The sequence below is a fragment of the Anaerosporobacter faecicola genome, from assembly GCF_012070565.1.
GTDB classification, from domain to species: Bacteria; Bacillota; Clostridia; order Lachnospirales; family Lachnospiraceae; genus Anaerosporobacter; species Anaerosporobacter faecicola.
In genome coordinates this window covers 1-57,671 of record NZ_JAAQRO010000044.1, presented here as the reverse complement: position 1 = coordinate 57,671, position 57,671 = coordinate 1, and the positions used below count along the sequence as shown (strand labels likewise).

Sequence of the window (57,671 nt, the reverse complement as noted above, 5' to 3'; positions counted from 1 at the left end):
TTTATGTGGTTGAAATTGGAAACGGTCCGTGTATACTATAAGATGTAAGATGCAAGGGTCAAAAGGTCATTTCACTTTGTGCTTGCACAAAAGTGAACATGACGTGTTGACCCGCTAAACATGAGCAAGTAGCGTGATAGCGCGGATTGCGAATGTTTTAGAATTGTGGGAGTTGCAAAGCAACGGAACAATTCGTGCATCAAAAAGTAGTCAAAAGGTCATTTCACTTTGTGCTTGCACAAAAGTGAACATGACGTGTTGACCCGCTAAACATGAGCAAGTAGCGTGATAGCGCGGATTGCGAATGTTTAGAATTGTGAGAGTTGCAAAGCAACGGAACAATTCGTGCATCAAAAAGTAGTCAAAAGGTCATTTCACTTTGTGCTTGCACAAAAGTGAACATGACGTGTTGACCCGCTAAACATGAGCAAGTAGCGTGATAGCGCGGATTGCGAATGTTTTAGAATTGTGAGAGTTGCAAAGCAACGGAACAATTCGTGCATATGACGTCCCCAACGTCTTGTTATAATAGAGATAGTAAAGTAAATGATGTTAATATGAAAATATTATGTGAAAAGAAGGAAGGAGCAATATTATGACAATATTAGTTTTAGGTGGAGCAGGATACATTGGATCTCATACGGTTTATGAATTAATTGACCGTGGTGAAGATGTAGTAATTATTGATAATTTGGAAACAGGACATATTGAGGCTGTTCATGAAAAAGCACGTTTCTACAAAGGGGATATTCGTGACCGTGCATTCTTAGACAGTGTTTTTGAAAAAGAGAAGATTGATGCTGTAATCCATTTTGCAGCAAACTCTTTAGTTGGTGAAAGTATGGTAAATCCACTGAAGTATTATGATAATAATCTTTGTGGAACCAAAGTATTGTTGGAGGCAATGGTTGCACATGGCATTGATAAGATCGTATTCTCTTCTACAGCAGCAACATATGGTGAGCCAGAAAGAGTACCTATTCTTGAAACAGATCGTACAGAACCAACGAACACATATGGTGAAACAAAATTATCCATGGAGAAGATGTTCAAATGGACTTCCAAAGCACATAATCTTCGTTATGTATCGTTACGTTACTTCAATGCATGTGGTGCACATGTAAGTGGTAAGATTGGAGAAGCTCATAATCCAGAAAGTCACTTGATCCCATTGATCTTACAAGTTCCAAATGGACAAAGAGAATCCATTGCAATCTTTGGTGAAGATTACAATACAAAAGATGGTACTTGTGTAAGAGATTACATTCATGTAACAGATTTGGCACAAGCACATATCCTTGCTGTTAAGTATCTTGCAGAAGGTAATGATAGTAATATCTTCAACCTTGGTAATGGTGTAGGGTTCACAGTAAAGGAAGTTATTGAAACAGCAAGAAAAGTGACGGGTAATGAAATCAAAGCAGTCGTATCTCCTAGAAGAGCAGGCGATCCTGCACAATTGATTGCATCAAGTGATAAAGCAAGAACAGTACTTGGTTGGAAGCCAGAACATGCCGATCTTGAAGAAATCATTGCAACAGCATGGAAGTGGCATAGTACCCATCCAAATGGTTTTGGAGGTAAATAGATGATCGCACAGAATATCAAAGGGCTTGTCCAGTATGCACTTGATAATGGAATGATTCAAAAAGAAGATCAGATTTATACAACGAACGCACTATTGGAATTGTTCGAACTGGACGAGTTAGAAGAGACAAATGAGAAGGAACAGGATACATTTTCTTTAGAAGATACATTAAAAGAGATGTTAGATTATGCAGTTGAAAAGGGAATCCTTAAAGAGAACAGCATTGTTTATCGTGATCTGTTTGATACGAAGATCATGAGTAAATTGATGCCAAGACCATCTGAGGTAATCCACACATTCTGGGATAAATATAAGAATTCACCAGTAGAAGCAACCGATTACTACTACAAATTAAGCCAGGATTCTGATTATATTCGTCGTTATCGTATTAAACGTGATGTGAAGTGGGTGACAAAGACGGAATATGGGAACCTAGACATTACCATTAATTTGTCAAAACCAGAGAAAGATCCAAAGGCAATTGCTGCGGCAAAATTAGCGAAGCAGAGTGGATATCCAAAATGTCTTTTGTGTTGTGAAAATGAAGGATATGCTGGTCGTGTAAACCACCCTGCTAGACAAAACCACAGGATCATCCCTGTTGTGATCAACGATCAGACTTGGGGATTTCAATATTCTCCATATGTATACTATAATGAACATTGTATCGTATTCAATGGGGAACATACACCAATGAAGATCGAGAAGAATACCTTTGTCAAATTATTTGACTTTGTAAAACAGTTCCCACATTATTTTGTAGGTTCCAATGCGGATTTACCGATTGTAGGTGGTTCCATTCTCAGTCATGATCATTTCCAAGGTGGACATTATCAATTTGCTATGGCAGATGCGAAGTTTGAGAAGACATTTACGATCAAAGGATATGAAGATGTGGAAACTGGTATTGTAAAATGGCCAATGTCTGTCATTCGTTTACGGAGCAAAGAAATCTCTCGTCTTGTAGAACTTGGCGATCACATTCTTACGAATTGGAGAGGGTATACGGATGAAGCAGCATTTATCTATGCAATTACAGATGGAGAGCCACATAATACCATAACTCCAATTGCGAGAAAGAATGGTGAGGTCTACGAATTGGATCTTGTTCTTCGTAATAATATCACTACAGAAGAACACCCTTTGGGAGTATTCCATCCACATGCAGAATTACACCATATTAAGAAAGAAAATATCGGCTTGATCGAAGTTATGGGGCTTGCTGTGTTACCTGCCCGTTTAAAACAAGAGATGGAACATTTAGAAACAGCAATGTTGGAAAATAAAGATCTGAGAAAAGATGAAACGCTAGAGAAACATGCACAGTGGGCAGATGTGATTCGTGAGAAACATCCAGAATTGAATGCTTCCAATATTCATGAAATCATACAAGAGGAAATTGGTCTTGTCTTTGCAACAGTACTAGAACATGCAGGTGTATACAAAAGAGATGCAGCTGGACAAGAAGCGTTCCAACGATTTATACAAACGTTATAAAAACAAAGCACTTAGGTGAAAAAGTAAAACAAAAATATGCCAAAAACGTAGGAATTCATAGATGTTATGTGGATTCCTACGTTTTTTTTTGTATTGCATTTGTCATACCAATATGACAAATGTAATGACTTTTGAAAATCGTATAGTATTATATTGACACATAATATTATACGATGTATAGTATTGATATCAAAACAATATATTGAATTTCACAATATGTTGATTTTAACAATATGTATACAAAAACAATATAATACAAGGATCAAAAGTTCACAAGAAGATCCAAAGTAAGTGTTAAAGGAGGTTGAGAGTATGGTATTTAATACAGGTGCAGCATTGTTAGATGCAATTGTGTTAGCGGTTGTATCCAAAGACAAAGATGGCACATATGGTTATAAGATTACGCAAGATGTACAGCAGGCGATTGACATATCAGAGTCAACGTTATATCCTGTATTACGAAGGTTATTAAAGGATCAATGCCTTGAGGTTTACGATATGGAGTTTGGTGGAAGAAACAGACGATACTATAAAGTAACCAATGAGGGGAAAGCGCAACTAAGAATGTATTGCGATGAATGGAAACAGTATTCGAATAATATTAGTAATATTTTTGTGGGGGTGGAATAGATGAGCAGACAGGAGTTTATAAACGAATTAGAAAATCTTCTTGCCAATATACCTGAGAAAGATCGTCAGGAAGCCATTCAATACTACCAGGATTATTTTGAAGATGCCGGAGTAGAGAATGAAGAACAGATCATTCATGAGTTAGGAACGCCAGAACGTGTGGCTGCCATTATACAAGAAGACCTTCGAAATGAAGGAATGAAAGATCGTGGGGAGTTCACAGAAAAAGGATATCATAATCCAGCATTTGATCAGAACAAGCAAGATGTTGTCATGAAAGTGGATCCAACTATGAATCAGCAAGGAAATCAACAACAATATTATCAACAAAACGGACAACAATATGGACAGACTGGCCAACAATATAATCAACAATATGGCCAGACAAATGGTCAACAAAATAATCAAAATCAAGAACCACAATATGTTTATGAGTATTCAAGTATACCAAAAGTACTTTTGATCATTGGAGCAGTCTTGTTTATACCAGTGGGTATTCCACTTTTGGCTACTGGATTCGGACTCTTTGTAGCAGCAATGGCTGTTATCTTTTCCATGGTTGTAACATTTGGAGCTTTAGCATTCGGATTAACCTTTGGTGGAGTAGCAATGGTCGTTGCAGGTATATCTCAACTCTTTAGTGTTCCAATGTATGCCTTGTTAGTATGTGGTGGTGGATTGATCCTTGTTTCCATTGGTTTGCTATCTGCGTTGGTTTCAAAGATTTTTGCAAAGATGATTCCAATGTTTTTCAAAGGTGTAATCAATCTTTTACGATTACCATTTAGAAGGAGGGTTATGGCATGAGTTTATTCACAAAAAACTGTTTACGAATTAGTGGAATAGCAGCATTACTTGGTATTGTATTCGTGTGTATCGCTCTTGTAAGTGGAGTCGATGTAAATGGAGCAAACCGCAAGAATTACGTACTGGATTTTAGTAGTGATTATGATCAGGATATTAAAACAATTAAGATTGATCTGAACTTTGCTAGTGTGAAGATCGAACGTGGCAATACATTTTCTATTGATGCAAGAAATATGAACAAAGAAACATTCCAGAGTTTTGTAGAGAATGATGTTTGGACTATTAAAGATGATGATGAAAAGAAATTCAAATTGTTTGGTCATGCAATACCAATTTTCTATACGGATGGCAATGAAAAATATACCGTAACGATTACTGTACCTGATAATTTTTCAGCGAATCGGATTGATATTGAAATTGGGGCTGGAAAAGTAAATCTATGCGATATTGAAGCACAAAGGATTGATTTTGAAGTTGGTGCTGGAGAATTATTTGCAAGTCGTTTGGTTGCTACAGATGGAGCAGACTTAGAAGTTGGTGCTGGTAAGATGGAAATTAAAGACCTGGTTGCAACTGACGTGAATATGGAATGTGGCGTTGGTGAAATGGTGATCAGTGGTGATGTCAGAGGAATCAGCAGCGCAGACTGTGGTATGGGTCATATTGAATTAAATCTGGATCAACCTGAATCTAATTACAATTTTGATCTAAGTTGTGGCATTGGTAACATTAACATTAATGGACATAACTATTCCTTTACAAGCGATTCCAATATTCGCAATGATAATGCAATCTATGATTTAGCAATTGATTGTGGAGTCGGAAGTGTTGAAGTATCAAATCAATAGAGTTATAATTAAATAAAAATAGAGTAATAATTAAATGAAAAATGGAGGAATGAATTATGGAACAAAAAAGATTATACCGTTCATCAACTAATAAAATGCTTTGTGGAGTATGTTCAGGAATTGCTGATTATCTGAACATCGATCCAACGATTATTCGTTTATTATGGGTGATTTTTGGTTGCATGGGTGCAGGAGTTGTAGCATACATCGTAGCAGCTATCATTATCCCAGTTCGTTATGAAAGATAGAATGTAACGAATCGAACAAGGTAACTATAAGAATAGTAGAAGTAGAATAAGAAACGGTACGTGTTTCGTAGGTGCTGCCTCATGGTTGAGAGATTAACTATGAGGCAGCACTTTTTTATTTAATAGGAAAGTCTTCCAACTTTCCTATTAAATAAACCCTCCGGGGGATGCGCACTCGCACATGAGGTAGATGTCAGCTGAAGCTGACTGCGCTCGGCGCAAAGAACAAAGTGTACTTTGGAAGTAGATATTAACGCGAGAGTGTACGAAGTACACTTTGTTCTTTAATAGGGTTGGGGTGTCAAAAGCCCTTATTTATTTTGAGGTCCGTCAATTTGCACAATTTAAGTTTGTCTAACATGTAATACAGGATATAGTTCACTCCGGGCACGTTCTCGCCCAGCTGAAGTTCGTAGTGGTACATAAGGCTCTAAAGTACAGAGCCAAAGTACGTATACAAAGAGTATATGATGGAAAGTATAAAGAAAGAGGTTGACAATTAGAATAATAACTTTTATAATTTGAAAAAGAATAAGATGATGCTATGGTAAAACATTACATCATAAGAAAAATTCATTGAAGAGAAGAGTATTTGTTTTTCATCTTTCAGCGAGTAGGAGTTTGGTGTGAGTCCTATAAGAAAAGAACAGAGAAGAGGATCTCGGAGAAGCAATTTCGAATAAGGATGTATCAAAGATTAGAATGGGGATAGTTCTTATAAGATGTTGACGTTCACTGCGTTAAAGTGTTAAGTGGATTGTATATGTTACAATCAATTGGAGTGGTACCACGGAATGAATTCGTCTCTTATCGTAAGATAAGAGATTTTTTTATTTAATTAGGAAAGTTCTCGAACTTTCCTAGTTAAATAAACCCTTCGGGGGATGCGCACTCGCACATGAGGATGATGTCAGCTAAATCTGACTGTGTTCTTATAGGGAAGTATTTCCTACACAGAGATATTTCGAATGAAGAGGTACTCACACGTAACGTTACGATTACGAAAGCATGTATTGCATCGTAATATGTAGAAATCAGGGAAAAGATTCATGGAACCCTAATAGTATAAATGTCACAAACATAGAAAATGAGCAATTTTGATTGCAGAAAAGAGGTAGAGATATGAAGAAAATCATAGAGATCATTAAACAAGAGATCACGAATGCTTTCGTTGCTTGCGGATATGATGAAAAATACGGGATGGTTACGTTATCCAATCGTCCTGACTTATGTCAGTATCAATGCAATGGGGCGTTAGCAGCTGCAAAGGAATACAAGAAAGCTCCGATTATGATTGCCAATGAGGTAGTTGCGAAATTGGAGAATGCTACGATGTTTAAAGAAATCGTTGCGGTTATGCCAGGTTTTATTAACATTAAGTTAAGCGAAACGTATTTGGCATCTTATGTGAATGATATGAACAAAGAAGAGAATTTTGGCTTTGAAAAAGAAGAAAATCCAAAGACCATTGTAATTGATTACGGCGGACCTAATGTTGCTAAACCATTGCATGTTGGACATCTTCGTTCTGCAGTGATCGGAGAAAGTGTAAAACGGATTAGTCGTTTTGTTGGACATAATGTTATTGGCGATGTTCATCTTGGAGACTGGGGACTTCAGATGGGATTGATTATTACAGAATTAAAGAAGAGACAACCAGAATTGGTTTATTTTGATGAAAGTTTTGAAGGAGAATATCCAGAAGAAGCACCATTTACAATTTCTGAATTGGAAGAAATCTATCCATATGCCAATGCATATTCCAAAGAACACCCAGAATTCAAAGAAGAAGCAAAGAATGCGACATTTGAATTACAAAGTGGTAGAAGAGGTTATGTAGCATTATGGAATCATATCTTAAATGTATCCGTTACCGATTTGAAGAAGAACTATGAAAAATTGAATGTTTCTTTTGACTTATGGAAAAAAGAAAGTGATGCCCAAGGATACATTCCTGGTATGGTTCAATACTTGAAAGATGGTGGATATGCAAGAATTAGTGAAGGTGCACTTGTTGTTGACGTAAAAGAAGAGACCGATACAAAGGAAATTCCTCCATGTATGATCTTGAAATCAGATGGAGCAACTCTGTATAACACAACCGATCTTGCTACAATCGTAGAACGTGCAGAATTATTCAATCCAGATGCGATTACCTATGTTGTTGATAAACGTCAAGAATTGTATTTTGAACAGGTATTCCGTTGTGCAAAGAAGACGCAGTTAATTGGTGATCATGTTAAATTGACATTCTTAGGTTTTGGTACAATGAATGGTAAAGATGGCAAACCATTTAAGACAAGAGATGGTGGTGTAATGCGTCTTGAAAACTTGATTTCAGAAATTACTAGCGCGGTATATGGCAAGATTATGGATAACCGTGAGATAACAGAAGAAGAAGCAAAAGAAATTGCGAAAAAGGTTGGAGTTGCAGCAATCAAGTATGGTGACTTATCCAATCAAGCTTCCAAAGATTATGTATTTGACGTGGATCGTTTCACTTCATTTGAAGGAGACACAGGCCCATATATCCTATATACAATCGTTCGTATTAAATCGATCTTAAATAAATTTAAAGAAGTAACAGGAATACAAGAAATTCCTACGAGTGAAATTTTAGCAGCAGGTAGTGAAAGTGAAACTGCCCTTATGCTTGAATTAACAAAATTCAGTGATACAATCACCAATGCATTTACAGAGAATGCACCACATAGAATCTGCCAATATATCTATGATCTTTCTAATGCATTTAATAAATTCTATCATGAGAATAAGATCATTGCGAATGAAGATGAAAAAGTACGTGCTTCTTGGATTCAATTGATTACATTGACTTGCAATGTACTGAATACATGCATTGATCTTTTGGGAATTGAAGCACCTGATCGTATGTAATTCAATTAATTAAGAAACGATTTTGTGCCAATAAGGGTATGGGTGTCAAAAGCCCTTATTTATTTTGAGGTCCGTCAATTTGCACAAATTAAGTTTGTCTAACATGTAAAACAGGATATAGTTTACTCGCAACACGCTCTCGCTTGGATGAAGTTCGTAGTGGTACATAAGGCTCTAAAGTACAGAGCCAAAGTACCAACGACTTCATACAGTTGCTCGTCAAACTATATCCTGTATTACATGAGATTAGCTAATGTTTGCGCAAATTAACGAAAGAAAGTTTTAGTAAGGGCTTTTGACACCCGAACCCAATAAGAAAACTTCGCAAATGAATGCTTCGTATGCGAAGTTTTCTATCTATCTGTCACTAGTTATTATAATTGGTGCCGTTGTTTTGCAACAATTCAAAAACATTTGCATCTGCACGTAAGTGCTCCTTGCTTATGTTTCACAAATACATAAAGAAAGAAGCGATAGTATGTTTCGAGAAGTAGCCAAGTTAGTAATTTACAGAAATATAGGAAAGGATAGTATTCTATTTCAACTATCCGACATAATCAAGGATTATACGTGTAAGGAAGCAGGAAAAGAAGAAACCATCGCACGTATCTATGATCAGATCAACCATCTCTTAGATGTGGCAACAGTGTATGGATTTGACAAAAATCTATGGCACAATTATTTGGCATATCTGTTAGCTACTTGTGAAAACCCATTTAGTATTACCTGTGAAAAAGTAGGTGGACAAAATGGTACAGTAAATGAATTTGCAAAGAGTGACTTTAAGATCATTAAGCATCTGTTCGATTATGACTTTTCAAAACTAGAGGAAGATTTGAACATTAATTGCTTTAGCACCATTTTGCATTATCAATCCATTCAAAAGAGTGGAAAAAGATACAATCGGAATGTAAGCGAAAAGGTTCGTTTATTAAGTGAGAAGATTGAACAAGCGAAAGATGAAGAGGAAATCTATACCATTGTTACGGATTTCTACAGAGACTATGGAGTTGGTAAATTCGGATTGAATAAAGCATTCCGAGTACGTCATACTGAGGAAGAAGCAATCCTTTGTCCAATTACCAATACAGAAGAAATCCATCTTGATGATCTGATTGGTTATGAGATTCAAAAGCAGAAATTAATCGATAATACGTTGGCATTCGTAGAAGGAAGAAAAGCAAACAATGCGTTACTGTATGGAGATAGTGGTACTGGTAAATCAACAAGTATCAAGGCAATCCTAAATGAGTATTACAGTCGTGGACTTCGAATGATTGAAATTTATAAACATCAATTTCAAGATTTGTCTTCCATCATTGCACAGATTAAAAATCGTAATTATCGTTTTATTATCTATATGGATGATCTATCCTTCGAAGAATTTGAGATTGAATATAAATACTTAAAAGCAGTAATCGAAGGTGGATTGGAGACAAAACCAGATAATGTCTTGATCTATGCGACATCAAATCGTAGACATCTGATCCGTGAAACCTGGTCTGATCGTTCGGATATGTCACAGGATGAGTTGCATCGTTCGGATACCATTCAAGAAAAATTGTCCTTGGTTGCTCGTTTTGGTGTATCCATTAACTACTCTGCTCCAACACAAAAGGAATATTATGAAATCGTGAAGAGTTTAGCAAAACGCTATGATTCCATTACGTTATCAGACGAAGAACTTTGTAAGGAAGCAAATAAGTGGGAGTTGAGCCATGGTGGTTTATCTGGACGTACCGCACAACAATTTATTAATTATCTTGCTGGTAAAGTGGAAGAGTAATTTGATACAAAATTAGAATAGGAACTTTGTTATGGAATAACCATACCTTTACATTCGAGTAAAATCGAATCGATGGGAGAGTTGGGGATTCAATAGTAAAGTTCTTTTTTTATAAAAGCAAGCTAAAAAGCAAGTCCCAAAAAGCAAATCTAAAATATCAATTTCTGTATTTTCACAAAACACAAGGAAAAAGGGAATGGAGAAAGAATAGATTTGAACACAGTCTTTTCACATACTTTACATGGAGTTTACACAAATTTTCGATAAGATGTTAAAGAAGTAAAGGATAAATCTGGTTTGGTTAAAAATTTTGTTAAGAGAACCGGACAAAAGAGGAGGTGAATTGGTGAAAGAACTAGAACTACGTCATGAATACAAACATCATATCAATTATTTTGATTATCTGGCAATGAGAAAACGACTGCAGGCAATTACAAAGCAAGATGAAAACGTAGGGGAGTCGGGAACATATCTCATTCGTAGTTTGTATTTTGATAATTATCAGGATAAAGCGTTACGTGAGAAGCTTGATGGAATCAATAAAAGAGAAAAGTTTCGAATCCGATATTACAATGATGATCTCACATATATCAAGTTAGAGAAGAAGAGCAAGATTTATGGTTTGTGTAATAAACAATCCGTTACGATAGCAAAAGATGAATGTGAGAAGATCATAAAGGGCGATCTGGAATGGATGGCAGCAAGTGAAAGAGCTTTACTTGTTGAACTATATGCGAAGATGAAATACCAACAGTTGCGTCCAAAAACAATCGTTGAGTATACCAGAGAACCTTATATCTACAAACCTGGTAATGTGAGAATAACATTTGATAGCAAAGTAAGGACTGGAATTGGCAGTACCAATTTCTTTGATGTACATACGCCAACCATTATAGCGAATGAAGAGAATATCATAATCTTAGAGGTCAAATACGATCATTTCCTGCCTGAGATCATTGAGAATTGTGTGCAGTTGAAAGATCGTAGAACAAGTGCATTTTCCAAATACGTTGCCTGTCGTACCTATGGGTAAGTGGGGTATAAAATGTGAGTAATAAAATAAACAGACGGAAGTCAAGGAGGAAAAATGAGTACAACATATTTAGCAACTACAACTTTTGGTGATGTGTTCAAATCAAGTTTTATGGAGAAGGTATCCAGTTTTTCAATTACGGATACGCTAATTGCCATGGGTTTGGCATTTGCCTTAGGACTATTTATCTTTTTTGTATATAAGAAAACATTTCGAGGTGTCATGTATTCCGCATCATTTGGTGTGTCTTTGATGGCAATGACACTAATCACCACATTTATCATCTTGGCAATTACTTCTAATGTAGTATTATCACTTGGTATGGTTGGTGCATTATCAATCGTTCGATTCCGTACAGCAGTAAAAGAACCTTTGGATATCTCTTTCTTATTCTGGTCCATTGCAGTTGGTATTGTTATTGGTGCTGGTTTAATCCCATTAGCGGTGATCGGTAGTGTGCTGATTGGTATCATCATGTTGGTATTTGTAAATAGAAAAAGTACGGATAATCCATATATTGTTGTAATTAATTGTGTGAATGATGCCGCTGAAAAAGCAGCTTTAGATGCATTAAAAGGTTCTGTAAAAAAAGCGGTTGTTAAATCTAAGACCGTATCTAAGAGTGGTATAGAGTTAACAGTAGAAATTCGTTTGCCCGATATGACAACGGAATTCGTGAACAAGATCAGCCAGTTAAATGGAGTGGAGAATGTGGTCTTAGTTAGTTACAATGGCGATTACATGTCATAAGTGCAAAAGCGCGGATTGCGTATTATTAAGAAAGGAGCCATGTAATGCTAAGAATAGCAGGATCACAACGTGTGATAAACATGGAAAAACATGATTACTAATAAGCACATAAATAAGATTATTATGTTATGTATCGTAATTGCTTTGGTGTGCTCTGGGGTAATGATCTATCTGGGGAATACAGACAAGGTCAAGGAAAGCAGTGGTGTATCTCTTGCTTATGAATCACAGTTATTTGATCACGATTCGATCATGACCGTTGATATACGGGTTGATGAAGACTCTTGGAACGAAATGATCGAGAATGCCAGCAGCGAAGAATATATATCCTGTGATGTTGTGATCAATGGCGAAACCTATTCCAATGTCGGAATACGACCGAAAGGGAATACGAGTTTATCTCAGATCGTATCCGATGACACAACGGATCGTTTTAGTTTTAAAGTTGAATTTGACCATTACGATAAGAATCAGAATTGCTATGGATTGGATAAGTTAGTATTGAATAATGTTATGTCTGATTCGACGTATATGAAAGAATATCTGTCATATGATATCTTGCGCTATGCAGGGGTTATTTCTCCGCTCTATAATTATGCTTCTATTACGGTAAATGGTGAAGATTGGGGATTTTATCTAGCGCTGGAAGGAATGGAAGAATCCTTTGCAATACGAAATTATGGATCCAATTATGGTCAACTATATAAACCAGAGACTATGGGAGTTGGTGGAGGAGTAAACGACAAAACAGATCAAGACAATTCCAAAGGAATGATGCCACCAAATGATCAAAATAATGAACAGAATGCAACGAATACACAACAAGAAACAAGAACAATGCCAGACGATTCCCAGATGAAACAAGGTATGGGTAATATGGGAGGTGGTTTTGGTAATTCCATGTCATCGGCTAGTCTCCAGTATATTGATGATAATATCGAAAGTTACAGTACGATTTTTGATGCAGCCGTATTTGATACGGATGATAGCGACTATGAACGTGTGATCACGGCAATTAAGAACCTCAATGCGGGTACGGATCTCGAAACCTATGTGGATGTTGATGCTGTGTTACGCTATATTGCAGCGAATACGGTTCTTGTTAATCTGGATAGTTATTTTTCCAGTATGCAACACAATTATTATCTCTATGAACAAGATGGTCAGATAACCATGCTTCCTTGGGATTATAACTTATCATTTGCAGGATTTCAAAGCAAAACAGCAACATCCGCTGTAAATTTTCCGATTGACACCCCAGTATCTGGTGTTACTTTGGAAGATCGACCAATTATCGCAAAACTATTTGAAAAGGAAGAATATCTGGAACGATACCATCAAATCCTACAGGAAATTGTAACAGGATATTTTGATAGTGGACTTTTCCAAAGTACCATCACAAAGATAAACAAAAGAATATCCTCTTATGTAAAGACCGATGCTACGGCATTCTACACATTTGATGAGTATGAAACTGGTGTAGAGAATTTAATTCAATTTGGATTATTACGTGCCAAGAGTATACAAGGGCAATTAGATGGAACGATTCCATCAACGACCGATGGGCAAGAAGAAGACAGTACGACATTGATCGATGCAAGTAATATCAATCTAACTGCGATGGGTACACAAGGCGGCGGAGATGGTGAAATGAAGCAGAAGTTGGATCAAATGACAATGAGTCAAGGCCAAATGCCAGGCGATTCCTCGAATAATGAGAAATCGCAGATGTTTGGTGATCGACAGCAAATGGGTAATGATCCTAGACAGGGTATGTTTATGCAAGAACAAAATTCGCAAGATTACACCAATGAAATCATCCTATTGAGTGTGTGCGGCGGTCTATTGGCAGTAGCGTTAATTGTTGTTATTTGCTTTAAAAGAAGAAGATTTCATGTATAAATAAGAAATGTCAAAATGATAACGTTCCCCTTATCATATCATAAAAAAAGAGCGGCACTCTGATCTTTATTAAAATCAGCAGTGTACCGCTCTTTTTGTTATGGCGTTAACTGACAAGAAAAGTTTCAAGTACAAGGTTATTGATTCATTGCTTCCATGATCTGGTGATAGATTGGATCGATCACTTGATCTTCAATTGTTGTATCAAGGAAAAATTCAACCGCATATTTAGCTTGTGCTACAAGCATCTCTAGTCCATTAATAGCTTGCATGCCAAGTTCACTTGCTTGTTTTGTTAATTTGGTTTGCAATGGATTGTAGATTACATCAAGAACCGCTTTGCAATTTGTGAAAGCAGCTAAGTCAAGTGGTGTATGATCCACATTTGGGAACATGCCAACAGGGCTGGTATTAACAATTATTTCCACATCAAGATGATTTTTAATCGCTTCCTCTTTTGTTATTACACCTGGAGCCGGTACAATATCGATAATGATAATCTCTTTTGCTTGTAAATGCTTCAAAACAGCGATGATCGCCTTGGAAGCACCACCGTTTCCGATTACCAATACTTTCTTGCCAGAAACTGATACATTGTGGTGTTCAACCATGTATAAAAATCCAGAAAAATCGGTGTTATGACCGATTAATTTACCATTTTTATTCACAATGGTATTCACAGCACCAATGCTTTGGGCATTGGTATCCATTTCATCTAAATAGGGAATTACATCTTGTTTATAAGGAATTGTTACATTAATTGCTTTAAAATCTCTCGCTTGCATAAAAGGGGAAAATTCCTCTTTGCTAAGTGGTGTCAAATCATACTTATAATCTGCCAATTTCTCATGTATCTCTTTTGAAAAGCTATGTCCAAGTTTTTCACCTATTAGTCCATATTCCATAGTCATAATCTCCATTTCATTATCATAGTATTGTTAGAGTTAGTAATCCAAAGTGGGAAGTCTTATGTATCCAATCTTCATGCATAAATATACCTTTGTTTTCTATATTAATATAAGATATAAAACAATGCAAGGTTAATATGGAATAAATCTGTGACATTTACATATATTGTTTTAAGTAAACTTTCGTTGGGGGGATATGGGTGATTAAAAAAGACGAGCTGTTAAGAATTTTTTCTGTTCAGTTAAGAACAATTCTTTCGCGAATTAACTTGGATTATGGAAATCTGCAGGAAATCCGGTTACGGATTAATGCACCATTAATGGTAGTGTACGATAACCGAGAATTTTTCGTTTCAACAAAATATCAGCTAACGGATCAAGTACAGGAAGCTTTTATTATTACGAAAAATGAAATACGAGAAACGATGGAATACATAAGTAATTACTCACTGTATGCATTTGAAGATGAGATTCGTCAAGGATTTATAACCATACAGGGTGGGCACCGTGTAGGAATTGCAGGAAAAGTCATAGTTGAAGATAACAGGATAAAAAGCATTAAGCATATATCCTTTATTAATGTTCGTCTATCCCATCAAGTAAAAGGTTGTGCGAATCTGGTAGTACCATATATCGCTAGTGATGATAAAAGAAATATCTATCATACCTTGATTATCTCACCTCCTCGATGTGGAAAAACAACTTTACTTAGAGATATCATTCGACATTTGTCGAATGGGGAAGGCGTAGCAGAAGGAGTTACGGTTGGTGTTGTAGATGAACGTTCAGAGATCGCTGCCTGCTATATGGGGATACCACAGAATGAATTAGGAATTCGTACCGATATATTGGATTGCTGCCCGAAGGCAGATGGAATGATGATGCTGATCCGCTCTATGTCTCCACAGATTATTGCCGTGGACGAAATCGGATCAAGAGAAGACATCGAGGCAATCGAATATGTGATTAACTGTGGCTGTAAATTAATTGCTACTGTTCACGGCAATTCCGTCGACGACATTAAGAACAAACCAATTCTTGGACGCCTTGTGCGGGAAAAGATTTTTGAACGGTATATCGTTATGGATAATCGAAAGAACATTGGGTGTGTAGAAGAGATATACGATGCAAGAGGAACCTTATTATATAAGGATAATTATGATCGCTAAAGGAGGAAGAGAATGGTAGCAATGAAAGTAATTGGAGCAGTTTTAGTCATCTTATCAACTGGGGGTATGGGTGTCTACTTCAGTTTGATTCTAAAAGAACGAATCAAAGATCTAAAGGAACTGAATAAGTTAATTCTTGTATTACGTGGTGAGATTCGATATGCAAGTACCCCATTACCCGAGGCAGTGGGAAACCTTGCAACTAGAACAGATGGGGAATTCAAACGTTTTTTACTAGCAGTTGAAGAAGAATTAGACAAGTTGGAAGGAAGAAGTTTTAATGACATTTGGCGAGGGTGCGTAGAGAAAGAATTGCTAGATACGAGCTTGAATAAGAAAGACAAGTTATTGTTATCTCGATTAGGGGAGAACTTAGGTTATCTTGATAAAGAGATGCAGTTGAACACCATTGATCTATACATAACCCAGATTCAAGGAGAATTGGATGATGCAATGGATAGCGTGAAAGAAAAAGTGCGTTTATATAATATGTTGGGTGTTATGGCGGGGATATTCATAACAATCATATTGATCTAGTCAATATAGTAAGATACAGACAGGCAACAATTAGAAAAGAGAGAGGAAGGAATCATGTCGATCAATCTAATATTCAAAATTGCAGCAGTAGGAATCTTAGTTTCTGTATTAAGTCAGGTGCTCAAGCATTCAGGAAGAGAAGAACAAGCATTTCTCACAAGCTTGGCAGGATTGATCTTAGTATTGTTATGGATCATTCCCTATATATCGGAATTATTTAATACGATAAAGAGTTTATTTTCTCTATAGTGGGCTCACTTGGAGTTTAAGAAATGGGACAAGAAAGGAAGGTTCTATGATTAAAGCAGCAATCATTGGTATAGTAGGCGTCCTTATCGCGATCCAATTCAAAGGTGGAAAATCCGAGTACGGGATGTATATTGCAGCTGCAGTATGTGTGATCATAACGATATTAGGATTAACACGATTTGAAATCATTTTGGATACCATTAACCGAATACAAGGGTATCTATCCATCAATAAGACGTATTTTAATATACTATTTCGAATTATAGGAATAACCTATATATCGGAGTTTGCATCGAGTCTATGTAAAGATGCTGGACATGCGGCAATTGCTGGACAGATTGAGCTGGTTGGAAAGTTATCCATATTAACCGTAAGTATGCCAATTTTACTTGCACTATTGGATACCATCAATGAGTTCTTGGCATAAGAATAGACAGGAAGAAGGCGCGATTGGGAATGCAGATCATAAGAACACTGCTTATACTTTTATTACTGAGTTTCTGCATGAATGGAACCGTCGTCCGTGCAGAAAAGGAAGCTTATGAAACAGAAGACGAAAAAGGAGGTACTACATCAGACGAGAATACCATAACAGGAGATTTGTCGTATTATGAAGATTTTGATTATGGAGATATTCAAAATGCCATAGATGATGTGTTAATGGGGAGGAATTCCTTTGATTTTAAGAGTTACGTTGGAAAATTACTTAGTGGTGGAGAAGGAATATCCACAAAGGGGGCTATACAAGATCTCTTCACTGCATTAGGCAAGGAGTTTGGTGCAAATAAGGGAGCATTATTAAAGTTATTGATGATAGCCATCGTAGCAGCGGTATTTACGAATTTCACGAATATATTTGAGAATAACCAAGTAGGGGAGACCAGTTTTTATATTACCTATTTGCTGTTATTTACCACAATAACAGGAACATTTGTTACAGCAACGGCCGTAGCAAGTGACGCCATATCCGCAGTATTGTCATTCATGAAAGCACTACTACCTACTTATTTTATGTCGATAGCATTCTGCACCTCAAAGGCAACTACACTGATCTTTTATGAAAGTGCACTTGTGTTAATTACGGTAGTTGATGTGGTACTGGTAAAAATCATGATCCCTTTGATCAATATCTATATGGTGATAACCTTAGTTAATAACCTGGCAAAAGAAGACTTGTTATCAAAGTTTGCAGAATTGTTAGAGTCGATCATCAAATGGTCTATGCGAACTTTATTCATTGCGGTAGTAGGTTTTAACACCATTCAAGGATTAATCGTTCCGGCATCGAACTCAGTGAAGAAAACATTAGCGATTAAATTTACGAAAGCCATACCTGGTATTGGTAATTCCTTGAATTCCGTAGCAGAGACGGTTATGGGAGCGGGAACTTTAATAAAGAATGCCATTGGGGTAACAGGACTTGTGGTGATCTTAGTAATTTGTGCATTACCATTAGTCAAACTGATCGTTACCATGATAATCTATAAGCTTGGTGTAGCCATTGTTCAGCCAATCTCTGATAAACGGGTTGTTGCTTGCATAAGCGGAGCGGCTAATGCGGCAGGTTTGTTAGTTTATGTGGTAAGCATAGCAGCGGTGTTGTTCATGGTGACGATTGCTATATTGGCAGCCTCCACTACCATGTAAGAGGAAGAGAGAACAAGGCGATTGGTGGTTCGAACAAAATCATCATACGATGGAAAGGACATGGTGATTCAGATGAAAGCAATCTATGAACTTGTACGCAATATCGTGGTGTACTTGATTCTTGTTACGATCATTATGAATTTGGTTGGAAAGAGTAGCTATCGAAAATACATAAATATCTTCACGGGAATGGTTTTAATCTTGATCGTGGCAAAACCAGTCATGGGGATATTTCATTTATCCGATACATTTAATTATTATTTTCAGAATAATTTGTTTATGGTAGAGGCAAAAGATTATTCGGCTGACATTAAAGCAGCAGATGATGCAGGGCAGCAGGAGATATTAAAGGAGTATGAAGATATAATCAAAAAACAGATTGCGACAGTATTAGCCAGATACCAATTGTACGCTTCTAGTGTACAGATAGATCTGAATACAGATGAGACAAGTGGTGAATATGGAATGGTAACGAAAATCGGAATTGATGCAGCGTTTACCATGGAAGATCCAACCAAAGAATCAAAAGAGGTGCAAGAGATACGAGTGGATCAGATTATGATCAATCAGCAGATAACATTACAGGAAGAACCAACCGAAACTGAGGAGAAGGTAGGCGCTTATGAGGAAACGAAAAGTAAGATACGATTAGAACTTGCTAGTGCATTTCAATTAATGGAAGAACAGATCCACATAACCATTCGGGAAGAGTAAGGAGGAAAGAAAGCGTGGAGAAAAAGAAACTATCCTTAAAAGAAATAGGTATACCAAGACTATTGATCATTGGATTATGTGGTATATTCTTAATTATTCTTTCATTTCCTAATCTTTTTTCGGGAGGTGATAAGAAAACGAGCACAACCAATACCCAAGAGATATCACAAGTTCAATCAAGCACAAGTTTATCCTATGAGGATGAAATGGAACAACGTTTGCAAAATGTGTTAAAGAAAGTAGCTGGAATCGGAGAGGTGGAAGTCATGATCACAGTCAAGTCTTCGAAAGAGCGAGTAACACTAAAGGACACCCCTTATACCCAGGAGACATTAACAGAAACGGATAGTGCTGGAGGATCCAGAAATAGCGATACGATTGAAAAACAGGAAGAAACGGTACTTCAGAATAATGGCTCAGGAGAATCAACTCCTTATGTTGTGAAGGAATTAGAACCAGAAGTAGAAGGTGTATTAGTGATTGCCCAAGGAGGAGACTCACAGACAATAATCAATGAAATTGTTGATGCTGTTGAGGTATTATTTGATGTACCTGCACATAAAATTAAAGTAATGAAAATGAATTCGAAGTAGGAGGTAACAATGAAGAATATTCTAAAAAAGAATCAAGTAATTATAACTGCACTAGCAATCATGATTATTGTTGCAGGATACTTACAGTTTACGAAGGATAAAGCAGAAGATGCACAACAAAGTGCCAATACCGAGGATACCTTGGAAGTTACAGATGGAGATGTACTTGATACAGCAGACAGTGAAGCTTTGGATACCGCATCAAGTGATGTGCTCAGTGTGGATGACGCAACGAGTGAATTACTCACAGCTGACCTCGAAAATGGTACAATGGATATCTCAGAAGAAGATAATGCGGCATACGATGCAGCAGCTGCTGAGGCAGAAGATGGAACAAAGACAGCAGATGCAGCCGCAGAAGAAGCAACAGAAACAACAGCTGGAGAAGGTACGAATGATGCAGGCGAAGCAGTATTGGTTAATACAACGATCAATGCAGATTTCTTTGCATCTTCCAAATTAAAAAGAGAACAGACAAGAGCAAAGAACAAAGAATTGCTTATGAGCATTGTAGATAGCAGTAGTGTAACAGAGAGTCAGAAACAAGAAGCACTGGACAAAGTGATTGCAATGACTTCTATAGCAGAAAAAGAAAATGCTGCGGAAACTTGGTTAGAAGCAAAAGGCTTTTCTGGAGCTGTTGTTACAATTAATTATGATGATGGTAAAGTAGATGTTATCGTAGGTGTACATAATGCAACAGAACAGACGATTGCACAGATCGAAGATATTGTAAAGAATAAAACAGGCGTATCAGCTGATAAGATTACGATTAATCCTGTAGAGGTAAAAGAAGCCGAGTAAGACGAGATTCGTTTGAATTACAACATTTTGGGAATACTATAAATACCAGTATGCCACTATGTTAGGACTTGCAAATCGGTGTAAGTTTGATATAATAGGCTTATAGTACCAAATGTGTAGCTATCCTGTTGTTATGGTAAAAAATGTAATACAAGTAGCTGCTCAAATGTAAACAGGAGGTAATTAGCGTTGAGTAAAGAACGAGAGAATAAAACGAATTATAGAATACATTCAGAAGGTAGCATTGGAGAAGTTCGTATCGCAGACGAAGTTGTCGCTATAATTGCTGGCTTGGCTGCTACAGAAGTAGAAGGTGTAGCTGCAATGAATGGGAATATTACGAATGAACTTGTAAGTAAGCTTGGAATGAAGAACTTATCTAAGGGGGTTAAGGTTGAAGTTGGACCAGAATCCGTTTCTGTGGATTTGGCTATCACTTTAGAGTATGGTTGCAGCATTCCAAAAACATCAGAAGCTGTTCAGGAAAAAGTAAAAGCCGCTATTGAGAATATGACAGGATTAAACGTTTCAGAAGTTAATGTTCGTATTGCTGGAGTTAACGTATAATCAAATACCCATGATCAGAGTGGAACGGGTGCTTCAACCCCCGCACTTAATGTGCGGGGATATTTTATGTAATAGGGATGTGGGTATGACACTCGTACGAAGAAGTAAATTTTAGCAAGCGTGCTAGGCAAGAGAGTCTGCAAAACAGATTCTTTGTTAAATTATAAGAAACGCGTACAGGTAAGGAAAACGCAGGAGGAATTTAATGAATAGAAGAGAATGTAGAGAACATTTATTTAGAATGTTATTTCGTAGAGAATTTCATGAACAAACAGAGTTGAATGAACAAATTCAGATGTATTTTGAGCAATTAGAAGAGCCATCTGAAAAAGATATGACATATCTAAAAGATAAAATGGATAAAATATTACCATTGATTACTGATATTGATGGGATGATTGAGCGTGTAACAGAAGGTTGGAAAATCAACCGAATTGGGAAAGTCGATCTCACAATTCTTCGATTAGCTATTTATGAGATGAAGTATGATGAAGATGTACCAACAAAGGTGGCAATCAATGAAGCTGTAGAGATAGCGAAGATTTTCGGAGAAGACAATTCGGCTGCATTTATCAACGGAATCTTGGCGAAACTTGTTTAATTGAGTGGTTAAGGGCTTTTGACGTCCTAACCAGCGAGTAAATCAGAAGGAGGTAGAGAGTTCAATGGATCATGTATATACGGTCACACAGATTAATCTGTATATTAAAGATATGTTTTCAAGAGATTATGCGCTGAATCGTATCTATGTGAAAGGTGAAGTCTCGAACTGTAAGTACCATACCTCTGGACATATCTATTTCACCTTAAAAGATGCAAGCGGACAGATGGCATGCGTAATGTTTGCTGGACAAAGAAGCGGTCTAGGATTTCGTTTGCAAGAGGGACAAAGTGTTGTCGTTCTCGGTAGTATCAGTGTATACGAAAGAGATGGCAAATACCAATTATATGCGAGAGAGATTCTCTTAGATGGAGCGGGCGTTCTCTATCAGAAGTTTGAAGTTATGAAGAAACAGTTGGAATCAGAAGGCTTATTCGATGGGGCTCATAAGAAACCAATCATGCAGTATCCTCGTAAGATTGGTATTGTAACAGCGAAAACGGGTGCCGCGATTCAGGATATGATTCAGGTAACGTCCAGAAGAAATCCATACCTGCAGTTGGTCTTATATCCAGCTTTGGTTCAGGGAACCGCTGCTGCGCCTTCTATTATCAAAGGAATTTCTGTCCTTGATACTTATGGTGTGGATACAATCATTGTTGGACGTGGTGGAGGATCCATTGAAGATTTGTGGGCATTTAATGAAGAATCGGTAGCAAGAGCGATCTATGCATGTAAGACGCCAATCATATCCGCCGTTGGACATGAGACGGATACTACCATTGCAGATTATGTGGCAGATTTACGGGCGCCAACACCATCGGCTGCGGCGGAATTGGTTACGGGAGATATACGAGATCTACTAGACGATCTGCAAGCATATCAGAGAACCTTTCAATTCCATATGCGACAGAAGATTCAGTTGGCGAGAAACCAAGTTCAACGATATGGAATGCAATTAGAGCATACTAGCCCCATCAACCAGATCAATTCCAGACGACAAGATCTGATTGAACGGGAAAATCGGTTGCAATCCTTGATGCAACAACGTTTGTTAGCCAAAAGACACCAGTTGGAGTTATATGCACAACGAATGAAAGGTGTTTCTCCTTTAGAAAAACTAAACAAGGGATATGCCGTCGTAATGGACGAGAAGAAACAAATCGTACGGAGTATCGAGCAGGTTGCCAAAGGGGATTCTATTACAATTGCGATGCTTGATGGAGAGGTAAACGCAACAGTAGAATCAACGATGACAAGGAGGCGTGAATAATGGCAAAAGCAGCAAAAACCATTGAATCAACATTTGATGAATTAGAACAGATTATTGAACAATTAGAAAATCCAGAAGTAGGTCTGGAGGAATCGTTCAAGTTATACCAGTCAGGCATGAAGCTTGTAAAATCATGCAATGATTCCATTGATAAAGTGGAGAAAAAGATCCTGATCCTTAATGAAGAAGGAGAATCAGAAGAACATGAACTTTAAAGAAGAATTAGAAAAACGAATAGAAGAGGTTGAGAAGGTAATTATAAATTACCTTCCAAAAGAGCGCGGTTTTCAAGAAACCGTATTAAAAGCAATGAATTATAGTGTCTTAGCCGGTGGAAAACGGTTGAGACCAATGTTAATGGAAGAGACCTATCGTTTATTTGGTGGGAATGAGAAGAAAGAGATTGAACCATTTATGGCAGCAATGGAGATGATTCACACGTATTCATTGGTACATGATGATCTGCCAGCAATGGATAATGATGAATATCGTCGTGGCAGGAAGACCACTCATGTTGTATTCGGAGAAGCAATGGGAATACTAGCAGGAGATGGTCTGCTTAATTTTGCCTATGAAACAGCTTGTAAAGCGTATGCAGGTTGTTTAGAGCAAGAGCCATTTGAGAATAAATTATCGGAACAACAATTACGAGACTATGTAAATCGTGCAAATCGCATCATGAAAGCCATGAAAGTTTTAACCGAAAAACCAGGGATTTATGGAATGCTTGGTGGTCAGGTCATAGATGTAGAGTTGACAGGAAAACAGGTTGACAAAGAACGACTTGATGTGATCTATGATTGGAAAACAAGTGCATTGATTGAAGCCTCCATGATGATTGGAGCGATATTAGCAGGTGCAACGGATCAAGAGGTTGAGACAATACGGAAGGTGGGACATTCCATTGGGATGGCTTTCCAGATTCAAGACGATATCTTAGATGAGACCAGTACCCTTCAAATACTTGGAAAACCAATTCATAGTGATGAGAAGAATGAAAAGACGACATATGTAACACTATATGGGATAGAAGAAGCGAAACAATATGTCCTTGCTTATTCAAAAAAAGCGATTGCGCAATATCAGTCATTGAATAAGAAGAACGAGTATCTGGAAGCTTTAATTTATTATTTGATAGACAGGGAAAAATAATGGAAGAGAAAAAAAAGAACATGGAAACGTCTGGTTTGTTAGACAAAATTACGAAAGCAAATGATATTAAGAATATACCAGCAAAAGAATATGCGGCTTTGGCAGAGGAGATTCGTCAGTTTCTTATATCCAATATAAGCAAGACGGGTGGGCATCTTGCGTCAAATCTTGGTGTTGTTGAATTAACAATGGCATTACATCTGTCATTAGACCTCCCAACGGACAAATTGGTTTGGGATGTTGGACATCAATCGTATACGCATAAAATATTGACTGGAAGAAAAGAAGGCTTTCGTAATCTTCGTATGTATGAAGGACTATGTGGTTTTCCAAAAAGACGAGAAAGCGATTGTGATGCCTTCGATACAGGGCATAGTTCTACATCAATATCTGCCGCACTTGGGCTAGCAAAAGCAAGGGATCTGCAAAGAGAAAAGTACAATGTGGTTGCAGTGATCGGTGATGGAGCTTTATCAGGTGGAATGGCATACGAAGCATTGAATAATGCTGCCAGATTGAAATCGAATATGATCATTATCTTAAATGATAACAATATGTCCATCAGTGAGAATGTAGGTGGAATGGCTACCTATCTCGGAAAAATTCGTACAAGCGTGAAATATAATGGCTTTAAGGATGGAATTGAAAAAGCACTCTCCAGTTTACCAAAAGGGAAAACGGTAGTAGATCGATTACGTCGTTCGAAGGATAGTATTAAACGGTTATTTATACCGGGGATGTTGTTTGAAGATATGGGACTTACTTATATTGGTCCGATTGATGGTCATAATATCGAACAGTTGATGACTGCAATTCATAGTGCAAAGCAGATGAAAGAAGCAGTGATCATCCATGTGGTGACGAAAAAAGGAAAAGGATATCAACTTGCAGAGAAGAATCCAGCCAAATACCACGGTGTTGATCCATTTGTGATTGAAACTGGTGTAGTGAAGAAAAAAAGTAGTATGAGTTATACAGAAACATTTTCCATGAAATTGTTGGAACTTGCAGAAGCCAATGATAAGATTGTAGCGATAACAGCAGCAATGCCTTCTGGAACAGGATTAACTCGATTTGCAAAGAAATACCCCAAACGGTTCTTTGATGTAGGGATTGCAGAAGAACATGCGGTTACGTTTGCAGCAGGACTTGCTGCGGGTGGAATGAAACCAATTGTTGCGATCTATTCCTCCTTTTTACAAAGAGCGTATGATCAGATTATTCATGATGTTTGTATTAGCTCATTACCTGTGGTATTTGCCATTGACCGAGCAGGGATCGTAGGAAGTGATGGAGAAACCCACCAGGGTGTCTTTGATATCTCCTATTTACTAACGATGCCGAATATGACGGTGATGGCGCCAAAGAATGGACAGGAATTAACCAACATGTTGGAATTCGCTGTGAATCATGATGGACCAGTTGCTATTCGCTATCCTCGTGGAAAAGCCTATGCTGGTTTGGAAGATTATCAAACGCCGATAGAATATGGAAAAAGTGAATTAATATACAGAGAAGAAGAAATCCTTCTGTTAGCATTTGGAAGTATGACAGAAGTAGCCCTTCAGGTAAGAGAACGATTAAAGAGTACAGGGCATAAAGCAAGTTTGGTTAATATGAGATTTGTTGCTCCACTAGATGAATCTCTTTTGAAAGAATTGTTACCATCGCATAAAATGGTCGTTACTTTAGAAGAAAATGTAGAATCTGGCGGTTTTGGTCAAAAAATAGTTGGATTTTTATGCAAAAATAATTATAATGATAATAGATGCATTCGTATCGCTCTTCCGGATACTTTCATTCCACAGGGAGATGTTGAATTATTAAGAAAAGCCTATGGGTTGGATGCCCAAGCTGTAGTTGCGACGATTCTTCGCCAGTTATAGGTAGCGTTATGAGTGTAGTTGAATGAGGTGCTTATGAAAGAACGTTTAGATGTAATGTTGGTTCAGCGTAATCTGGCTGAATCGAGAGAAAAAGCAAAAGCGATCATCATGTGTGGGAACGTTTTTGTAAATGGACAAAGAGAAGACAAAGCAGGGAGTATGTTCCCATCTGATGTGGAGATCGAAGTAAAAGGACACGCCATGAAATACGTAAGTCGTGGTGGCTATAAGCTTGAAAAAGCGATCGAACAATACGGAGTATCGGTGCAGGATAAAGTATGTATGGATGTTGGATCTTCAACAGGTGGATTCACTGATTGTATGTTACAAAATGGTGCTTCCAAAGTCTATGCAGTGGATGTGGGAACGAATCAATTAGCTTGGTCCTTACGTCAGGACGAGAGAGTCGTAAGTATGGAAAAAACCAACATTCGTTATGTAACGAAGGAAGAGATCGGGGAACCAATTGCATTTGCTTCCATTGATGTAGCCTTCATCTCTTTAACAAAAGTGTTGATTCCTGTAAGAAATCTTTTGGAAGAGAAGGGACAGGTTGTATGTCTGATCAAACCACAATTTGAAGCAGGAAGAGAGAAAGTAGGAAAGAAAGGCGTTGTTCGGGAAAAGAGTGTTCATATTGAAGTAATTGAAAAAGTTATCAAGTATGCCGTTGCTATCGGATTCGATATATTGAACCTAGATTATTCTCCGATTAAGGGACCGGAGGGGAATATCGAATATCTGCTCTATCTGGAGAAGAAGCCGGAAACTGAGAACACGGAAACAAATGCAGAGGAAGAAGATTCTTCAGATGAACGAGAAGAAGGAGAACGTTATATGGAACTTTCTTTAGAAGAATGCAACCAATCTGTTCGAAATGAAGCTATTCTAGATTTAACAATGTATATTAGAGAGACCGTAGCCAATGCACACGGTGCGCTGTAAATCTACGAGAAGGGCTTGGTGTTAGGTAGAATGAATAATTTCTGTATTATAACCAATATCCATAAGGATAGTGAATTCAAGACGACGAAGTTAATTAGGGACTATCTGTTAAGTAAGGGAAAACATTGTATGATCTCTTCTATACAAAAGGAAAGTAATTTTGCTGGAGTGGTTACCGATGTATCATGGATCCCGGAAGATACCGATTGTGTGATTGTACTTGGTGGCGATGGAACAATCATTCGTGCTGCTACCGATCTGTATCAGAGAGAAGTTCCTTTGTTAGGAATCAATCTGGGAACATTAGGGTTTTTAGCAGAGATTGAGAGACAAGATATCATACCAGCTCTGGATAGTTTACTGCAACAAGACATACAGATTCAAGAAAGAATGATGATCTGTGGCGAGATAACTAGAGAAAATACTACTATATATCAAGATTATGCGTTAAATGATCTTGTAATTGGACGAAATGGTTTTTCACGAATTATCAGTGTAAGTGTTTTTGTTAATGATATATTGGTTGATACATACCATGGTGATGGTGTGATCATTGCGACACCTACTGGTTCAACAGGATATAATCTGTCTGCAGGAGGACCGGTTGCGGCTCCAAGTACGAATCTAATGATGGTAACACCAATTTGTCCACATTCCATGGGACAGCGAAGTGTGCTAGTCTCTGCAGAAGATGAAATCACAATACTAATCGATAAAAGCAAGAAAACACAGACGGATGAGGCAATTGCAACTTTTGATGGACGAATGGGTATGGAATTAAAAGCGGGAGACCGAATACTTGTTAAGAAAGCGGAGAAAGTTACAAAATTAATCAAAATAAATCAAAAGAATTTTTATGAGATTCTAAGGAACAAATTAAGATAAGAATCAGGAGGTAAGTATGAAAATCAAACGTCAGACAAAGATAATTGAGTTGATAACCAAAAATGATGTAGAAACACAAGAAGAATTAGCGGAATTGTTGAATGCAGCAGGCTATAACGTTACGCAAGCGACGATTTCAAGAGACATTCGTGAATTAAAATTAACGAAGGTTTCTTCTGAAAAGGGAAAACAAAAGTATATTGTATTACAGAAGCAAGAAGCAGGATTAAGCGAAAAATTCGTACGCGTCTTACGTGATGGTTTTGTATCCATGGATCGTGCACAAAACATCATGGTAATCAAGACGGTTTCTGGTATGGCAATGGCAGTTGCAGCAGCACTGGATGCCTTACACATTAACGGAATCGTTGGTTGTATCGCAGGAGATGATACAATTATGTGTGCCATTCGTTCAGTGGAAGATACCATCGAAGTTATGGAGAAAGTGAACAAATTAGTAAGTACAAGAAATGATGGCTATAACTAGGATTTGACAAGGATTGTTTTGATTATTTCATACCAAAACTTGCTTGTAGGAATAAAACGTGTTACAATAATTCAGTTAGTGTATAAAATGGAGCGGAACGTGTTCAGTCCCCATTGTTGATTAACGGAGTTTTTCCGTCATATAAAGTTGTTGGTAGAGAGCGTACGTGCAACAACATAAAATATTTACAAATGTTATAAAGGAGAATTCATATGTCAGGACATTCAAAGTTTGCCAATATCAAACACAAAAAAGAAAAAAATGATGCAGCGAAAGGTAAAATCTTTACCATTATTGGTAGAGAAATTGCAGTTGCTGTTAAAGAAGGTGGAGCAGATCCACTTAATAACTCAAGACTACGTGATGTAATTGCAAAAGCGAAAGCAAACAACATGCCAAATGATACAATTGATCGTGGGATCAAGAAAGCTGCTGGAGATGCAAACAGCGTTAATTACGAAAATGTAAGCTATGAAGGATATGGTCCTAATGGTATTGCAATCATCGTAGAAGCTTTAACGGACAACAAGAACAGAACTGCTTCTAACGTAAGAAATGCCTTTACAAAAGGAAATGGTAATGTTGGAACACAAGGCTGTGTATCTTTCATGTTCGATAAGAAAGGTCAAATCATCATCGATAAAGAAGAATGCGATATGAACGCAGATGATCTTATGATGATCGCTTTAGATGCTGGTGCAGAAGATTTCGCAGAAGAAGAAGATAGCTTCGAAATCCTTACTGATCCAGATATGGTAAGTGAAGTACGTGAAAAATTAGAAGCAGAAAATATCAAGATGGCACAAGCAGAAGTAACAATGATCCCTCAAACTTGGGTTCAACTTACTGATGAAAAAGACATAAAATTCTTTCAAAAAACATTGGATCTACTAGACGAAGATGATGATGTGCAAGCAGTTTACCACAACTGGGATGAGCCAGATGAGGATGATGAATAGTTGATTTTATGCGGGTTTCCGCAATTTCATTGTTCTCAAATCTCTGAAAAATCGTGCCGGTGATGGTATACGAACACTTTTTAGAAGCTCAGTTACGAATGTAGAAAACCTCTTATACGTATGTCACGTATAGGAGGTTTTTTTATGTTGTTAGAAGATGTGTTAAAGGAGTTTATATTCGATTGTAAGCTAAGAAAGTTGAGTGATAGGACGATTAAGTCTTATCAAAACAATAACAGGGCTGTTATACGGTTTATTAAGAATGAGTATGATATTGTGGAGATTGAAGAGGTAAACCAAGCGGTCATTAAGAGTTATATTAAGTATCTAATGATAAACAACTGACAGAGAGCTATGTAAATGGAATGAGTAAGGTTATGAGAGCTTACTTTAAGTATGCATTCCAAGAAGAGTACGTTATTCGTAATCCAATGGATAAGATAAGGTTTCTGAAAGAGCCTATTACATTGATTAATACGTTTACAAATGATGAAGTCGTGCGGAAGGTTCGGTTTTATAAGGGCAGCAGATACTTAGATGTTAGAAATCAGCTTATCATGATACTGCTATTAGATACAGGGATGAGGAATGCAGAGCTTTGTGGATTGAAACTTACTGATATACGTGATACTTATATCAATATTCTTGGTAAAGGGAAAAAGATAAGGCATGTGGCCACTGACACCGACTATAAATAAGCAGCTTATTAAGTATATGAGAGTGCGTACAGCTTATATAAAGGATAAATACAATTATCAATCAGAATATTTGCTGCTTTCTCAGAAAGGCAAGAAACTCACAATAGAGACGATAGAACGTGTTGTAAAGGAATGTGGGGAAGGCGTTAAGGTAAGTCAGCAGATAAGGATTAGTCCTCATACTTGTAGGCATTATTATGCTCAGACACAATTGAAGAACGGATGTGACTTGTTTACGGTATCTAAGTTATTAGGGCACAGCAATATCAATATTACTAAGAGGTATTTGCAGTCTATGAGTAATGACGATGTGTTGGAGATTGCGGTTAAGACGAGTCCGTTGATGAATTTGTAGAGTAAATGACAAGACATACAATAGCGTTTTATAAATTTACTTTACATCTTTAAAAGGATTGCTCTATAGTAATATATAGCTTAATAGAATTTAATTGTGGGAATGAAAATATAGGGGGTAAAAGATAATAAAGGAGATAAAAATGGATAAGAAGAGTAAAATTTTATTTGTTGGAGTTGGAGTTGGAGTTGGAGTTGGAGGTTGTGGCAATAATTATGTAAATATAGTGGAGAAGAATTATTCTTATGATTGTTCCATGGTAGATTCGGAGTTGGAAGCATTAAATGCATTAAAGCCATGGAATAAGTATTGTCCAGAGGTTCGTTATTAATGAACCAAGTAGAAAAGGGAGTATTATGGGACGTAATAAAGTATATGGTTATGCAAGAGTAAGTACAAAGGATCAGGTATTAGAAAGACAGATTAGAAATATCTTGCGATATGATTCTAATGCTGTTATTTATACAGAGAAAGCAACAGGAACCAAAATAGATATTCGTACAGAGTTTAATAAGCTATTAAAGCAAGTTAGTTCAGGAGATACTATTATCTTTGATTCTGTATCGAGAATGAGCAGAGATGCCGAACGAGGCTTTGAATTGTATGAAGAGTTGTTTAATAAAGGAATAGAGCTGGTATTTATTAAAGAGCCTCATATCAATACAGTTACGTATAAGAAAGCGTTAACAAACAATATTGCACTAACAGGAACTAAAGTGGATAGCATCTTAAAAGGAATTAATGAATACTTAATGGCTATTGCTAAAGAACAGGTAACGATTGCATTTGATCAGGCAGAGAAGGAAGTAAAGGACTTACAGCAGCGTACCAAAGAAGGAATAGAAGTCGCAAGGGCAGCAGGTAAACAAATAGGACGGGTTAGAGTAGTAAAATCGAGACAGAGAAGGCTAAGAAAGCAAAAGAGATCATTAAGAAGCATTCTAAGAAGTTCTATGGAATATTGAAGGATTCAGAAGTAATGGCAATTGCTAAGTGCGCTAAGGCAACGTTTTATAAGTATTGTGCAGAAATTGAATTAGAGTTTGAAAAAGAGAGTGGTAAGTAGGCTGCTCTTTCTTCAAAATTCTATAGAGAGGGCAGTAAAAACTAAGGGGGAGGTAGATTTTCTTTACTATACTAGAAGCATGTTTGGTAAGAGACTGGAATAAAAATGATGATTTCAATATTAAATTTACAATTAGCTACAGATAATAAAATATTGTTGAAATATAGCGAATATGTTACTATTAACTTAGTAAAGTTATGTAGTTTTACGAGCTGACAAGAAAAAGGAGTATACTATGATTACAGGTGAATTAAGAAGTAAAGTAGACCGAATTTGGGAAACATTTTGGACAGGTGGTATTACAAATCCACTTGAGGTAATAGAGCAATTTACGTATCTATTGTTCATGAAACAATTAGATGAAGTTGAATTAACGAAGGAAAGTGATGCTGAATTAATCGGTATTCCTTTTGATGCAACTTTCCCGTCAGATAAACAACATTTAAGATGGAGCAAGTTTAAAAATGAAGAAGCTACGAATATGTATAATATTGTTATGAATGAAGCTTTTCCATTTATCAAGAACTTACATCAAGATGGGGAATCAGCATATGCAAGATATATGGGAGATGCGATCTTTAAGATTCCTACACCTCAAATGCTATCTAAGATAATTGATGGTATCGATCAGTTAGATATGTCAGGTCATGATGCAAAAGGTGATTTATACGAGTACTTATTATCTAAAGTTGCGACAGCAGGAACAAATGGGCAGTTTAGAACGCCAAGACATATTATTAAAATGATGGTGAACTTAGTGAAGCCAACACCAAGTGATATCATTGTTGATCCAGCAATGGGAAGTGCAGGATTCTTAGTAGAAGCACAGGAATACTTAAGAGAAAATCATGCAGATCTATTTTTAAATGCAGGTTTAAAAGAGCATTTTAACAATCATATGTTTTATGGATTTGATATGGATAGAACTATGCTTCGTATTGGAGCAATGAATATGATGCTTCATGGTGTTGATAATCCTAATATTGAATATAAGGATAGTTTATCTGAGCAAAATACAGAAAAAGAAAAATACACGCTTGTTTTAGCAAATCCACCTTTTAAAGGTTCATTAGATTATGAAGCAGTAAGTACTGATTTACTTAAGGTAACTAAAACAAAGAAAACAGAATTATTGTTCTTAGCCGAAATTATTCGTTCATTAAAAGTAGGCGGTAGAAGTGCTACCATTATTCCAGATGGTGTATTATTCGGCAGCAGTAAAGCGCATAAAGAGATTCGTAAGGAGATTGTAGAAAATCAAAAACTTGAAGCAGTTATTTCTATGCCAAGTGGTGTGTTTAAACCATACGCAGGAGTTTCTACAGGAGTACTAATTTTTACTAAAACAAATGCAGGTGGAACTGATAAAGTTTGGTTTTATGATATGAAAGCAGATGGTTTTAGTTTAGATGATAAGAGACAACCTATTGAAGAAAATGATATTCCAGATATTGTTGAGAGATTTGGTAAGTTAGATGAAGAGATTGAAAGAAAACGTACTGAACAAAGTTTCTTTGTTCCAGTAAGTGAGATTATTGATAATGGATATGATTTATCTATTATCAAGTACAAAGAGATTGAATATGAAACTGTTGAATATGATCATCCTACTGTAATTCTATCACGCATTAATGAACTGGAAAATGAAATCCAGCAAGGCTTAGTAGAACTTGCAAAAATGCTAGAAGAGTAGAAAAGTGAATGGAAGAAGAAAGGAAATCTAGAATTGTTAGATAGACAAATTCAGATTTGTAGGGATGATAGATGCAAAAAATTGAGCTTAAATCAATAGGTAAGTTTCAATCAGGTGGAACACCATCAAAGAAAGAATCAAGCTACTTTGGTGGTGACATACCTTGGATTACAACTGTTGCTTTGAATGGAGAAAAAATTAATCAAAATAATGCAACAGATTGGTTGACTGATAGTGGAGTAACAAATAGTGCTACTAAAATAGTGCCGCCATATTCTTTAATGGTAGGAACACGTGTTGGTGTTGGTAAGGTTGCTGTAAATACGGTTGAAATGTGTACAAATCAAGATATTATATCAATCGTTGATATAGATAGAGATAACTGGAATTTAGATTATTTGAGATACTTTATTAAGTCAGTTGCACCTGTATTAAATGCAAAAGCAAGAGGGGCAACAATACAAGGAATAAAATTAGAAGTTTTACAAGCAACTAAAATTCCATTAATAGATATAGCAGATCAAAAAAGAATAGCTAATATACTACAAAAGACACAAAAAATTATAGATGATCGAAAGAAACAATTATTAGACCTAGATGAGCTTGTTAAATCCCGATTTATCGAGTTATTTGGTGCTTATCCACAAAATGAAAAGGGATGGGATGAAGGTACAATACGCGATATTGTTAATGAGGTTAGATATGGTTCTAGTAGACCAGCTGTAGAGGGTGGTAAGTATCCATATTTACGAATGAATAACATTACTTACTCAGGAGAACTTGATTTATCAGATGTTAAGCAGATCGATGTACCTGAAAACGAATTACCAAAGTGTACTGTTGCAAGAGGAGATGTATTATTTAATAGAACTAATAGTAAGGAACTTGTTGGAAAGACATGTGTCTACAATAGGGATGAAATGATGGTGCTTGCAGGTTTTGTTGTACGAGTTAGAGTTAATACTGAACTGGCGATACCAGAGTTTTTATCTACATTTATGAATATGGATTTCACTAAGAAAAAACTATTTTCAATGGCTAAGGCGGCAAGTGGACAAGCTAATATTAATGCTCAGGAATTGCAATCTATGGGTATCTATATTCCACCTGTTACATTACAAAAAGAGTTTTTATTGTTTAAAGAACAAGTCGATAAACAGAAAATTAAGATAGAGAAGTCATTGGATGAGCTTCAAGAACTATTTAATTCATTAATGCAAAAGTATTTTAAATAGTGTACTGTTTAATAAATAATATAGAAACATTACAAATTAGTTTGAATGTTATAATATAAGATTTATTACGATATCTACAATATAAATAAGGTTAGAATGGGGGAAGAGAGTTGGAAATTGAAAGAAAAATAAAACAATTAGAAAAGCTTCTTGAAAAAGCAAATAGAATTCGGAATGAGAGTAGTAGCGATCCAGAGTTTAAGACATGGAAGAATAGCGTAGAACGAACATTAGTACAGATTTTTGGAAGAGAGTCTATGGAGTATGAGCAATTTAGTAAATTAAAATTTTATTTTCCAGCAATGATTATTACATCATCTAGTGACTACACATCAGAACATTTAGAATGTTTTAGAAGAGATATGAAAATATTGAAGGATTCGATTGCAGAGTATATTGAAGAACTAAAAGAAGAATCAGAAATTACTCCGGTGGTGGCTGAAGCAATAGAACAAGAAGCACATACATCAAAAATATTTATAAGTCATGCATCAAAGGATGCAGAGATTGTAGAAGAAGTTATTGAATTACTCGAAACTATAGGATTAGAGTCAAATCAAATTTTTTGTACTTCTTTTGACGGATATGGAATAGATCTTGGTGAGAATTTTCTAGATACTATAAAAGAAGAATTGTCTGCGGATTCACTAGTGTTGTTTATATTATCAAAGAATTTTTATAATAGTTCGGTTTGCATGTGTGAAATGGGTGCAGCGTGGGTTTTATCCAAAGAGCATATTCCAATTCTTGTACCACCATTTACATTTAAAGATATAGAGGGGGTTATACCTTTAACTCAAGGATTCAAAATAGATGATCCTCTAAAATTAAATTTATTGAAGGATAAGATAGAAAAAGACTTTGATATAAGTAATAAACTTAGCATATCAACATGGGAACGGAAAAGAGATAGAATATGTAATAGAATAGAAAAGGTATTACAGAAGTCAGAAATAGATTCTTAGAAGATATTTACTATGAATTGAGAGGAGAAAAATAGATGTGCACCAATTTTGATTTCTTGAAAAGTAAATCAATTTATACCTCTTTTGCAGAGCAAGCAATAGAAGCAGAGAAATCGTTATTGGTTTCTCCTGCTACATCTGCAATTCTATCAAGAAGAGCGATGGAGCTATCTGTAAAATGGGTGTATGGATATGATAATGATTTAAGAATCCCATATCAAAACAATATTTCAAGTTTAATTCATGAACAGTCGTTTCGTGATATTATTGAACCAAAGCTATTTCCAATGATTAAGTATGTCATTCAGTTAGGAAATAAAGCAGTTCATACCAATGAAAATATTAAACGTGATGATGCTATTCTTTCGTTACGTAACTTACATGAGTTTATTCGATGGATTGATTACTGTTATTCGGATGAATATACTTGTGGTGAATTTGATGAGGATTTATTAGAAGAAAGCGGACAAGCAAGAAAACGCCCAGAAGAAAACAAAGAATATTTTGAATGTTTAAGTGAAAAAGATCTTACGATTGAACAAATGCGCAAGGAGAACGAAGCATTACGAAGTGAGTTGACAAAACAAAGACAAGATCATGTAAGAAAGCAAGAGTTCAAAGTGGATGAGCTATGTGAGGCTCAGACAAGACAGAAATATATTGATGTAGAACTATCCTTAGCAGGTTGGAAAATGGATGTTGATTGTCAGGTAGAAGTCGAAGTGGAAGGAATGCCTAATCCAACAGGTATCGGTTATGTAGATTATGTTTTGTTTGGAAACAACGGTAAGCCATTAGCAGTAATTGAAGCAAAGAAAGCAAGCAAAGATACAATCATTGGATCGCAGCAGGCAAAGCTATATGCAGACTGTTTACGGAATAAATATGGTCAACGTCCATTAATCTTTACTACAAATGGATTTGAATTTGACTTTACTAATGATTATGATGGCTATACAAGACGTAGTGTATCAGGAATCTTCACGAAGGAAGAACTACAGCTTATGATTGACCGTCGTTCTAGTAGAAAGCCTTTTGAGAATGTTGAGATTAATGATAACATTTCGAATCGTTATTATCAGAAAGAAGCGATTATGTCAGTTTGCAATGCAGTAGACCGTAAGCAGAGAAAAATGCTTCTTGTTATGGCAACAGGTAGTGGAAAAACAAGAACAGCCATTTCAATTGTAGATGTATTGATGCGTCATAATTATGTGAAGAATGTACTATTCTTAGCAGATCGTACAGCATTAGTTAAGCAGGCTAAGAAGAACTTTACAAATCTGCTACCAAGTTTATCAGTTTGTAATTTACTAGATTCTAAAGACAATCCAGAACAGGCACGTATGATATTTTCAACATATCCAACAATGCTAAATGCCATTGATGAAAAGAAGAGCAAAGATGGTAGAAAGCTGTTTACACCTGGTCATTTTGATTTAATTATCGTGGATGAAAGCCATAGAAGTATTTATAAGAAATACCAAGATATCTTTGTATACTTTGATGCGATGTTATTAGGGCTTACAGCAACACCAAAAGATGAAATTGATAAGAATACATATAGTGTATTTGATTTGGAAAATGGTGTGCCTACGTTTGCTTATGAGTTAGAGAAAGCAGTTGAAGATGAATACTTGGTGGATTACAAAACAATTGAAGTTAAGACTAAGATCATGGAAAACGGTATTCATTATAATGAACTTTCAGAAGAAGAGAAAGAGCAGTATGAATCTACCTTTGAAGATGATGAAACAGTACAGGAAGATATTGATAGCAATGCAATAAATGAATGGTTATTTAATGATTCTACGATTGATCGAGTACTTTCTGATCTAATGGAAAAAGGAATCAAAGTTGAGGGTGGAGATAAGATTGGTAAGACAATTATCTTTGCAAAGAATAGTCTTCATGCCAAAGCAATTGTAGAACGTTTCCATACAATGTATCCGCATTTAGGAAATGACTTTATTAAGCAGATTGATTATAGTATCAAATACGTGGATTCTTTAATTGATGATTTCAGTACAAAAGACAAGTTACCACAGATAGCAGTATCTGTAGATATGCTTGATACAGGAATTGATATTCCAGAAGTATTAAACTTAGTATTCTTTAAGAAGATCCGTTCTAAGTCAAAGTTCTGGCAAATGATTGGACGTGGAACAAGATTATGTAAGGATTTATTTGGTGTAGGAATGGATAAGGAAGGTTTTTTAATCTTTGACTACTGTAATAACTTTGAATTCTTCCGTATGAATCCGAAAGGAATAGACTCTGCCATTGGTGAAAGCCTTACAGAAAAGATTTATAATACCAAATTAGAGATTGCTCGTGAGCTACAGGATATTAGATATCAAGAACAAGAATATATTGAGTACCGTAACAAAATGGTCTCTGATCTTCTTGAAGGGGTTAGGGCGTTAAATATGGAAAGCTTCCGAGTAAAACTTCATTTACGACAGGTTGAGGCCTATCGCGAAGAAGAAGTATGGCAGCAGTTAAATACGGCGAATGTTATGGAAGTAAAAGAGCATATTTCTCCAATTATTAATCCTATTCCGGGAGATGAGTTAGCTAAGCGTTTTGATTATTTAATATATACTGTAGATTTAGCATACCTACAAAGTAAGAATGCAAGTAAGCCAATTCAGAACATTGTATCAACAGCAGAGCAACTTTCTAAGTTAGGAACAATTCCACAGGTATTAGAACAGAAAGCAGTAATCGAACGAGTACAAACTTCAGAGTTCTGGGATAATGCAGATGTGTTTGAATTAGAAAAGGTGCGTGTTGCGTTGCGTGACTTGCTTAAATTCATTGAACGTGGAAAGCAAGTAATTTACTATACAGACTTTAAAGATGAAGTGTTAGAAGTAAATGAAAATGAAGCAATGTACAATACAAATGATCTAAAGAATTATCAGAAGAAAGTTGAGTTCTATCTTAAGGAACATTCGGATATGCTTGCAGTCTACAAGCTACGAAATAACAAGAAGCTTAACCAAGATGAACTTAAGCAATTAGAGCATATCTTATGGGAAGAGCTTGGAAGTAAAGCTGATTACGAGAAAGAGTATGGAGATACGCCAGTAAGCATTCTTGTTCGTAAAATGGTAGGTTTAGATCGAGCAGCAGCAAATGAAGCATTTAGTGAATTCCTTAGTGAAGAAAAGCTGAATGTAAATCAAATACGATTTGTAAAGTTAATCATTGATTATGTTGTTGCAAATGGAATGATTGAAGATAACAGAGTATTGACGGAAGAACCATTTAGAACGCTTGGAAGTATATCTGTATTGTTTAAAGACAATATGACTGCTGCCAAGGGGATAATGGGAGTTATCAGAGAGATTAAGAAGAATAGCGAGAGTATCGCATAATACAAGTATGAATAGTCTGGTATAGAAAGAAGATAGTAATTTTTATACCAGATTAGTTAGATGGAGAGGAATAGAGCGTGAACAGATGGAAGAAATAAGATCACATATAGATCAAGCTAAACAAGTAAGCGATTATTATGAGAAAAATATAAAGGATTACCTTGAGAAGATAGATTTAGTAATATTGGATAAAATCAAAACAGCTTTAGATGGTAATGCGAAAAAGTATGATCTAGTATTAGAAAATTCTGTATATGAAAACATATATTTGTATGAATTTTCTAGCAGAGTAAAAAAGCCTGAAAGCCTAAAGGAAAAATTAATTAGAAAGGAAGAAATTTTCCAATATAAAACATTGCTTGAAGGAACGAATGTATATGAGGAAATACCAAAGGAACTTGAAGAGCATGCAGTATTAGAACAATTCAAAAAGAACAACTTATGCAATAAGATTTGCGGAGTGGATGATTTAATAGGAATAAAGATTCTTACTAGTTTAAAAGTTGATTGTAAGAAAGTATTTACCCTATTAAAAGAAAAACTAAATAATTCTGATATAGTATCTTTAGAGTTTGATGATAATCCAACAATAATGAAAAATGGTCGAGAAATATATAAGTTAAAAGGAGTTTATAAAGACTACATAAAATTTGAATTACAAATTAAAAGTAAAATAGATTCAGCTTGGGGTGAATTGGAGCATAACCTATTTTATAAGGATTATGATTATGATTTTGTTAAGGATACAAATAAATCAATTATGAACAATATAGGTGAAGTATTAGATAAAATTGAAGATACTTTACTTACCATTAGGAACAATAAAAAAGAGTTTAATGAAAATTATCAAAAAGCTAGTTTTATGAATAGCATAGATAAGTTGTACCGAGAAAAGATAATAGATATATTTTCGTCTAATTATCTATTAGAGGATAATTTAGATTTACTTTATTATATATACAGTAAAACAGCAGGCTTAGATGCTAGTCTTAAGTTAGTTTCAGAGAATGGGATAAAGGCTGTAGAGGAAATTACAGCGTTTATACCGAATACGGATTTGATTAAAAACTATCTACAATTAAAGGAGAATAATTTTAGATTAAGACTTATAGAATTAATATATTTTAATTGGATGAATACATTAGAGAGTCAGTTATCAGTAGAAGATATGGTTAAAGAGTTGATTGAAAATATTATTTATTATAAACTGGATAAATACTCTCAAATATGTAATAAGGTTATACTTGCTAATGATGTAGTCACTTATATAATTAACTTATTGAAGAGTAAAAGCTTATCACTTCAAGATAATAATTTTCTTATTAATAGTGAACTTTTGTATTGCTATATAGAGGCAGAAAGAGCGCATAATGAACAACTTGGTAGCATTATGGATGGAAATGTTGAAAATTATACAGAAATAAATGAAGAATCGATAGAAGAAATAGGAAATAGATTAAAAGAATGTTTATTTAGATTAGTTGTTTGTGATGAGATAATAGAGATTGAAATTGATCCAGATGATATAAAAGTCTATATATCAAATATGAAAGAAACATTAAAAACTTATAATCATCCAAATAATAAGTCACAGTATAATGATATTCTTAGGATAGTGGAATCGAGATTAGGGAAATGGAGTGAGAAAATAAATGAATAGTTATAGATGCTTAGAATACAAACAAATGGAACAGGAATGTTATATTCTTGTACTACCATTTAGTGTTATTAATAGAGTTTCAGAAATATTAATATACGGAGAAAGTAAATATGGATACCAAAGAGCGTTAAATACAAAGCATTTTAAGAAAATTGCGAACAGTATTAAAAAAAAGGAGCTTATTTCTCCAGCAACAATTATTTTGGGAGCAAATAAATCGACATTAGATAAGATAATAGAGAAAGAAGATGAAGAGAACTATACTATTAACTTTGAATCACTCAGCACAGATGAAAAATTAAGGGTAATAGATGGACAGCATAGATTAGCAGGGGTTAGAGAAATATATTCAAAAGATCCTACATTTGAATATAATTTTAGCGTAGCAATTTTAGCAATAGAAGATGATAAAAGAAGTGTTGAAGTTGAAATTTTTAGAGATATAAATTCAAAAGCTAAACCAATTAAGTCTGATTTACCGATTTTAGCACTTTATAATTATGAATTAATTGAAAAAAATGTTACAGATATACGTAAGCATGTTTGTATTAATGCAGCATACAAGTTAAATAATGATGAAAATAGTGTTTGGATGAATGCAATAAAGTTAGATATTAACTCTGCTGATAGTGTTGGAATAGTAGGGTTTAAAACTTTTTATGAATCTATAACTAAAATATGTGATGTTTTAGTTATAGATGAAACTATTAAAAATGAAAGTTTTGAACAAGCAAGTGAATATATTGAAAAATATGCAGATAAGTTGGCAAATGAGATATTAAAGCCATGTTGGGAAACTGTAAAGAAAAAGTGGAGCGACTGCTTTAGCAAAAACAGTGCGTATTATAACTATGAAGAAGTTATTACGGAATACGATAAGAAATATTATATTCAAAAGACTATGGGGTGTAAGTCAATAAATGGCTTATTATCAGATGAAATAGCAAAAAATCCTGACATGATTGAGAAAGGAATGGATAGCTTCGAGAATATAATTAACGAGAGTAAGTTGACTTGTAGCGACTGGGAATCTGGAGGAAAATTTGCAGGATTAAGTTCCGAAGCAGGATTTAAACAAATCAGAAATTTAATTAAAAACGATGAAAAATAATTTATTTATAGGTAGTTATTTAGAATAAATTATATTTACATTCGTTGTTGATCTATGTTAAAATACACTTCAGTGATGGAATATGTCACACCAGTGATGAATACGTAAAGATTTTAAGTAAATTAAAACTGAGTTTTAAACAGCACCAGAACTGCTGCAAATCCCTCAAACTTGGGCTGAATTAACAGACGAAAAAGACATCAAATTCTTCAACAAGACTTTAGATCTTTTAAACGAAGATGACGATGTGCAAGCAGTTTACCACAACTGGGATGAGCCAGATGAGGATGATGAATAAATTCTAGCCATATAGTAAATCAATAACACATATGTCTGACAGTAATTAATTTTACAAGATAGACATATGTGTTTTTCTATGGAGAAAGAAGCAAATGTTAGGGGATGAGTAAATGATTACATATAATGAGATTGATCACACTTAATTTAGCAGTATGATAGTATTTCGATGAATGTAAATGTTGAAAAGATATATGAAGTAGAAAAATTAATAATGGCTTGGGAGGTTTCCTACTGCAAGAAAAAGAAGTATGCTATTTGAACTGTTGTCCAGTTTTAAAAGTGAGAATAATAAGATAACAAATTTTCACGATAAGGAGGGGTGATGATGATTCTAAGCGTGAGTAGAAGGACAGACGTACCAAATTATTATTCCGATTGGTTTTATAATAGACTTAGAGATGGTTATTTCTTTGTAAGAAATCCTTTTAATACGCATCAGATAAGTAAAGTGGCTATTACTAAGGAACTTGTTGATTGTATCGTTTTCTGGACAAAAAATCCTCGTAATATGATGAAACGGCTAAATGAATTGGATGGGTACAATTATTATTTCCAATTTACTTTAACAGGATATGGACGAGATATCGAACCTAATTTACCTGATAAAAGACATGTAATGATACCGACTTTCCAGGAACTCTCAAGTATGATCGGAAAGAATAGAGTTATCTGGCGGTATGATCCGATATTAATTAACTCAAGATATACAGTAGAATATCATATAAAATCATTTAAAGAAATAGCGGAGAGCTTAAAATGGTATACAGAAAAAGTGGTAATTAGCTATGTTGATTTGTATGCAAAGACGAAAAAGAATATGAGTAATTTAGAAGTTAATGAATTACAGGAGTCTGAAATGAGGAGCTTAGCCAATGAGTTTGCACGTATTGCAAGCGAAAATAGTATTGAGATTGAATCATGTGCAGAAAAAATTAATTTAGATGATATTGGTATAAAACATGGTAGTTGTATCGATCAGAAGTTAATTGAGGAGATTATCGGCTGTAAATTATCGAGCCATAAAGATAGTAATCAACGATTGGAATGTGGCTGTATTGAAAGTATAGAAATGGGAACATATAATACATGTCTTAACGGCTGTAGATATTGTTATGCAAATTATGATGAAGAAAGAGTTAAAAGTACAGTTAAGTTTTATGATGTTCATTCACCGCTATTATGCGGTGAGATTGGTGCAGGTGATATGATAAAAGAGAGAAAAGTATTGTCTAATATTGAACATCAAATGAGCTTTTTTGATTAAAAAGTTTGTAAAAATATGAGAGATGTATTAGAATGGTTATATTTAAAATGATTGAAGCTTATGGAGGAACAATATGGATCAGATAATAAAAGTTGGAATCGGAGTTATGCTCATCGACGATAATAAGATTCTTTTGGGGCATCGTACGGTAAATGGAAAAGATACCGGCGGGATTTATGAACCAGATCATTGGTGTTTGCCAGGAGGAAAACAAGAATATGAGGAGACAGTATTCGAAGGCGCAATGCGTGAAGTGAAGGAAGAAACGAACTTAGCAATCAGTGATCTTGCGATTTTTAACGTGGCTGATGATATTCAACCGAATAAACATTTTGTAACCATACAAATTGTTGCGAAGAAATTTGAAGGGAATTTAACTGTAATGGAACCAGACAAACAAGATGAATGGAGATGGTTCCCTCTTAATGAATTACCTCAAAAGATATATTCCCCATCAAAAAAGTTCATTGATTTATATAGAGAGAAAATGAATATACCATGTTGACTTGCTAAACATGAATAAACATAGGGGGAAGCAAGTGCTCTTGTTTCTATAGCAATAGAGAAGCTTAAGGGCTTAGACAGTAAAATAGCGATAAAACAATCAAACAATCTATAAGGGGAGATACACAGGATGAATTTTAAAGAATTAGAAACAGAAAGACTTAACTTAAAAAATATATCAACTGAGGATTCTGCATTTATACTGAGTGAATTTTCAGATGATGACATCAATGAATATTTATTTGATGAAGAACCAATGACGGATTTGCAAGAAGCAATGGGATTAATTGAGTTTTATACCGTGCCTGAACCGAGAGAACAACATCGATGGATTTTAGTTCGTAAAAGCGATGGACAGAAGATCGGAACATGTGGATTCCACTGTTGGAATAGGGACAAACATGTGATTGAAATGGGATATGATATGAAGAAGGCTTACTGGGGGAATGGATATATGCAGGAAGCAATAAAGGCTATACTAGCATTAGCCAAAGACGAGTTAGAAGTACACGAAGTTATATTACATATCTACCCAGAGAATAAGAAGTCAGTTGCATTAGCAACGAAGTTCGGTTTCGTTAAAAGTGATGAAACGATTGATTATGATTTCAGAGGAAAGACATATGTACATTCGATTTATACAAGGATTCTTTAGCATGATGTAAGAATGAATAGCAGAAACTGTAATTAACAAAAATTATATAGGATGATTGTAAGGGTGAAGAGTCATTCTATCTGTATATCGATTTATTAGGAGACACGAATTCTACTATAAGCCAAGTTGGCTATAAGAGAATTCGTGTCTTTTTTATAAAATAGGAAAGTACTTCGACTTTCCTATTACTGTAATATGGTATATTATGTCGAACGAAACTTTATATACACCTAGTAAAAATATGGTAATACTAGATGGATATTGAGCATTAAGAACTGATTTAAGGAGTATTCGATATGAATGAGATAATAACCTGTAATGGTTTATCAAAAAGATTTGAAAATCGTAGATTGATTACGAATGCGGTGAAACATGTTAAATAAAAACAATGTGGTAAAATATTACAAAAAACAACGAAAGAATAAAAGAAAAATTAGTAGTTTCGTTTTGAACTACGAAAAGTGAATGAAAATAAAACAAAAAACGGAAAAATAATATGAAATTTTACAGTGGAAAAGCATGCAGACAAATGGTAATATATGGGTGCTACTAAAATAACAAGCAAGAAAGGGAGGCATTAATTATGTCAAATGTAAAACGTATGAAACGAGTTATTTCTTTACCCAAAATTCTTTGTATGCTACTCTTTATTTTCTGTGTTGGAGTTGGAGTACAAAGTGCATCAGCAGCTACAAATGAAGTCAGTTTTATAAAAGGGGATACCATCGTATGGAGTTATGCTGGTGGCAGAACCATTTATGGTGCTACAATCGATGTTAAAGTGAAGAACATTGCCTATGACAAGAAAGTAACAATTCATGGTAAGAATGTTCTAACTGGAGAATGGTTTGATGTACAAGCCCAATATATATCCACCCTTGATGATGGATATGAATTATGGCGAGCATATCCAGTAAGTTATTCAAAAGATTTTGAATTCGCAATTAAGTACGAAGTGAATGGGAATACATATTGGGATAATAATAATGGTAATAATTATATTGTTACTAGTCGGACATATTAAGTAGTGATTCAGTTTATATAGCAAAGTAAAAACGCACGGATTTCTAAGCGTCATATAACGACGAATGGAAATCCGTGCGTTTTTTATGAATATAATTAATTCGCTCTATTGTAGGAAGTTCGCTTACTATCTGGATATGTACTCCAAAAAACAGCCAAAAAACAACAAAAAATGAAATTGATTTGACAAGGGAAATAAACTGCGAGATAATCAAAGAAAAAAGAAAATAATAGATAAAATAGTAAAAATAAGACAATTGAAATACTATTAAACTTTAACATAAAACTACTTGAAGAAAATCATACCAATAAACTTTACTGATAATATAGTAGAAAAGTGTAACTAATGGCTTATGGATACAATATATCTATAGAAATACATTTATGGTATTGTATCTATAATTGTTAAAGCATAAGTTTATAGATTACAAATGAATATACATTGTTATTACTAATGCTAGTTCATGATACATACTATATTCTATAAACTTAAACAGGAGGCTAATATGAAATTAAAAAAAGCAATAGTTACTTCATTAGTGTTTTCTTTTTTGATATCAACACAGGTATTTGCGGCAGGACAAACTTCAAGCCAAACATTATGGTTACCTGAGAATACATGGGTTGGAATTTATGCTCAGAAAACTACAACAGCTCAAAAAGCATATTCACGTTGCACAGCAGTATATCCATCAAGTGGAGATGACAATTACACAAGAGTTAAATCTAGATGTAGTGATGCAACAGGATATACTTGTATATCTGCAAAAGATGAGTATGTTCTTTATGAAACAGCAACGGGTTATACGACAATGACTTTTGCGAATTATGTATCGAAGGGAACATATTTTATTATTGACTATAAGGGGAATAATCCCGAGTTGGCAGCATATGCAGATGTTGAATGCGATTTTAACTAATAATTAATTATTAAAGTTTGATAGTATTTTTTCAATGAGTTCCCAGATTTGTTTATACGAATGGGGACTCATTTGTAAGAGAAATTTAATGAAGTAGACTTGGTAATAGTTTGATTATAATTAATCTATATATTAGAAAGGAGTTCATATACTCTATGCTATTAAAGTCAACAAAGATGCAGTTATCGGTACTGTTTCATAAAAAGGGTTTTCAAGTGTCATTTATGGCAGTTCTAGCCTATGTACTTTTAACATATTTGTTTTATGTATTCAAATTATGGGGATACGATGTTTCAGACATGTATCATCCAGCTGTGCTAAGTGCATTGAATTCAGATGCCGAGTTCTCTTGGTTCTTTATGATGTACTATCCATTTATCGTCGTATTACCAGCTGGATTTCTGTATATGGCTGATCGTGATACGAGTATGTACATAATCATTCAAGCGCAGCAAAGTAAACGGGATTATTATATAGCAAAGTATGTAGCAGCTTTTAGTGGAGGCTTTATGACCTTTACTGTTCCATTTTTTATTGGATTACTTTTGAACGTCTTAACATTTCCGTTAGAAGCGACAGGGACATTAACAAATTTTGAGATTTATTCACGTACATACTATATGTACGCAGACAGCTATTTGTTTTCCGATTTATATCTGTCCAATATCTATCTGTATTGTATTGTAACAATCCTTATATTTGGTGTTTTTTCTGGTGTTATTTCGGTATTTTTAGTTGCGGTATCAACCTTCCGAATCAAGTATCGTATTTTTATGTTTTTACCATTTTATTTGATTATTTATTGTATTAGGCAAATGGGAGATTGGTTTCATGAACAAGCAATCGAATATAATTATGAATGGTATCTATTAGCTTATGATGCGGTACCGAATAAGAAGTTCATTTTTCTTCTTGGTATGATGGGATTTATGATGATCTGTACAATCGGAATACTCATAAAGAATATAAAACGTGATCAACTGTTATCATAACAAGTTTGCGTTGTGATAGGATACAAACATTTAGTAGACTTGGAGAGTTCGTATGGGAAAAAATAAGAAGTATTTATTCATTGGTATGGTCTGGTCAATAATACGATCGATTGAGTTTGTGAGGCTTTCGGATAAGCAAGAAGGAATCGCTGCCATATTGATACAGTTTGGATTTGATAAGCCACATTTTACAACAGGTTATTTAACGCTAATCCTGTATAATCTGTTTCCAATCCTGATGTTTCAGATGATATTTGGTATCCGTATATATAAGCATTTTGTTGTAGCAAATGCGTATTATTTTAGTAGGGTACATAATAAAGATAATTGGTATCGGAAGGAAGTGGCAACATTATTAATAGAATCGCTTGTGTACAATATTTTCTATTATGGTACAGCAACTATACTGTTGTACGTAGCAAACAAAGGCAGTTTGGATGGAAACGTATTCTATGTTTTGTTGTATAGCATTCTATATAGTTGGTTGTATACATTTACGACCACATTGCTTATAAATCTATTAGCAATCCGATTAGGAAGTCATAATAGTTTTATCCTTGTATATTCTATTCAACTAATCAGTATTGCATCGTTGTTAGTGTATGATGAACGGTTCCCACTACATGGTTTTTTGAAAATGCTTTTTCAGTTGAATCCAATTTCAAATCTGATTCTTTCTTGGCATAGTACAGGGGATGCAGCGGTGAATTCTATGATTCATATTCATAATATTGATTTCCCGTTATTGCAATCAATATTATATTTTATAGTGATTGGTGCAATGATCACAGCATTTGGTATCGTTCTGATTAAAAAAGTGGATATTGCATTAGACCAGAAGGAGGTGCAGGGATAATGGTTGAACTGGTTGCAGATAATATTACGAAGGTTATAAAATCAAAAAAGGTACTTGATCAAATCAATCTTAAGCTTGAAGGTGGTAATGTATATGGTTTTGTGGGAAGAAATGGTTCGGGAAAAACCATGTTGATTCGTATGCTTGCAGGATTGATTCATCCAAGTGAAGGTAAGGTTCTATATAATGGGAAACAAGTACATAAAGAGATTGCTTATGTTCCCAACTTAGGTGTTGTGATTGAAAATATTGGTTTATATCCAGAATTTACAGGATATCAAAATCTTATGTTCCTAGCAAAGATTAATAATCAAATTGGGAAGAAAGAAATAGAAGAAGCGATTACCCGTGTTGGATTAGATCCGTTTGATAAACGTAATTTCGGGAAATATTCATTAGGTATGAAGCAACGAATTGTATTGGCACAAGCATTTATGGAAAAACCAGATATTATTCTTCTTGACGAGCCTACGAATGCATTAGATGAAAGTGGTGTAGACTTAATTCGATCCATTATATTGGAAGAGAAAAAAAGAGGAGCACTCGTTGTTGTTGCCAGTCATAATAAGCAAGATATCGATCTACTTTGCGACTCTGTATATTATCTACGTGATGGAAAACTGGTAGACCAAGTGGGGGTGACAGAATGAAGAGATGGGTTACCTGCATGATCGTGGTTTGTATGCTCTCCCTTGGAATCGGACTATACAGTAAAACTTCACATTCTAATATAACTATCTTAGCTGGACAACAAGCGTTAGATGATTACATGGTTACATATGTATTAACGAAAGACATTATTGATCCCGTTAATGAGGAAACTGCCTCTGAGACGGAAGAAACTGCAAAAAAAGGTACGAAGGAAGAAGATAACCATATTATTGTAAATGCGGATAATACCAAAGAAATAGATGAGAAAACGTATCTAGAAGAACTGCAAAGTACCTTAGATGATGCAGAGTATGTAATTGTAGCCCAGTCTACAGGATATAACAAAAATCTATTTGGTACAACTATGCAAGAAGTGAAGGTTCTACAAGTATATAAAGGCAGTACAAACATGGTAGGAGAAACCATAAATCTGGTTAATCCAGGGTCGTACTTTGAAGATTTGAAGAAGTATTTCATCGGAACTTTTGTTAATGTAATGCAGGAAGATAATCAATACCTTGTATTTATGAATGAAATTCAGGAAGAACAGGATAAGGGAAAAAAATTATATGTATTAGCGAATGATTTGAACATTGCTTACTTTAATTTGGAGGATAAAAGAAATTGGATTCCAACACGTTTGGAGGAAGGAATCAGTTATCAAAATGTAAAGGACAATGAATTCTTTGTCGGAGATGAATATGCACTTGAAGCGATAACGAATTTTAAGAAGGAACTATTCAAGCGATATAATTTATGTAAATAGGAAAATACCAATGCACGGTTTCTTTTGTGTCTTTTTTGACAGATGAGAGTCGTGCATTTTCTTTTATTTATGCAAGAGTATACTCGGAATGATTATCGAAATGGATCACTACTAATTTCAATAAATACCCTGAATAAAAGTATCAATTAACAGAATATTTTTGAATTGTATGGAAATTTTCCAGCAATAGTGAAGTTTTGTACTCGAAAGATGCAATATTCTGTGGAATTCATAGATGGCTTATGGTAGAATAAGAGTGATTTGTTTCAGCGTAGATATTATTCAGCTGAAGATGAAAGGAAACAATTAGGAGGAAGGCCAATGGTTGTATATTGTGGTGCGATAATTACTTGCGATGAGAACTATACGGTTGCGAAATACTTAGTAGAAGAAAAAGGAAAGATTCTATATGTTGGAAATACCTTACCGAAAGAATATGAACAAGCAAAACAAGTACAATTAGGGAAAAGAGCATTAATTCCTTCTTTTGCAGATACCCATATTCATTTTGCCAGTTTTTCAACGTTTCATGCTGGGTTAAATGTAATGGAAGCAAAATCAAATGTTGAGATTGCCTCCATGTTGTCTGAATTTGTGAAGAAGACGAAAGATCGTTTGCTGATCGTATTCGGTGCGTCTCCTTATTCGGTGGAAGAAAAACAATTGATCAGTAGAGCAGAATTAGATGCGGTGTGTTCGGATCGTCCCATTATGGTGGTGAAGTATGATGGACATGCTTGTATCATTAACTCTGCGTTACTTCAATGTGTGAAAGATAAGATTCAGAATCTAAGAGGATATCATGAAGAGACCGGTGAGATGCAGCAGGAAGCATTTTTTGAGGTATCCAATTATGTGACCAATTCCATATCGATTCTGAAATTGCTAGGGAATATGGAGCAGGCGGTAAATTATATGGCGTCCAAAGGAATTGGTATGATACATACGGTTAGTGGAGTAGGGTTTGCAAAAGATTTAGATGTAGATATGGAAAAATGGTTTGGTCGTGGATTATCAAATGGTATGCAGCTTCGTGTATTCTTCCAAACGATGAAAGTTGAAGCAGCGTTAAAGAAAAAGTTGCCACGAATCGGAGGGTGTTTTGCAACTGCATTAGACGGGTGTTATGGTTCAATGGATGCAGCGATGTTACAGCCTTATGAAGGAACACAGAATACAGGTGTACTATATTACACAGATGAAGAAGTGATTGAATTTTGTAAGAAAGCCAATCGTGCTAATTTGCAGATTGAGATGCATGCGATAGGGGATGCTGCCTTTGATCAGGCTACACGTGCATTGAAAGCGGCACTGGATGATATGCCGAGAGAAGATCATCGTCATGGAATTATTCATGCTTGCTTACCAACCAAAGAAGGCCTTGCCATTTGTGAGGAATATGGCATCCAGATCCCTTTGCAGACATCATTTATCAATTGGCCACAAGAACCAGAATCCTATCTAAACGAGATTCTAGGGGAACGGAATGGGCAATTGAATCCATTGGCTACATTTTTATCAAAGAATATTGCATGTAGTGCGGGCTCAGATGCTCCATGTACGGATCCAGACCCGATTCTATGGATTCACAATGCATGTAATCATAGTATCAAAGAGCAGTCTATCTCAGTACAAGAAGCATTGCGGATGTGTACATATTATGGCTATGCAGCTAGTTTTGATGAGCAAGAAAGAGGAAGCTTGGAAGTTGGAAAGATTGCTGATATGGTAATTCTTTCGGATAATCCATATGACATTGAGAAAGAGAAACTCAAAGACATAAAAGTAGAACAATTATATCTACAGGGAAAACCATATAAACAAGTACGTACCAATCCAATTTTATTAGTGTTAAAGGGAATGTGCTCTAGAAAGAAGATTTAGGAGGATAAGCAAACATGGAAGTGCAATCAACGAAGAAAAGAAGTGCCATTGAAGAACAACAACATCGTATTACACGCTTTATGACAATTGTATTCGTTGTCTTAAGTCTCTATATAATGGGGACGATATGTAATACGGCTTTATTTCAATCTGAAAACATAGTAGAAGCAGTCATAGCAATTGTTGTTTTTATATTGGGAGCAATACTGAATGTATTCTTATATAAAAAAACAGATGGAAGATTGATTCCGTATACAGGAATGGGATTGTATCTTGTGCTAGTTTGTTATCTCTTGTTTTGGGGATTGAATATCAGTACGTATATCTATCTGTTCCCAGCATTATTCCTTTCTATCATGTATTTTGATAGCAGATATTCCATTCTTGTGGCTGTTCTTGTATCGGTGATCAATGGAATTGATGTAGTATTGTTGTTACAAGCGGATACAACAACCAAATTTGATCTGAATACGCCATATGCAGTACAGATTTTTGGAATTGTATTATGTAGTATTCTTACTTGTAGTATTACCAATATCTCAAAGAAGAATAATAGTAATGTAATTAATGAAGTGATTGAAGAAAAACAGAAACAGGAAGAAACCGCAAAACAGATTCTTGCCATTGCAGAAGAAGTGAAGGAAAAGATTGAGACCAGTGATACAATCATTATGGAAATCAACAACTCCAATGATGTGGTAAACCGTGCGGTTAAAGAAATCTCGCAAAGTACGAAGAGCAATGCAGATAGTATAATGCAACAGACGCAAATGACACAGAATATACAGGTTGTTATTGATAATACCAATGAAACAGCAGGATCTATGTCGAAATTAGCAGAAGAGTCCATGGTTGCAATCCATGAGGGATTGGAAGTAATTGAAAGGATTAAAGATAAATCAGATAACCTGGTACAGGCAAATCAGAAGGTTTCTGCTGTTATGGAGAATCTAGAAGCTAAGATGCAGGAAGTACAGCAAATTACAGGAATGATCTATGGAATATCCTCCCAGACGAACCTATTGGCATTGAATGCCTCCATCGAAGCAGCAAGAGCAGGAGAACATGGAAGAAGTTTTTCAGTTGTTGCAGAACAGATTCGACAGTTAGCGGATGAGACAAGACGCTCAACCGAATCAATCAATCTTTTATTAGAAGAACTGACAGTCAATACCGTTGGTGCAAAGGAAGCATCAGGACATGTACAGGGAATTACAACAGAAGAAACAGAACTGATTGCTCATGCAGAAACGAAATTTACGAATATTAATCAGGTTAATAATCAGTTAACCAAACTGATTGAAGCGACTTCACAAAAGATAGCGGAGATAACAGAAGCGAACAACAATATTGTAGATAGTGTAACTCAATTATCTGCAACAAGCCAACAGGTAACGGCTAGCTCTGATGAAGCTTATGATTTATGCTGTCATAATTCAGAATGTGTGGAGAAAGAGACGAATCTATTGCATGAGATTGATATATTGGTACAGAAATTCAAATTGTAAGATTTTTATAAAAGAAGTATGAACTGAAACGAATTTAGAAAATTAAAGAAATATTAAGAAATTATAAAGTGACTTTCAACAAAATGCGTGTATACTATTTTGTTGAAGGTCATTTTTATTACAGGGAGAATTCCTCTGAATATCGAATAGATTTGACCAATTTGATCATTAGGTTTGAGAGTGAAGGAATACATAAGAAAGGAACGATTTATGTTTCGGAGAAGTTTATGCTTGTTCAGCCTTGTCTTCTTAAGTACACTTACAGCGTGTAGCCAAGACCACAAGGATAAGAAAGCAAATCATACGCCACAAACAGAGGAAGAAGAATTCGTGTCCGTATATGAGCAGGAGAATTATGAAAGCTCTAAGGATATCGAAGGTCAAGATACACAGGAGAAAGAATATAATTTACCAATAAGTGACGAAGAATCAAAGCAGATTGAGGAAGAATGTCTGACATATCTAGCCGATTATGAGGAATTATTTCAAGTCTGTGAAGAGAAGAATCCAGAGGATGTGGTTGTAGACGAACAAACGCAGATTGCCATTATGGATCGGTTAGCAGCACATGGGAATCCAGTTGTAGCAACGTATCTACAGGTGAATATGCGCAATGATGCAGTGATGGAAGAATTCATTCAGACGGTGGAGGCAGGAAAAGAAAGTAAAGTTACTGTTTATGAGGTTAATATGGACGGAAGCATTGGACGATTGGAATTTTGCTATACCGGGGAGAAGATGATTTTCACGTATGCCCATGGATTGTGGGAAGATGGACAATCCCATGTGTCAACCATGAGCCGCGCAAGAGTACTATCCTGGGACTATACGAAAAAGGGCTGGTTTTTCTATGAATTGTGTGTACCAGAACCACCTGTTGTAGCAGAAGAAGTGGGTGGAACGGCTGTGTTGCGAGTAAAACCAATGAACTCGGAATATCAAAAAATCTGTGATGCATATATTGCACCAATTGGGTACCAAGGAACGAACCTGTTTTTGACCGATTGGTCGGAAGGTCATTATGGAGAGATGGATTTCAATGATGCCTTTGAGTATTTATATAAAATGCAATATCAAAAAGCAGTTGTTCCTGAGGATTTTGATGAAGGAGTACCAGAGGAACTTTTTGAAGAAGTATTGACGAATTATCTACCAATAACCAAAAAGGAATGTAAGAAGTTAGCAGTCTACGATAAACAACAGAAGATCTATCCTTGGTGGCCACTTGGCTGCGGTAATTATGCACCTGATATGTATGGAACGCCCATTCCAGAAGTTGTTAGCATTGAGAATAAGGACAATGGAATTCTGATTGTTACGGTGGAAGCAGTATGGGAAGAGTATGCTACAGACTGTGCCTTTCGCCATGAAGTGACACTGCGGGAAGAGGAAGATGGAACGGTAACATTTCTAGGGAATACGATAACGGATATTAGTGAGACCAGTTTACCGCAATATACACATCGTTTGGAATAGGAAAGAAGGAAAGAAGTATGACAGGAGTTAAGAAAAGTAAGAAAATAGTTCTATGGTTATTAAGCCTTGTAATGCTTGTTGGCATGTGCAATATACAGCCGATGACAACAAGAGTAGAGGCAAGCAGTGCAAGCAAATATGGTATATTAATTGCAGATGCAAGTGGAAACTATACGTTTTATGATTGGAATACAGAGAAGGGGACACAAAGGATCATTAAGAAATCTTCCTATGTTATGGTCCCATTACGAAAAATATGTGATAAATTACCGAATATCAGTTATTCGTACAATTTTTCTACGAATAAAGCAACGGTAAAGAATACAAAGAATGGAAAGAAGATCGTATTTACCAAAGGAAGTAAAGTTGCATATACCTATGCAAGTAGTAAAGCAAAGGCAAAAAAGGTAACGTTAAAGTATAAGATGTACTTGGATAAAGACAGCAATGCAGCAATGGTAGAGTCCAGTGCACTATCCTATGTTCTAGCCGTGAAGACAGGGTATAAAGCATACACGAAACAAGCCATTATTGAAGATAAGGGATATGCCTCCTCACAATATGCTGGTATATTGGTTTACAATACAACGAAAAAAGTAAGCAGCCTGACGAAGTCTACAAAAGTGAGTTATGTGAGTGAAAAAATCCCAAGCAATGTGAAGAAAGTGACTATACCAGAAGGGTATGCTCTTTCTCAGGTATTTGAACTGCTGGTGAACAAAGGGGTATGTGCTTCGGTAGACGCATTATTTTCTGTAGCACAGAATACAGATTTTAGTGCATATACGTGCATCGCAAACCAGCCAAAACATGCAAATCGATGCTTTACCTTAGAAGGATATCTCTATCCAGATACATATGAATTCTATGGAAACAGTAGTCCCTTAACAGTTATTAAAGCAATTCTAGCAAATACAGATAAAAAATTAACAACGACGTACTATACACGAGCAAAAGAACTAGGTTACAGTATGGATGAGATTCTTACCATTGCTTCTTTTGTAGAAAAAGAAACAGGGAAAGATACCGAAAGAGCCAAGATTGCTTCCATATTATATAATCGATTGAAATCTGCAACCAAGTTGCAATGTGATTGTTCTATTCATTATGTTGAACGGTATATTAAACCGTACATAACAGGAGATATTAATCGGTATAATTCATATTACAATACCTACAAATGTGCTGCATTACCAGAAGGACCAATTACCAACCCAGGTACTAAATCTATACAAGCAGCACTTTATCCTGCAGATACAGAGTATATGTTCTTCTGCTCAGATCAAGAAGGAGAATATCATTATTTTGTTACGTATGAAGAACAACAAGCTTTTCTTACAAGCCAGGGAAGTAATTAGGTAATAAGTACTATTCTTGCTCTATGTCAAAGAGTGATATGATATGACATATATGAGGAGGAATTGTATGTATTGCAGACATTGTGGAAAAGAATTAAAGGGAACACCAAACTATTGCAGATATTGTGGGTGGCAAGTTAAGTACTTGCGTACACAAGCAGCTCAGACATACATTTCTACACAAGAAAATTGGATTAATCAAAAAAATGAAAAGAGAAAATTACAAAGAGAAACTACGCTTTATACCGTATTTTCTGCTTTCGTAATTTTCTTTTTTGTGGTTAGTATTATAATTATTAAGAATAGTCCTGATTTTTCTGGGAATTCTCATGACGATCATTCCCAGAGTTCGTACAATAACTATTCGAATTATTTAACGGATGAGGAGATGCATGTAAGCAATGAGGAAGCATCTCAACAGGAACGAATCTTGGGAAGCGCAAAAGAGTTGCGAGGAAAAACAGTATTAGTTTGTTGTTTTGTACAAATTAATGATGATGCATGGACAGAAGAGGAAAAGCAATATAGCAGCGATTCCATGAAGGAAGCTGTTGCCTGGATTGAAGAGCAAGGTTTGGCTTATGGGCAAGAGGTTGATATCGTCTATGATCTGAAGGAAAATTCAGAATTATGCTATAATCAAACGATCGATTTTCGTGTTGAGAGTGATACAGAAGAAACCAATCAGTATAGTTATTATCTGTACAACAAATTCTGGATTCAAGAAAATCTTGATGTAGATCAGATCAAAGAGCGTTATCAAACAGATAATATTGGTTATCTTTTCTTTGTGAAAGATTCGGGTACCTCCTACACGTATTCTCACTATATAGAAGATAACAATGTGAATAAAGAAGAGATGTGTACCATTTATCTAAAAGATTCCAGCTGTCTAGGCTGTTATGAAACACCAGCAACTTATGCGCATGAGATATTGCATTTGTATGGTGCACTGGATTTGTATGAGGATGCTTGTCCGGAAGTCATTAATACCTACGTTGGCCTGGAATATCCTTATGAGATTATGTTAAGTACGTATCAAGAACCGCTTTTTGGAGATGGAGTAACAAAAATGGTTTCACCAATCACTGCATATATGTTGAACTGGACAGATTATATTGATGAACTATCAAAATTCCCTGAATTGGAACGTAAGGAGCCTGCTTGCTTTTCGGAGGAAGATTATGGTGGGTATTATTTTGAAGATGAAAAAGAAAACAAATAATGAGTTAATTAAATGATTGACAAATTATTGTTAAAAAATACAATAGCGTTTGTACTGGGTAAATACCTAAGTTGATATAAGAATATAACTTAGGTATTTACCCTTTTTTATGAATCCATGTTAATGAAGTAGACACGAAAAGTTTGCGAATATGGTAGTAGCTTTATTATTCATTCTCCATTTCTAATTAAGCCATATTCACTAACGAGCTTAGTTACTGGTGTAGCAGCATTATAGAAATCGACGATTTGTTGCTTAATAGGGTATCTCTTAGGATTTCTGTGGGCAATGCACCTCCTTTCAATATAGATTTTAATGTCTCACACATTTCAATATCACTAAATTATACTAACATCATTATTATAAATTTACTTAACGATGAAATGAAGAAAGCAAATTATTCGTTAATTGTAAAGTGAAAATCCATACTTATACGTAGATAAAGAACTGTTTGTAAAGGAAAGTCCCGTATGGATTTTTACGTACAAAACGGGAATTGTATTTACAAACAAGAAGAAATAGAGAGGAGCGGGAAATTTACGTACAAAATAGAATTTACAAATTACAAAGAAAATAGTTCGGATTAATATGAGATTCTTGCAATACAAATGGGACTTACGTTTTGCAATTCATCCCAGGTAAATTGTAAAATTAAACGCAACACATTTCATACCAACTAAGTAGAAATAAGTTAATATAAATTAGAATAAGATAAGTTGCATTTCGGTTTACAAAAGATTGGTATATATGCTATATACTGATC

At 35.4% G+C, this 57,671-nt stretch carries 56 protein-coding genes, 1 pseudogene and 1 other annotated feature (1 of these 58 running past the window's edge); of the genes and pseudogenes, 56 read left to right on the top strand and 1 reads right to left on the bottom strand.

What is annotated here, in order from left to right:
• The 12 genes from HBB17_RS17865 to HBB17_RS17810 all read left to right on the top strand — a co-directional run.
• Window positions 1-41: the 3' end of a galactokinase gene (locus HBB17_RS17865; protein ID WP_167958900.1), read on the top strand. The gene continues 1,123 nt to the left of window position 1, outside the view; 41 of the gene's 1,164 nt are visible here — the last part of the coding sequence; its start codon lies off the left edge, out of view; its stop codon occupies window positions 39-41.
• 554 nt (window positions 42-595) lie between these two features.
• Entirely contained in the window at window positions 596-1,588 is a 993-nt protein-coding gene (gene galE, locus HBB17_RS17860; RefSeq protein WP_167958858.1) for a UDP-glucose 4-epimerase GalE, read from the top strand.
• Window positions 1,589-3,085 (top strand): UDP-glucose--hexose-1-phosphate uridylyltransferase, encoded by a 1,497-nt coding sequence (galT, locus tag HBB17_RS17855; protein ID WP_167958857.1) that lies wholly within the window; start codon window positions 1,589-1,591, stop codon window positions 3,083-3,085. It abuts the gene before it with no gap.
• A 312-nt stretch (window positions 3,086-3,397) separates the two neighbouring features.
• Window positions 3,398-3,715 carry a PadR family transcriptional regulator gene (locus HBB17_RS17850; protein ID WP_167958856.1) on the top strand — a complete coding sequence of 106 codons (318 nt, stop codon included), beginning with the start codon at window positions 3,398-3,400 and terminating at the stop codon, window positions 3,713-3,715.
• On the top strand, window positions 3,716-4,522 hold the full coding sequence (locus HBB17_RS17845; protein ID WP_167958855.1) for a DUF1700 domain-containing protein: 807 nt from the start codon (window positions 3,716-3,718) through the stop codon (window positions 4,520-4,522). It abuts the gene before it with no gap.
• Complete coding sequence (locus HBB17_RS17840; RefSeq protein WP_167958854.1) at window positions 4,519-5,370, top strand: DUF4097 family beta strand repeat-containing protein; 852 nt, start codon at window positions 4,519-4,521, stop codon at window positions 5,368-5,370. Before HBB17_RS17845 ends, HBB17_RS17840 begins: the two co-directional genes overlap by 4 nt.
• Before the next feature lie 56 nt (window positions 5,371-5,426).
• Window positions 5,427-5,618: a PspC domain-containing protein gene (locus tag HBB17_RS17835; protein WP_167958853.1), complete on the top strand. Its 192-nt coding sequence runs from the start codon at window positions 5,427-5,429 to the stop codon at window positions 5,616-5,618.
• Window positions 5,619-6,185: 567 nt separating this feature from the next.
• Window positions 6,186-6,429, top strand: a binding site (T-box leader).
• 311 nt (window positions 6,430-6,740) lie between these two features.
• Window positions 6,741-8,513: an arginine--tRNA ligase gene (gene argS / locus HBB17_RS17830; RefSeq protein ID WP_167958852.1), complete on the top strand. Its 1,773-nt coding sequence runs from the start codon at window positions 6,741-6,743 to the stop codon at window positions 8,511-8,513.
• A gap of 478 nt (window positions 8,514-8,991) precedes the next feature.
• Window positions 8,992-10,299, top strand: coding sequence for an ATP-binding protein (locus HBB17_RS17825; protein ID WP_167958851.1), 1,308 nt, complete (start codon window positions 8,992-8,994; stop codon window positions 10,297-10,299).
• 346 nt (window positions 10,300-10,645) lie between these two features.
• The gene (locus tag HBB17_RS17820) at window positions 10,646-11,332 is read left to right on the top strand and encodes a polyphosphate polymerase domain-containing protein (protein WP_167958850.1); all 687 of its coding nucleotides are present in this window, start codon (window positions 10,646-10,648) and stop codon (window positions 11,330-11,332) included.
• 54 nt (window positions 11,333-11,386) lie between these two features.
• Window positions 11,387-12,082, top strand: coding sequence for a DUF4956 domain-containing protein (locus HBB17_RS17815; protein WP_167958849.1), 696 nt, complete (start codon window positions 11,387-11,389; stop codon window positions 12,080-12,082).
• Window positions 12,083-12,172: 90 nt separating this feature from the next.
• Window positions 12,173-13,984 carry a CotH kinase family protein gene (locus HBB17_RS17810; protein ID WP_167958848.1) on the top strand — a complete coding sequence of 604 codons (1,812 nt, stop codon included), beginning with the start codon at window positions 12,173-12,175 and terminating at the stop codon, window positions 13,982-13,984.
• Window positions 13,985-14,121: 137 nt separating this feature from the next.
• On the opposite strand, the gene HBB17_RS17805 is transcribed toward HBB17_RS17810, so the two are convergent.
• The gene (locus tag HBB17_RS17805) at window positions 14,122-14,889 is read right to left on the bottom strand and encodes a shikimate dehydrogenase family protein (RefSeq protein WP_167958847.1); all 768 of its coding nucleotides are present in this window, start codon (window positions 14,887-14,889) and stop codon (window positions 14,122-14,124) included.
• Between the two features lie 203 nt (window positions 14,890-15,092).
• On the opposite strand from HBB17_RS17805, the gene spoIIIAA reads away from it, so the two are divergent.
• From spoIIIAA to HBB17_RS17600, 44 genes and pseudogenes are all read left to right on the top strand, one after another.
• Window positions 15,093-16,061 (top strand): stage III sporulation protein AA, encoded by a 969-nt coding sequence (spoIIIAA, locus tag HBB17_RS17800; protein ID WP_167958846.1) that lies wholly within the window; start codon window positions 15,093-15,095, stop codon window positions 16,059-16,061.
• Between the two features lie 12 nt (window positions 16,062-16,073).
• On the top strand, window positions 16,074-16,598 hold the full coding sequence (locus tag HBB17_RS17795; RefSeq protein ID WP_167958845.1) for a stage III sporulation protein AB: 525 nt from the start codon (window positions 16,074-16,076) through the stop codon (window positions 16,596-16,598).
• Between the two features lie 54 nt (window positions 16,599-16,652).
• Window positions 16,653-16,847, top strand: coding sequence for a stage III sporulation protein AC (spoIIIAC, locus tag HBB17_RS17790; RefSeq protein ID WP_167958844.1), 195 nt, complete (start codon window positions 16,653-16,655; stop codon window positions 16,845-16,847).
• 46 nt (window positions 16,848-16,893) lie between these two features.
• Window positions 16,894-17,274 carry a stage III sporulation AC/AD family protein gene (locus HBB17_RS17785; RefSeq protein WP_167958843.1) on the top strand — a complete coding sequence of 127 codons (381 nt, stop codon included), beginning with the start codon at window positions 16,894-16,896 and terminating at the stop codon, window positions 17,272-17,274.
• A gap of 29 nt (window positions 17,275-17,303) precedes the next feature.
• Window positions 17,304-18,494: a stage III sporulation protein AE gene (locus HBB17_RS17780; RefSeq protein ID WP_167958842.1), complete on the top strand. Its 1,191-nt coding sequence runs from the start codon at window positions 17,304-17,306 to the stop codon at window positions 18,492-18,494.
• Window positions 18,495-18,518: 24 nt separating this feature from the next.
• The gene (locus tag HBB17_RS17775) at window positions 18,519-19,208 is read left to right on the top strand and encodes a stage III sporulation protein AF (protein ID WP_167958841.1); all 690 of its coding nucleotides are present in this window, start codon (window positions 18,519-18,521) and stop codon (window positions 19,206-19,208) included.
• A gap of 14 nt (window positions 19,209-19,222) precedes the next feature.
• Window positions 19,223-19,801, top strand: coding sequence for a stage III sporulation protein AG (locus HBB17_RS17770; protein WP_167958840.1), 579 nt, complete (start codon window positions 19,223-19,225; stop codon window positions 19,799-19,801).
• Window positions 19,802-19,810: 9 nt separating this feature from the next.
• A complete protein-coding gene (locus HBB17_RS17765) occupies window positions 19,811-20,605 on the top strand; it encodes a SpoIIIAH-like family protein (protein ID WP_167958839.1) in 795 nt (264 codons plus the stop codon).
• A 189-nt stretch (window positions 20,606-20,794) separates the two neighbouring features.
• Window positions 20,795-21,172, top strand: coding sequence for an Asp23/Gls24 family envelope stress response protein (locus HBB17_RS17760; protein WP_167958838.1), 378 nt, complete (start codon window positions 20,795-20,797; stop codon window positions 21,170-21,172).
• A 205-nt stretch (window positions 21,173-21,377) separates the two neighbouring features.
• A complete protein-coding gene (nusB, locus tag HBB17_RS17755; RefSeq protein WP_167958837.1) occupies window positions 21,378-21,773 on the top strand; it encodes a transcription antitermination factor NusB in 396 nt (131 codons plus the stop codon).
• 64 nt (window positions 21,774-21,837) lie between these two features.
• Entirely contained in the window at window positions 21,838-23,046 is a 1,209-nt protein-coding gene (gene xseA / locus HBB17_RS17750) for an exodeoxyribonuclease VII large subunit (protein ID WP_167958836.1), read from the top strand.
• Complete coding sequence (xseB, locus tag HBB17_RS17745) at window positions 23,046-23,261, top strand: exodeoxyribonuclease VII small subunit (RefSeq protein WP_207717375.1); 216 nt, start codon at window positions 23,046-23,048, stop codon at window positions 23,259-23,261. Before xseA ends, xseB begins: the two co-directional genes overlap by 1 nt.
• Window positions 23,251-24,198, top strand: a complete 948-nt coding sequence (locus tag HBB17_RS17740; protein WP_167958835.1) for a polyprenyl synthetase family protein — start codon at window positions 23,251-23,253, stop codon at window positions 24,196-24,198. The genes xseB and HBB17_RS17740 overlap by 11 nt, the downstream gene beginning before the upstream one ends.
• Window positions 24,198-26,084, top strand: coding sequence for a 1-deoxy-D-xylulose-5-phosphate synthase (gene dxs / locus HBB17_RS17735; RefSeq protein ID WP_238483793.1), 1,887 nt, complete (start codon window positions 24,198-24,200; stop codon window positions 26,082-26,084). The genes HBB17_RS17740 and dxs overlap by 1 nt, the downstream gene beginning before the upstream one ends.
• 33 nt (window positions 26,085-26,117) lie before the next feature.
• Window positions 26,118-27,029, top strand: a complete 912-nt coding sequence (locus HBB17_RS17730) for a TlyA family RNA methyltransferase (protein ID WP_167958834.1) — start codon at window positions 26,118-26,120, stop codon at window positions 27,027-27,029.
• A 30-nt stretch (window positions 27,030-27,059) separates the two neighbouring features.
• Entirely contained in the window at window positions 27,060-27,914 is an 855-nt protein-coding gene (locus HBB17_RS17725; RefSeq protein WP_167958833.1) for an NAD(+)/NADH kinase, read from the top strand.
• 16 nt (window positions 27,915-27,930) lie between these two features.
• Window positions 27,931-28,401, top strand: a complete 471-nt coding sequence (argR, locus tag HBB17_RS17720) for an arginine repressor (protein WP_167958832.1) — start codon at window positions 27,931-27,933, stop codon at window positions 28,399-28,401.
• A 212-nt stretch (window positions 28,402-28,613) separates the two neighbouring features.
• Window positions 28,614-29,360 (top strand): YebC/PmpR family DNA-binding transcriptional regulator, encoded by a 747-nt coding sequence (locus HBB17_RS17715; protein WP_167958831.1) that lies wholly within the window; start codon window positions 28,614-28,616, stop codon window positions 29,358-29,360.
• A 144-nt stretch (window positions 29,361-29,504) separates the two neighbouring features.
• On the top strand, window positions 29,505-29,705 hold the full coding sequence (locus HBB17_RS20540; protein WP_238483792.1) for a phage integrase SAM-like domain-containing protein: 201 nt from the start codon (window positions 29,505-29,507) through the stop codon (window positions 29,703-29,705).
• Between the two features lie 32 nt (window positions 29,706-29,737).
• The gene (locus HBB17_RS20535) at window positions 29,738-30,058 is read left to right on the top strand and encodes a tyrosine-type recombinase/integrase (RefSeq protein ID WP_238483791.1); all 321 of its coding nucleotides are present in this window, start codon (window positions 29,738-29,740) and stop codon (window positions 30,056-30,058) included.
• 16 nt (window positions 30,059-30,074) lie between these two features.
• The gene (locus tag HBB17_RS20530) at window positions 30,075-30,413 is read left to right on the top strand and encodes a tyrosine-type recombinase/integrase (protein WP_238483790.1); all 339 of its coding nucleotides are present in this window, start codon (window positions 30,075-30,077) and stop codon (window positions 30,411-30,413) included.
• Window positions 30,414-30,555: 142 nt separating this feature from the next.
• Complete coding sequence (locus HBB17_RS17705) at window positions 30,556-30,744, top strand: hypothetical protein (RefSeq protein WP_167958830.1); 189 nt, start codon at window positions 30,556-30,558, stop codon at window positions 30,742-30,744.
• 25 nt (window positions 30,745-30,769) lie between these two features.
• Window positions 30,770-31,378 (top strand): recombinase family protein, encoded by a 609-nt coding sequence (locus HBB17_RS17700; RefSeq protein ID WP_330588278.1) that lies wholly within the window; start codon window positions 30,770-30,772, stop codon window positions 31,376-31,378.
• Window positions 31,379-31,714: 336 nt separating this feature from the next.
• Window positions 31,715-33,172: a type I restriction-modification system subunit M gene (locus HBB17_RS17695; RefSeq protein ID WP_167958829.1), complete on the top strand. Its 1,458-nt coding sequence runs from the start codon at window positions 31,715-31,717 to the stop codon at window positions 33,170-33,172.
• A 71-nt stretch (window positions 33,173-33,243) separates the two neighbouring features.
• Window positions 33,244-34,407, top strand: coding sequence for a restriction endonuclease subunit S (locus HBB17_RS17690; protein WP_167958828.1), 1,164 nt, complete (start codon window positions 33,244-33,246; stop codon window positions 34,405-34,407).
• A gap of 110 nt (window positions 34,408-34,517) precedes the next feature.
• Window positions 34,518-35,372: a toll/interleukin-1 receptor domain-containing protein gene (locus HBB17_RS17685; protein WP_167958827.1), complete on the top strand. Its 855-nt coding sequence runs from the start codon at window positions 34,518-34,520 to the stop codon at window positions 35,370-35,372.
• A 35-nt stretch (window positions 35,373-35,407) separates the two neighbouring features.
• Window positions 35,408-38,755, top strand: a complete 3,348-nt coding sequence (locus tag HBB17_RS17680; protein ID WP_167958826.1) for a DEAD/DEAH box helicase family protein — start codon at window positions 35,408-35,410, stop codon at window positions 38,753-38,755.
• A gap of 85 nt (window positions 38,756-38,840) precedes the next feature.
• The gene (locus HBB17_RS17675; RefSeq protein ID WP_167958825.1) at window positions 38,841-40,415 is read left to right on the top strand and encodes a nucleotidyltransferase family protein; all 1,575 of its coding nucleotides are present in this window, start codon (window positions 38,841-38,843) and stop codon (window positions 40,413-40,415) included.
• On the top strand, window positions 40,408-41,526 hold the full coding sequence (locus HBB17_RS17670; RefSeq protein ID WP_167958824.1) for a DGQHR domain-containing protein: 1,119 nt from the start codon (window positions 40,408-40,410) through the stop codon (window positions 41,524-41,526). Before HBB17_RS17675 ends, HBB17_RS17670 begins: the two co-directional genes overlap by 8 nt.
• Before the next feature lie 148 nt (window positions 41,527-41,674).
• A pseudogene (locus tag HBB17_RS20750) lies at window positions 41,675-41,824 on the top strand (YebC/PmpR family DNA-binding transcriptional regulator); the annotation flags it as partial.
• A 324-nt stretch (window positions 41,825-42,148) separates the two neighbouring features.
• Window positions 42,149-43,090: a DUF1848 domain-containing protein gene (locus HBB17_RS17665; protein ID WP_330588277.1), complete on the top strand. Its 942-nt coding sequence runs from the start codon at window positions 42,149-42,151 to the stop codon at window positions 43,088-43,090.
• Window positions 43,091-43,163: 73 nt separating this feature from the next.
• Window positions 43,164-43,595: a nucleotide triphosphate diphosphatase NUDT15 gene (locus HBB17_RS17660; protein WP_167958823.1), complete on the top strand. Its 432-nt coding sequence runs from the start codon at window positions 43,164-43,166 to the stop codon at window positions 43,593-43,595.
• 129 nt (window positions 43,596-43,724) lie between these two features.
• Window positions 43,725-44,249: a GNAT family N-acetyltransferase gene (locus HBB17_RS17655; protein ID WP_167958822.1), complete on the top strand. Its 525-nt coding sequence runs from the start codon at window positions 43,725-43,727 to the stop codon at window positions 44,247-44,249.
• Between the two features lie 583 nt (window positions 44,250-44,832).
• Complete coding sequence (locus tag HBB17_RS17650; RefSeq protein WP_167958821.1) at window positions 44,833-45,273, top strand: hypothetical protein; 441 nt, start codon at window positions 44,833-44,835, stop codon at window positions 45,271-45,273.
• Window positions 45,274-45,778: 505 nt separating this feature from the next.
• The gene (locus HBB17_RS17645; RefSeq protein ID WP_167958820.1) at window positions 45,779-46,192 is read left to right on the top strand and encodes a hypothetical protein; all 414 of its coding nucleotides are present in this window, start codon (window positions 45,779-45,781) and stop codon (window positions 46,190-46,192) included.
• A gap of 155 nt (window positions 46,193-46,347) precedes the next feature.
• Window positions 46,348-47,184, top strand: coding sequence for a hypothetical protein (locus HBB17_RS17640; protein ID WP_167958819.1), 837 nt, complete (start codon window positions 46,348-46,350; stop codon window positions 47,182-47,184).
• A 52-nt stretch (window positions 47,185-47,236) separates the two neighbouring features.
• The gene (locus HBB17_RS17635; protein WP_167958818.1) at window positions 47,237-48,040 is read left to right on the top strand and encodes a hypothetical protein; all 804 of its coding nucleotides are present in this window, start codon (window positions 47,237-47,239) and stop codon (window positions 48,038-48,040) included.
• The gene (locus tag HBB17_RS17630) at window positions 48,040-48,690 is read left to right on the top strand and encodes an ABC transporter ATP-binding protein (protein ID WP_167958817.1); all 651 of its coding nucleotides are present in this window, start codon (window positions 48,040-48,042) and stop codon (window positions 48,688-48,690) included. Before HBB17_RS17635 ends, HBB17_RS17630 begins: the two co-directional genes overlap by 1 nt.
• The gene (locus HBB17_RS17625) at window positions 48,687-49,457 is read left to right on the top strand and encodes a hypothetical protein (protein WP_167958816.1); all 771 of its coding nucleotides are present in this window, start codon (window positions 48,687-48,689) and stop codon (window positions 49,455-49,457) included. The genes HBB17_RS17630 and HBB17_RS17625 overlap by 4 nt, the downstream gene beginning before the upstream one ends.
• A gap of 321 nt (window positions 49,458-49,778) precedes the next feature.
• Window positions 49,779-51,341, top strand: coding sequence for an amidohydrolase (locus tag HBB17_RS17620; RefSeq protein ID WP_167958815.1), 1,563 nt, complete (start codon window positions 49,779-49,781; stop codon window positions 51,339-51,341).
• Between the two features lie 14 nt (window positions 51,342-51,355).
• Window positions 51,356-52,849, top strand: a complete 1,494-nt coding sequence (locus HBB17_RS17615; protein ID WP_167958814.1) for a methyl-accepting chemotaxis protein — start codon at window positions 51,356-51,358, stop codon at window positions 52,847-52,849.
• A 210-nt stretch (window positions 52,850-53,059) separates the two neighbouring features.
• The gene (locus HBB17_RS17610) at window positions 53,060-54,325 is read left to right on the top strand and encodes a DUF6070 family protein (protein ID WP_167958813.1); all 1,266 of its coding nucleotides are present in this window, start codon (window positions 53,060-53,062) and stop codon (window positions 54,323-54,325) included.
• Between the two features lie 17 nt (window positions 54,326-54,342).
• Window positions 54,343-55,683 carry an endolytic transglycosylase MltG gene (gene mltG / locus HBB17_RS17605; RefSeq protein ID WP_167958812.1) on the top strand — a complete coding sequence of 447 codons (1,341 nt, stop codon included), beginning with the start codon at window positions 54,343-54,345 and terminating at the stop codon, window positions 55,681-55,683.
• A 67-nt stretch (window positions 55,684-55,750) separates the two neighbouring features.
• Window positions 55,751-56,908 carry a zinc ribbon domain-containing protein gene (locus tag HBB17_RS17600; protein ID WP_167958811.1) on the top strand — a complete coding sequence of 386 codons (1,158 nt, stop codon included), beginning with the start codon at window positions 55,751-55,753 and terminating at the stop codon, window positions 56,906-56,908.
• Window positions 56,909-57,671 lie beyond the last annotated feature (763 nt).

Bases quoted from the DNA above. Each gene is read 5' to 3' on its own strand.
- HBB17_RS17730 (WP_167958834.1), top strand. From the start codon at position 26,118: ATGAAAGAACGTTTAGATGTAATGTTGGTTCAGCGTAATCTGGCTGAA.
- HBB17_RS17785 (WP_167958843.1), top strand. From the start codon at position 16,894: ATGATTAAAGCAGCAATCATTGGTATAGTAGGCGTCCTTATCGCGATC.
- HBB17_RS17680 (WP_167958826.1), top strand. From the start codon at position 35,408: ATGTGCACCAATTTTGATTTCTTGAAAAGTAAATCAATTTATACCTCT.
- HBB17_RS17610 (WP_167958813.1), top strand. From the start codon at position 53,060: ATGTTTCGGAGAAGTTTATGCTTGTTCAGCCTTGTCTTCTTAAGTACA.
- HBB17_RS17845 (WP_167958855.1), top strand. From the start codon at position 3,716: ATGAGCAGACAGGAGTTTATAAACGAATTAGAAAATCTTCTTGCCAAT.
- HBB17_RS17640 (WP_167958819.1), top strand. From the start codon at position 46,348: ATGCTATTAAAGTCAACAAAGATGCAGTTATCGGTACTGTTTCATAAA.
- galE (WP_167958858.1), top strand. From the start codon at position 596: ATGACAATATTAGTTTTAGGTGGAGCAGGATACATTGGATCTCATACG.
- HBB17_RS17655 (WP_167958822.1), top strand. From the start codon at position 43,725: ATGAATTTTAAAGAATTAGAAACAGAAAGACTTAACTTAAAAAATATA.
- HBB17_RS17690 (WP_167958828.1), top strand. From the start codon at position 33,244: ATGCAAAAAATTGAGCTTAAATCAATAGGTAAGTTTCAATCAGGTGGA.
- HBB17_RS17660 (WP_167958823.1), top strand. From the start codon at position 43,164: ATGGATCAGATAATAAAAGTTGGAATCGGAGTTATGCTCATCGACGAT.
- HBB17_RS17695 (WP_167958829.1), top strand. From the start codon at position 31,715: ATGATTACAGGTGAATTAAGAAGTAAAGTAGACCGAATTTGGGAAACA.
- spoIIIAC (WP_167958844.1), top strand. From the start codon at position 16,653: ATGTCGATCAATCTAATATTCAAAATTGCAGCAGTAGGAATCTTAGTT.
- dxs (WP_238483793.1), top strand. From the start codon at position 24,198: ATGGAAGAGAAAAAAAAGAACATGGAAACGTCTGGTTTGTTAGACAAA.
- HBB17_RS17850 (WP_167958856.1), top strand. From the start codon at position 3,398: ATGGTATTTAATACAGGTGCAGCATTGTTAGATGCAATTGTGTTAGCG.
- HBB17_RS17705 (WP_167958830.1), top strand. From the start codon at position 30,556: ATGGATAAGAAGAGTAAAATTTTATTTGTTGGAGTTGGAGTTGGAGTT.
- HBB17_RS17835 (WP_167958853.1), top strand. From the start codon at position 5,427: ATGGAACAAAAAAGATTATACCGTTCATCAACTAATAAAATGCTTTGT.
- HBB17_RS17765 (WP_167958839.1), top strand. From the start codon at position 19,811: ATGAAGAATATTCTAAAAAAGAATCAAGTAATTATAACTGCACTAGCA.
- HBB17_RS17725 (WP_167958833.1), top strand. From the start codon at position 27,060: ATGAATAATTTCTGTATTATAACCAATATCCATAAGGATAGTGAATTC.
- HBB17_RS17635 (WP_167958818.1), top strand. From the start codon at position 47,237: ATGGGAAAAAATAAGAAGTATTTATTCATTGGTATGGTCTGGTCAATA.
- HBB17_RS17715 (WP_167958831.1), top strand. From the start codon at position 28,614: ATGTCAGGACATTCAAAGTTTGCCAATATCAAACACAAAAAAGAAAAA.
- xseB (WP_207717375.1), top strand. From the start codon at position 23,046: ATGGCAAAAGCAGCAAAAACCATTGAATCAACATTTGATGAATTAGAA.
- HBB17_RS17780 (WP_167958842.1), top strand. From the start codon at position 17,304: ATGCAGATCATAAGAACACTGCTTATACTTTTATTACTGAGTTTCTGC.
- HBB17_RS17795 (WP_167958845.1), top strand. From the start codon at position 16,074: ATGGTAGCAATGAAAGTAATTGGAGCAGTTTTAGTCATCTTATCAACT.
- HBB17_RS17675 (WP_167958825.1), top strand. From the start codon at position 38,841: ATGGAAGAAATAAGATCACATATAGATCAAGCTAAACAAGTAAGCGAT.
- HBB17_RS17625 (WP_167958816.1), top strand. From the start codon at position 48,687: ATGAAGAGATGGGTTACCTGCATGATCGTGGTTTGTATGCTCTCCCTT.
- nusB (WP_167958837.1), top strand. From the start codon at position 21,378: ATGAATAGAAGAGAATGTAGAGAACATTTATTTAGAATGTTATTTCGT.
- HBB17_RS17615 (WP_167958814.1), top strand. From the start codon at position 51,356: ATGGAAGTGCAATCAACGAAGAAAAGAAGTGCCATTGAAGAACAACAA.
- HBB17_RS17740 (WP_167958835.1), top strand. From the start codon at position 23,251: ATGAACTTTAAAGAAGAATTAGAAAAACGAATAGAAGAGGTTGAGAAG.
- HBB17_RS20535 (WP_238483791.1), top strand. From the start codon at position 29,738: ATGAGAGCTTACTTTAAGTATGCATTCCAAGAAGAGTACGTTATTCGT.
- HBB17_RS17620 (WP_167958815.1), top strand. From the start codon at position 49,779: ATGGTTGTATATTGTGGTGCGATAATTACTTGCGATGAGAACTATACG.
- galT (WP_167958857.1), top strand. From the start codon at position 1,589: ATGATCGCACAGAATATCAAAGGGCTTGTCCAGTATGCACTTGATAAT.
- xseA (WP_167958836.1), top strand. From the start codon at position 21,838: ATGGATCATGTATATACGGTCACACAGATTAATCTGTATATTAAAGAT.
- HBB17_RS20540 (WP_238483792.1), top strand. From the start codon at position 29,505: ATGTTGTTAGAAGATGTGTTAAAGGAGTTTATATTCGATTGTAAGCTA.
- HBB17_RS17825 (WP_167958851.1), top strand. From the start codon at position 8,992: ATGTTTCGAGAAGTAGCCAAGTTAGTAATTTACAGAAATATAGGAAAG.
- HBB17_RS17665 (WP_330588277.1), top strand. From the start codon at position 42,149: ATGATGATTCTAAGCGTGAGTAGAAGGACAGACGTACCAAATTATTAT.
- HBB17_RS17840 (WP_167958854.1), top strand. From the start codon at position 4,519: ATGAGTTTATTCACAAAAAACTGTTTACGAATTAGTGGAATAGCAGCA.
- HBB17_RS17600 (WP_167958811.1), top strand. From the start codon at position 55,751: ATGTATTGCAGACATTGTGGAAAAGAATTAAAGGGAACACCAAACTAT.
- HBB17_RS17670 (WP_167958824.1), top strand. From the start codon at position 40,408: ATGAATAGTTATAGATGCTTAGAATACAAACAAATGGAACAGGAATGT.
- HBB17_RS17700 (WP_330588278.1), top strand. From the start codon at position 30,770: ATGGGACGTAATAAAGTATATGGTTATGCAAGAGTAAGTACAAAGGAT.
- HBB17_RS17645 (WP_167958820.1), top strand. From the start codon at position 45,779: ATGAAATTAAAAAAAGCAATAGTTACTTCATTAGTGTTTTCTTTTTTG.
- argS (WP_167958852.1), top strand. From the start codon at position 6,741: ATGAAGAAAATCATAGAGATCATTAAACAAGAGATCACGAATGCTTTC.
- HBB17_RS17630 (WP_167958817.1), top strand. From the start codon at position 48,040: ATGGTTGAACTGGTTGCAGATAATATTACGAAGGTTATAAAATCAAAA.
- HBB17_RS20530 (WP_238483790.1), top strand. From the start codon at position 30,075: ATGAGAGTGCGTACAGCTTATATAAAGGATAAATACAATTATCAATCA.
- mltG (WP_167958812.1), top strand. From the start codon at position 54,343: ATGACAGGAGTTAAGAAAAGTAAGAAAATAGTTCTATGGTTATTAAGC.
- HBB17_RS17650 (WP_167958821.1), top strand. From the start codon at position 44,833: ATGTCAAATGTAAAACGTATGAAACGAGTTATTTCTTTACCCAAAATT.
- HBB17_RS17815 (WP_167958849.1), top strand. From the start codon at position 11,387: ATGAGTACAACATATTTAGCAACTACAACTTTTGGTGATGTGTTCAAA.
- HBB17_RS17805 (WP_167958847.1), bottom strand. From the start codon at position 14,889: ATGGAATATGGACTAATAGGTGAAAAACTTGGACATAGCTTTTCAAAA.
- HBB17_RS17810 (WP_167958848.1), top strand. From the start codon at position 12,173: ATGATTACTAATAAGCACATAAATAAGATTATTATGTTATGTATCGTA.
- argR (WP_167958832.1), top strand. From the start codon at position 27,931: ATGAAAATCAAACGTCAGACAAAGATAATTGAGTTGATAACCAAAAAT.